Origin of the sequence: Paenibacillus suaedae, from assembly GCF_032337355.1 — a bacterium.
Classification (GTDB): Bacteria; Bacillota; Bacilli; order Paenibacillales; family Paenibacillaceae; genus Paenibacillus_B; species Paenibacillus_B suaedae.
The window spans coordinates 1,384,116-1,441,786 of the sequence record NZ_JAVYAA010000001.1; the positions used below are offsets into that span (position 1 = coordinate 1,384,116).

General features: G+C 47.2%; 44 protein-coding genes (1 of these 44 only partly in view). 26 read left to right on the forward strand and 18 right to left on the reverse strand.

Annotation, left to right across the window (positions count from 1 at the left end; genetic code table 11):
* Nucleotides 1–640: 640 nt before the first annotated feature.
* On the reverse strand, nucleotides 641–1,102 hold the full coding sequence (locus RQP50_RS06125) for a hypothetical protein (protein ID WP_315744020.1): 462 nt from the start codon (nucleotides 1,100–1,102) through the stop codon (nucleotides 641–643).
* Between the two features lie 624 nt (nucleotides 1,103–1,726).
* Between RQP50_RS06125 and RQP50_RS06130 the strand changes: the two genes are divergently transcribed.
* Nucleotides 1,727–2,182, forward strand: coding sequence for a macro domain-containing protein (locus RQP50_RS06130; RefSeq protein WP_315744022.1), 456 nt, complete (start codon nucleotides 1,727–1,729; stop codon nucleotides 2,180–2,182).
* A gap of 38 nt (nucleotides 2,183–2,220) precedes the next feature.
* Here the strand turns inward: RQP50_RS06130 and RQP50_RS06135 are convergent, their stop codons facing one another.
* The 3 genes from RQP50_RS06135 to RQP50_RS06145 all read right to left on the reverse strand — a co-directional run bounded on the left by RQP50_RS06135 (nucleotide 2,221) and on the right by RQP50_RS06145 (nucleotide 3,555).
* Nucleotides 2,221–2,610 (reverse strand): BsuPI-related putative proteinase inhibitor, encoded by a 390-nt coding sequence (locus RQP50_RS06135; RefSeq protein WP_315744024.1) that lies wholly within the window; start codon nucleotides 2,608–2,610, stop codon nucleotides 2,221–2,223.
* A gap of 249 nt (nucleotides 2,611–2,859) precedes the next feature.
* Nucleotides 2,860–3,321, reverse strand: coding sequence for a divalent metal cation transporter (locus tag RQP50_RS06140; RefSeq protein WP_315744026.1), 462 nt, complete (start codon nucleotides 3,319–3,321; stop codon nucleotides 2,860–2,862).
* On the reverse strand, nucleotides 3,322–3,555 hold the full coding sequence (locus tag RQP50_RS06145; RefSeq protein WP_315744028.1) for a hypothetical protein: 234 nt from the start codon (nucleotides 3,553–3,555) through the stop codon (nucleotides 3,322–3,324).
* Between the two features lie 648 nt (nucleotides 3,556–4,203).
* Between RQP50_RS06145 and RQP50_RS06150 the strand changes: the two genes are divergently transcribed.
* The 7 genes from RQP50_RS06150 to RQP50_RS06180 all read left to right on the forward strand — a co-directional run bounded on the left by RQP50_RS06150 (nucleotide 4,204) and on the right by RQP50_RS06180 (nucleotide 13,021).
* Nucleotides 4,204–6,321 (forward strand): cohesin domain-containing protein, encoded by a 2,118-nt coding sequence (locus RQP50_RS06150; protein ID WP_315744030.1) that lies wholly within the window; start codon nucleotides 4,204–4,206, stop codon nucleotides 6,319–6,321.
* 163 nt (nucleotides 6,322–6,484) lie between these two features.
* Complete coding sequence (locus tag RQP50_RS06155; RefSeq protein ID WP_315744032.1) at nucleotides 6,485–7,711, forward strand: acyl-CoA dehydrogenase family protein; 1,227 nt, start codon at nucleotides 6,485–6,487, stop codon at nucleotides 7,709–7,711.
* Nucleotides 7,712–7,787: 76 nt separating this feature from the next.
* The gene (locus tag RQP50_RS06160; RefSeq protein ID WP_315744033.1) at nucleotides 7,788–8,564 is read left to right on the forward strand and encodes an SDR family oxidoreductase; all 777 of its coding nucleotides are present in this window, start codon (nucleotides 7,788–7,790) and stop codon (nucleotides 8,562–8,564) included.
* Between the two features lie 87 nt (nucleotides 8,565–8,651).
* Nucleotides 8,652–9,737: a phosphotransferase family protein gene (locus tag RQP50_RS06165; protein WP_315744035.1), complete on the forward strand. Its 1,086-nt coding sequence runs from the start codon at nucleotides 8,652–8,654 to the stop codon at nucleotides 9,735–9,737.
* 65 nt (nucleotides 9,738–9,802) lie between these two features.
* Complete coding sequence (locus RQP50_RS06170; protein WP_315744037.1) at nucleotides 9,803–10,582, forward strand: enoyl-CoA hydratase/isomerase family protein; 780 nt, start codon at nucleotides 9,803–9,805, stop codon at nucleotides 10,580–10,582.
* 62 nt (nucleotides 10,583–10,644) lie between these two features.
* On the forward strand, nucleotides 10,645–12,330 hold the full coding sequence (locus RQP50_RS06175; RefSeq protein WP_315744039.1) for a long-chain fatty acid--CoA ligase: 1,686 nt from the start codon (nucleotides 10,645–10,647) through the stop codon (nucleotides 12,328–12,330).
* Between the two features lie 124 nt (nucleotides 12,331–12,454).
* A complete protein-coding gene (locus tag RQP50_RS06180) occupies nucleotides 12,455–13,021 on the forward strand; it encodes a TetR/AcrR family transcriptional regulator (RefSeq protein WP_315744603.1) in 567 nt (188 codons plus the stop codon).
* 229 nt (nucleotides 13,022–13,250) lie between these two features.
* Here RQP50_RS06180 and RQP50_RS06185 read toward each other — a convergent pair whose 3' ends face one another.
* Entirely contained in the window at nucleotides 13,251–13,439 is a 189-nt protein-coding gene (locus RQP50_RS06185; protein WP_065293698.1) for an aspartyl-phosphate phosphatase Spo0E family protein, read from the reverse strand.
* A gap of 409 nt (nucleotides 13,440–13,848) precedes the next feature.
* On the opposite strand from RQP50_RS06185, the gene RQP50_RS06190 reads away from it, so the two are divergent.
* The 8 genes from RQP50_RS06190 (at nucleotide 13,849) to RQP50_RS06225 (ending at nucleotide 26,036) form a co-directional block, all read left to right on the forward strand.
* Nucleotides 13,849–14,865, forward strand: coding sequence for a LacI family DNA-binding transcriptional regulator (locus RQP50_RS06190; protein ID WP_315744042.1), 1,017 nt, complete (start codon nucleotides 13,849–13,851; stop codon nucleotides 14,863–14,865).
* Nucleotides 14,866–14,981: 116 nt separating this feature from the next.
* On the forward strand, nucleotides 14,982–17,351 hold the full coding sequence (locus tag RQP50_RS06195) for a glycoside hydrolase family 65 protein (RefSeq protein ID WP_315744044.1): 2,370 nt from the start codon (nucleotides 14,982–14,984) through the stop codon (nucleotides 17,349–17,351).
* 110 nt (nucleotides 17,352–17,461) lie between these two features.
* A complete protein-coding gene (locus RQP50_RS06200; RefSeq protein ID WP_072727792.1) occupies nucleotides 17,462–18,757 on the forward strand; it encodes an ABC transporter substrate-binding protein in 1,296 nt (431 codons plus the stop codon).
* A gap of 60 nt (nucleotides 18,758–18,817) precedes the next feature.
* Complete coding sequence (locus RQP50_RS06205; protein ID WP_065293701.1) at nucleotides 18,818–19,714, forward strand: carbohydrate ABC transporter permease; 897 nt, start codon at nucleotides 18,818–18,820, stop codon at nucleotides 19,712–19,714.
* Nucleotides 19,715–19,727: 13 nt separating this feature from the next.
* Nucleotides 19,728–20,570, forward strand: coding sequence for a carbohydrate ABC transporter permease (locus tag RQP50_RS06210; protein WP_072727793.1), 843 nt, complete (start codon nucleotides 19,728–19,730; stop codon nucleotides 20,568–20,570).
* Nucleotides 20,571–20,664: 94 nt separating this feature from the next.
* Entirely contained in the window at nucleotides 20,665–22,860 is a 2,196-nt protein-coding gene (locus RQP50_RS06215; protein ID WP_315744047.1) for an alpha-L-rhamnosidase-related protein, read from the forward strand.
* Between the two features lie 57 nt (nucleotides 22,861–22,917).
* The gene (pgmB, locus tag RQP50_RS06220) at nucleotides 22,918–23,667 is read left to right on the forward strand and encodes a beta-phosphoglucomutase (RefSeq protein WP_315744049.1); all 750 of its coding nucleotides are present in this window, start codon (nucleotides 22,918–22,920) and stop codon (nucleotides 23,665–23,667) included.
* Between the two features lie 62 nt (nucleotides 23,668–23,729).
* Entirely contained in the window at nucleotides 23,730–26,036 is a 2,307-nt protein-coding gene (locus RQP50_RS06225; RefSeq protein WP_315744051.1) for a glycoside hydrolase family 65 protein, read from the forward strand.
* Nucleotides 26,037–26,117: 81 nt separating this feature from the next.
* Here RQP50_RS06225 and RQP50_RS06230 read toward each other — a convergent pair whose 3' ends face one another.
* From RQP50_RS06230 to RQP50_RS06250, 5 genes are all read right to left on the reverse strand, one after another.
* Nucleotides 26,118–28,166, reverse strand: a complete 2,049-nt coding sequence (locus tag RQP50_RS06230; protein ID WP_315744053.1) for a methyl-accepting chemotaxis protein — start codon at nucleotides 28,164–28,166, stop codon at nucleotides 26,118–26,120.
* Nucleotides 28,167–28,426: 260 nt separating this feature from the next.
* A complete protein-coding gene (locus tag RQP50_RS06235; RefSeq protein WP_315744055.1) occupies nucleotides 28,427–30,487 on the reverse strand; it encodes a methyl-accepting chemotaxis protein in 2,061 nt (686 codons plus the stop codon).
* 251 nt (nucleotides 30,488–30,738) lie between these two features.
* Nucleotides 30,739–31,920 carry a hypothetical protein gene (locus RQP50_RS06240; protein ID WP_315744057.1) on the reverse strand — a complete coding sequence of 394 codons (1,182 nt, stop codon included), beginning with the start codon at nucleotides 31,918–31,920 and terminating at the stop codon, nucleotides 30,739–30,741.
* A 26-nt stretch (nucleotides 31,921–31,946) separates the two neighbouring features.
* The gene (locus tag RQP50_RS06245) at nucleotides 31,947–32,663 is read right to left on the reverse strand and encodes a YiiX/YebB-like N1pC/P60 family cysteine hydrolase (RefSeq protein WP_072727796.1); all 717 of its coding nucleotides are present in this window, start codon (nucleotides 32,661–32,663) and stop codon (nucleotides 31,947–31,949) included.
* 135 nt (nucleotides 32,664–32,798) lie between these two features.
* Complete coding sequence (locus RQP50_RS06250) at nucleotides 32,799–34,073, reverse strand: esterase/lipase family protein (RefSeq protein WP_315744060.1); 1,275 nt, start codon at nucleotides 34,071–34,073, stop codon at nucleotides 32,799–32,801.
* Nucleotides 34,074–34,366: 293 nt separating this feature from the next.
* Between RQP50_RS06250 and RQP50_RS06255 the strand changes: the two genes are divergently transcribed.
* The 3 genes from RQP50_RS06255 to RQP50_RS06265 all read left to right on the forward strand — a co-directional run bounded on the left by RQP50_RS06255 (nucleotide 34,367) and on the right by RQP50_RS06265 (nucleotide 40,696).
* Complete coding sequence (locus tag RQP50_RS06255; protein ID WP_315744062.1) at nucleotides 34,367–36,892, forward strand: GH39 family glycosyl hydrolase; 2,526 nt, start codon at nucleotides 34,367–34,369, stop codon at nucleotides 36,890–36,892.
* 253 nt (nucleotides 36,893–37,145) lie between these two features.
* Complete coding sequence (locus RQP50_RS06260; RefSeq protein WP_072727797.1) at nucleotides 37,146–38,387, forward strand: PTS sugar transporter subunit IIC; 1,242 nt, start codon at nucleotides 37,146–37,148, stop codon at nucleotides 38,385–38,387.
* A gap of 23 nt (nucleotides 38,388–38,410) precedes the next feature.
* Entirely contained in the window at nucleotides 38,411–40,696 is a 2,286-nt protein-coding gene (locus RQP50_RS06265) for a beta-glucosidase family protein (protein ID WP_072727798.1), read from the forward strand.
* Between the two features lie 129 nt (nucleotides 40,697–40,825).
* Here the strand turns inward: RQP50_RS06265 and RQP50_RS06270 are convergent, their stop codons facing one another.
* Nucleotides 40,826–41,521: a cupin domain-containing protein gene (locus tag RQP50_RS06270; protein ID WP_072727799.1), complete on the reverse strand. Its 696-nt coding sequence runs from the start codon at nucleotides 41,519–41,521 to the stop codon at nucleotides 40,826–40,828.
* Between the two features lie 190 nt (nucleotides 41,522–41,711).
* On the opposite strand from RQP50_RS06270, the gene RQP50_RS06275 reads away from it, so the two are divergent.
* The gene (locus RQP50_RS06275) at nucleotides 41,712–42,257 is read left to right on the forward strand and encodes a putative glycolipid-binding domain-containing protein (protein ID WP_315744068.1); all 546 of its coding nucleotides are present in this window, start codon (nucleotides 41,712–41,714) and stop codon (nucleotides 42,255–42,257) included.
* A gap of 154 nt (nucleotides 42,258–42,411) precedes the next feature.
* Here RQP50_RS06275 and RQP50_RS06280 read toward each other — a convergent pair whose 3' ends face one another.
* The 4 genes from RQP50_RS06280 to RQP50_RS06295 all read right to left on the reverse strand — a co-directional run bounded on the left by RQP50_RS06280 (nucleotide 42,412) and on the right by RQP50_RS06295 (nucleotide 47,592).
* Nucleotides 42,412–43,551: a glycoside hydrolase family 18 protein gene (locus RQP50_RS06280; RefSeq protein ID WP_072727800.1), complete on the reverse strand. Its 1,140-nt coding sequence runs from the start codon at nucleotides 43,549–43,551 to the stop codon at nucleotides 42,412–42,414.
* 6 nt (nucleotides 43,552–43,557) lie between these two features.
* Complete coding sequence (locus tag RQP50_RS06285; protein WP_315744071.1) at nucleotides 43,558–44,658, reverse strand: acyltransferase; 1,101 nt, start codon at nucleotides 44,656–44,658, stop codon at nucleotides 43,558–43,560.
* A 75-nt stretch (nucleotides 44,659–44,733) separates the two neighbouring features.
* Nucleotides 44,734–46,059, reverse strand: a complete 1,326-nt coding sequence (locus tag RQP50_RS06290) for a glycosyltransferase family 2 protein (protein WP_072727801.1) — start codon at nucleotides 46,057–46,059, stop codon at nucleotides 44,734–44,736.
* Between the two features lie 483 nt (nucleotides 46,060–46,542).
* Nucleotides 46,543–47,592, reverse strand: coding sequence for an AI-2E family transporter (locus RQP50_RS06295; RefSeq protein WP_072727802.1), 1,050 nt, complete (start codon nucleotides 47,590–47,592; stop codon nucleotides 46,543–46,545).
* A gap of 292 nt (nucleotides 47,593–47,884) precedes the next feature.
* Between RQP50_RS06295 and RQP50_RS06300 the strand changes: the two genes are divergently transcribed.
* The 3 genes from RQP50_RS06300 (at nucleotide 47,885) to RQP50_RS06310 (ending at nucleotide 50,810) form a co-directional block, all read left to right on the forward strand.
* Nucleotides 47,885–49,573, forward strand: a complete 1,689-nt coding sequence (locus RQP50_RS06300) for a methyl-accepting chemotaxis protein (protein ID WP_315744075.1) — start codon at nucleotides 47,885–47,887, stop codon at nucleotides 49,571–49,573.
* Nucleotides 49,574–49,641: 68 nt separating this feature from the next.
* A complete protein-coding gene (locus RQP50_RS06305; RefSeq protein ID WP_072727804.1) occupies nucleotides 49,642–49,926 on the forward strand; it encodes a hypothetical protein in 285 nt (94 codons plus the stop codon).
* A 191-nt stretch (nucleotides 49,927–50,117) separates the two neighbouring features.
* Nucleotides 50,118–50,810, forward strand: coding sequence for a hypothetical protein (locus RQP50_RS06310; protein WP_315744077.1), 693 nt, complete (start codon nucleotides 50,118–50,120; stop codon nucleotides 50,808–50,810).
* A 168-nt stretch (nucleotides 50,811–50,978) separates the two neighbouring features.
* Here RQP50_RS06310 and pruA read toward each other — a convergent pair whose 3' ends face one another.
* Both pruA and RQP50_RS06320 read right to left on the reverse strand, forming a co-directional pair.
* Nucleotides 50,979–52,526, reverse strand: coding sequence for an L-glutamate gamma-semialdehyde dehydrogenase (gene pruA, locus RQP50_RS06315; RefSeq protein ID WP_072727806.1), 1,548 nt, complete (start codon nucleotides 52,524–52,526; stop codon nucleotides 50,979–50,981).
* 106 nt (nucleotides 52,527–52,632) lie between these two features.
* Entirely contained in the window at nucleotides 52,633–53,553 is a 921-nt protein-coding gene (locus RQP50_RS06320; RefSeq protein WP_072727807.1) for a proline dehydrogenase family protein, read from the reverse strand.
* Nucleotides 53,554–53,836: 283 nt separating this feature from the next.
* On the opposite strand from RQP50_RS06320, the gene RQP50_RS06325 reads away from it, so the two are divergent.
* Together RQP50_RS06325 and RQP50_RS06330 are read left to right on the forward strand one after the other, a co-directional pair.
* A complete protein-coding gene (locus RQP50_RS06325) occupies nucleotides 53,837–55,171 on the forward strand; it encodes a sigma 54-interacting transcriptional regulator (protein ID WP_315744081.1) in 1,335 nt (444 codons plus the stop codon).
* Nucleotides 55,172–55,230: 59 nt separating this feature from the next.
* Nucleotides 55,231–56,541, forward strand: coding sequence for a purine/pyrimidine permease (locus tag RQP50_RS06330; protein ID WP_072727809.1), 1,311 nt, complete (start codon nucleotides 55,231–55,233; stop codon nucleotides 56,539–56,541).
* Between the two features lie 135 nt (nucleotides 56,542–56,676).
* On the opposite strand, the gene RQP50_RS06335 is transcribed toward RQP50_RS06330, so the two are convergent.
* Nucleotides 56,677–57,189: a DUF2165 family protein gene (locus RQP50_RS06335; protein ID WP_083544898.1), complete on the reverse strand. Its 513-nt coding sequence runs from the start codon at nucleotides 57,187–57,189 to the stop codon at nucleotides 56,677–56,679.
* Nucleotides 57,190–57,340: 151 nt separating this feature from the next.
* Between RQP50_RS06335 and RQP50_RS06340 the strand changes: the two genes are divergently transcribed.
* Nucleotides 57,341–57,671, forward strand: the 5' portion of a protein-coding gene (locus tag RQP50_RS06340) for a DinB family protein (protein ID WP_072727810.1). 137 nt of this gene lie beyond the right edge of the window; only the first 331 of its 468 coding nucleotides appear in the window; its start codon is at nucleotides 57,341–57,343; its stop codon lies beyond the right edge, outside the window.

The window sequence follows — 57,671 nt, forward strand, 5'->3', positions numbered from 1 at the left end:
TGTCTGTTTTTACTCCATCAATATAAACATCGATGTCCTTTGAGCCAGTGCTGAAGTAGTAGGAAATGAATCGGAATTGTTCTCCGACGAAATTAAATTTCATCTTCGCGCCGCCCGTTTGCCATACGTTTTTGGTACAGCGCGACACCTCACAGACAGCCCATTGTCCCTCGTATGTTATGTTGAACTCGTCATACAGGAATCTTTTCCAACCGTTCTCGGGATTGCTGGATGCTTGCCTAATATTTGAAGCATATACACTTGAAGAAAATGATAATACAAGAAAGATGGATAATAAAACAGGCAGCAAGTATTTTTTCATAAGATCGAATCTCCTTAAATGATTAATATATGGACATATTACCGGGTATAAATAGGGATTGTTTAAACATATGAACCCATTTATTGATAGAAATAGAAAAAAATTTATAAAATATATATATTGAGTGGTGGAAAGAGAACGTTTGTCGGAGCATTAAAATAGCTAAGAGGAGTTTAGCGTCGGAGAATGGAAGCGCGATTAATGCAATGGCCAAAAACAGAGACAATGATACGGCGAGAAACCCTTTTTTCTTAGTAGCAAATAAACAAGAGCCGTTGAGGAAAAAATCCCACGGCTCTATTTGCTCAATTAGTAAATTTAAATTGTTTTTTTGAACTCGAACTTGTATTTCGAATTCGGATCGAAATCGTTCGGCCCAACTGGCATTACGCGATAAAAAGCTTTTTCTCGCGGCTTAACGGTTCCACTATGAAACTCTTGTAAGCCCGGGCCGTTTTGGTTTATATATTGAATCGAGATAATATTGTTATCATAATCCGTTCGAACGTATTGGAGTTGCAAATTCAAACCAAATGGGGGAGTCAACAACACATAGTAATTTTGTTCCCATTGTCCGTAGGAATTATCATAGACATACCAATCTTCGTCAGTCAAGCTTTCGAGAGGTACCCAAGACTGGTAATAAGAGCCGTCTGACATGTCGTTAGCTGTTCTCATTGTATCTCCCCAACCATGGAGTGCAAACGACGAACTTGATCCAAAGACCATTAAACAAGCGATCAGCGCGATTGATGCTGATAGTTTCTTTAATCTCTGCATATTTCATGCCTCCCATTATTTCAGAATCTGAATGTAGATCCTAGTAGCGTGTATGAAATACCAAGATGTAAAAGAACTCAGTTTCTGGCTGGCCAACCATGATTAATCTTAACATACATTATTGTCCGAGTATATAGTATTTATGGATATTATTGGATTATTTTTTTGTGTTGAAATATAGTTGGTTATTCCGGATATTGGTTTCATTTAACAGTTTTGATATAATGATGATACAGATCTTTACAGCAGCTGGAGGTGGATGTAGTGGGATGGGTATATTGGCCGGAGCTATTATTGTTTGTTGCTGGCGTGATATTAGTTCTATTTGGAATTTATTATTGCATTCGCAAATTGATAAGTATTCCTCGTAGAGTTAAACGATTAGAGGATGTTTGTTTATAGAAGTGAGAAGCAAAAGTAACCTGTCATTGTGACAGGTTACTTTTTTTGAACGACACTACATTCATATTTTAGCAGGGATCTCCTTGTTAAAGATCGAAATATGTTCAAGGAGAGAATTGGGGTTGGGTATTTTCACATTCACAACATGCATCATACCTTATGGTTCGTTTTTTAGTTCAATGAACAAAGCATATATGTCAAATTGACAAGGAGAGGTGCTGAATGCCAGTAAACGTAATCATAGGTGATTTATTAAATGCGAAGGAACCGATTATTGGACATCAGGTAAACTGCCAAGGGGTCATGGGCTCAGGCATTGCGAAGGCACTGCGGGACAAATACAGTATGTTGTATCCAAGCTATAAGCAGTATTGTTCCCAGCATAACAGTCCAGATGAGTTGCTGGGCCAGTGTCATATCGTCCAGGAAGGTTCCAGACATATAGCGAATCTGTTCGGTCAATTAGAATATGGCCGACAAAAGAGTAGAGTATATACGAACTATGAGGCGCTTCGAGCCTCCCTGACTACGTTACGAGAATATGCAGTACAGAACCAATTATCTGTTGCTTTGCCATATGGTATCGGTTGTGGCTTGGCGAATGGAGATTGGGATGTTGTCAGTGAGATGATTGAACATGTATTCGGCGATTATGATGTTAAGTTGTACAAGCTATAACTGTATCGTATCGATATTCCAATCAATACATCTTCCCGCTACTTATCGATGTTGGTACTGATCTCGGAGCTGATTGACAGGTACTGAGGAGATTGTGGCTCGATCAACTCAGGCAGGTGAATGAGGAAGACTACTTCTATCTTGTATTTGCCTCTCGGTACCGGCTTGTCTTCGTTATTTTGAAAAGACCATCGTTCCTCATAGCTCATCTTCTCATCCTTGTTCAAGGTTCGTTCGACTACTTCTGCGGTAAAAAATTTATTCAACGACCAACGGTACACTTCCTTGCCAACTTCATTCGTGACGATAAAGTCATACGGTTGCGAGCCGTAGGAAATGACCAGATCTTCTCCTGCCACATTGTGTATCCCGAATTGCAGTGCTACGTAGTCCTTATGCTGCTCTGTTGAGAGAAACGTTGTAACCATATGACTCGCCCCTTATCCATCTATATGATAAAAAACAGAAACAACCTCACCCCTCATAACGTGCAGCTGCTGCGAAAGATTCCACCCGAGAGTTACTATCTCCGAAGTCGGTTTCTCTTACAAATTCTCTTCCCGTCTCTATTCAAACCTGAGTGAGATGTGACAAATCCAACGCACCTGACTTCGGTACAACGGCAGGAAATGAGTATTCGACCTCTGCTGCTCCCCCTGTAAACGATTCTATCAATGTTACGTCCAAAATGTCTCATAGAATAACATTACAATTAAGCTCGTAAGTACACCAACCACCATCCAACCCCATATGTTTGTGAACAGGCTGTTTTTATACTCGCCCATATACTTCTTATTGTTCGTTATTAAGCTATGTTTCCAATTGAATGCTTCTGCAAACGTCCATGAGGAGGATAGGGAGATCGTGATTGCTGCGAGGAAGCCTGCGTTGAATAGGCCGAATCCGAACAGGCTGCTTGCCCATGGGCCGAACAGATCGTGCAGAGCCATAATGATTGTCGACGGATTATCCTCATTCAAGATTTCAGCCTGACCGAATAATGAGGCTCCGATTAGAATACAGCAGATCGCTATGAACACTTGGCACACGCTGCCGATAATGGTGTCAATGCGGGCGAGACGAAGGTCTTTGGCGGTAATGCCTTTGTCAATTATGGCGCTGCCCTGAAAGAAGATCATTCACGGTGCGACAGCATTGCCGATCGTGGCGACAATATACCAGATAAGACTGCCCTGAAGCATTTCAGGGACATTCCAGCTGGCAAATGCATGACCGATATCAGACATGCTCGGACGAGTAACGAAGGTGACGACCACAAAAACCAAGTTCAATGCGCCAACGAACAGCGCCAGACGCTCCTTCGTCCAATATCCAGTGAAGATCGCAACCGAAATGAGCCCCTGTAATGACATACTCCAGCACTCCGCCAGCATCGTTATCGCCAATCATCGTGAGAAGCCCTGGCCCCATTAAAGCCCAGAATAGTAAGGCGTGGCGTTTAAACCCTTTTTCCGTTTCGAAATCAAATGTTGAAAGGTGGATGATTCCGCCCGGGCACTTCCTGCATTCTGTCCTTGCTCTCGCATCCAAGCTCCTCCTCATTGTGAGATGTGAATATCCTATGAGTCATGTTGCAAAAAGTGCATGGACACCTAAAATTTCGTTGTGATTCTGCAACAGAACGGATGGAAACAAGCAGCGTGTTGAGAAATTCTCAACATCAATTCAGTTGGACTAGCACATTTTGATCAACAGGAGAAGTAGAATATAGAAATATTTTACAGGAGGGGGGAAGGGTATGAGTACAGGAGCATTTATTCTAATGGTGGTTTCAACAATCGTATCGTATACATTGGGGATATGCGTGTTGAATAAATTTCATGGACGAAAAAAATAAAGGAGCTTTTGATCTTAATATAAAAGCTATATAAACATAAAATATCTAAATAATAATATCAATATTTTGTATTTTGTAGGATTTATTGTTTGGACATCATTGTGCTTCTTCTCTAAGATTGTAAGGACATAAATATAAATATACATCACCGGAGGTAAGAAAAATGAAGGCATCTAAGAAGTACCTGGCATTTTTGGCTTTTTTGCTGATTTTGCTAATGGTACCACAGAAGGGATATGCAGCAGTAGATTATAGTGGAGGATGGTTGGACGGGGTTCGTGTTGATTTGGCTTCAGGCGAGAAATTGCTTCCAGGAAACTTTGTGATTTCAGATAACAATGAGGGTTCCGCATATACTTTGACAGGTCGTGACGGTGATGCGGATCGTGCTATTGCAAAATTTGTAGAACCAGCTACAGTACGTGCGATAAGATTGAAAGCTGATAAAGCTCTTAGTGTTGCTTTCTTTGATAATAATGGTGAATACATCCAAGTAAATGGTGAAAATGTAACTAAAATCTCTTCAGAACAAGCTGATGGAAGATTGATCGAAATTCCTCGAGCAAATTACATTTCTAAAGTAGCTTTAATTAATGATTCAAAGGAACCTGTAAACATTTCGGAATTTAATATCTATGAGTATGTCATGAAACCACCGGTTCTTAGTACAAATGCGGGATCAAATAGCGTCAATCTCAAGTGGAATCGAGTAGCTGCTGCTGAATACTATACCATTGAACGATCGACAACACCGGGGGGGCCGTACCAAAAAATTGATAGCGTGTTGGGATCTGCGTCTACGTACCACGATCGTAACCTTGTGAATGGAAAAACCTATTACTATGTTATTACGCCAGTGAATCCTATTGGAAGTGGGCCGAAATCGAATGAGGCTTCCGCTACGCCTTCTTCAGGGGCCACATTCGATATTGAATCGGCGCAGGATTATAGTGGAGGATGGTTGGACGGGTATTATGTTGGTTATTGTTACAGCTTGGATGGGATTTATGTTGAAATGGCATCAAGCAAGGATGGGTTTTATCGTCCTGTGATTCCAGATTACCGTAAAGACTCCGGAATGTTTTCTATGACAGGTCGTGACGGTGACCAGGGTCGTGCTATTGCAAATTTAGTAGCACCAGCTACAGTCCGCGCAATAAGATTGAATGCTAATAATGCTCTTAGTGTCGCTTTCTTTGATAAAGATGGTGCATACATAAAAGTAAATGGTGAAAATGTAACTAAAATCTCTTTAGAACAAGCTGATGGAAGATTGATCGAAATTCCTCGAACAAGTGACATTGCAAGTGTAGCTCTATTTAATGATCCAATGAAACCTGAACCTGTAAACGTTTTTGAATTTAATATCTATGAGTATGCCATGGAACCACCGGTTCTTAGTACAAATGCGGAAACAAATAGCGTGAATCTCAAGTGGAGTCAAGTAGCTGATACTATCGGTTATGTAATTGAACGATCGACAACACCGGGGGGGCCCTACGAGAAAATTGGAGATGTGGCGGATGGAACTACGACTACGTACCGCGACCTTAACCTTGAGAATGGAAAAACCTATTACTATGTCGTTTCTCCAATATATAGTAATAAGACTGGGCCGAAATCGAATGAGGTTTCCGCTACGCCTCATGCTTCAGAAGTCACATTAGATATTGAGTCCGCGAAGGATAAAGTACTTCTCGATGAGACTTTCACTGTGGCAGTAGTATTGAACAATGCAACGAACATTTACGCAGAAGATTTTAACGTTAAATATGATAAAACGCAGTTTCAGCTTGTAAATGTGGAAGCAGCAGACCATATGGGGCTATTCCATAAAGGAAATGTGTCCGAGGATACCGTAAGATTGATCACTGCAAGCTTGGGCAAGGATTACGGCATTAACGGAAAAGGCACTTTGGTTCACTTTACATTCAAAGCAATCGGTCTTGGAAAAGGTAAAATTGATGTAGCAAAAGGTAAAATCGCGGATAACGGAACGACTGAAACTACATTAGCAGAAAGAAGTTTCGGTAAAAAAGTAATTGAGGTTGTTGTTGATGGTGGCGGTAACGGAAACGGTAATGGCAACGGTGACGGAAAATCCACTAATTTTACGCTGAAGCACCTTGGTTTTTTGGGATTTAACTATACAGAGGATAAAAACAAATTGACGGATGAGTTGAAAAACTTGTTGGGCTCCACAGGCAATGTTGCGGATGTCGATCTCGTTCAGTTGACGAATGCAATTTTGGCTAATCCGAACTACGATTTCAATAAATAATAGGTTTGCCGCTCCTTATGGGGGCGGCTTTCTTTGTTTGATCAAGCAAACAGAAGAGTTTCAATACCAAAATCGTCTTGAATAATTTGGAAAATGGATCTATAGTAAGTATGACGTTAACATACTAACCGGTCAGTATGTTGAGTGAAGGGAGGCTATGCCAATGAATTTCGATTATTCCAAGAAGGTTGAATCTTTGCGGAAAACGTTGCTGGAATTCATGAATGAAGTGGTGTATCCGCAAGAACGAACGTACGAGGAACAGCTTGGTCAGGCCGGAAGCAGATGGGAGATCCCTCCGATCATGGAGCAGATGAAGGAGCAGGCTAAGCGGGCCGGTCTCTGGAATCTGTTCCTGCCGGACAGCGAATACGGTGCAGGCCTCAGCAACCTAGAATATGCACCCCTGTGCGAGATTATGGGACGTTCCCTTATTGGCCCAGAGGTATTCAATTGTTCGGCGCCGGATACGGGCAACATGGAGGTGCTTGTGCGGTATGGAACGCGGGAGCAGAAGGAGAAATGGCTTGTTCCTCTGCTTGAAGGGAATATCCGTTCATGCTTTTCGATGACGGAACCGGATGTCGCGTCCTCGGATGCAACGAACATTGAAGCGACCATCGAACGGCAAGGCGGCGAATATGTCGTGACCGGACGCAAATGGTGGTCTTCCGGTGCCGGAGATCCGCGCTGCAAGGTGGCGATCGTGATGGGGAAGACGAATCCGAACGCGCCGGCCTATGAGCAGCAGTCTATGATTCTCGTGCCGATGGATGCACCTGGTGTGAATGTCAAGCGCATGCTGCCCGTGTTCGGCTACGATCACGCACCGCACGGACATGCGGAAATTGAGTATGATCGCGTACGTATACCGCTCGATTCCATGCTGTGGGAACCGGGCAAGGGATTTGCCATTGCGCAGGGAAGGCTTGGTCCAGGACGCATTCATCATTGCATGCGCCTAATCGGTGCGGCAGAACGCGCGCTCGAAGTACTGTGCAAGCGCGTACGGCAGCGTACGGCATTCGGCAAGACGCTAGACCGTCAGGGCGTCGTGCAGGATTGGATTGCCTCCTCGCGTATTGAAATCGAGCAGGCGCGCCTGCTGACGCTGAAGGCGGCTTACATGATGGACACGGTCGGAAATAAAGCGGCGAAAGCTGAAATTGCCATGATTAAAGCGGTCGCTCCCAATATGGCGCTGCAGGTCATTGACCGGGCCATTCAGGCGCTTGGGGCCGCAGGTGTCTGCGAAGACTTCCCGCTTGCCTCACATTGGGCCAATGCGAGAACGCTGCGCTTGGCGGACGGGCCGGATGAGGTGCATAAGGCGGCCATCGCCAAAATGGAGCTTCGCAAGTACGAAGAGATGAAAGCGATTACGATGTGAAAAGGGTAGAAACGATTAGAACAAATTTGAAGGTACAGAACGAGACTTTAGCCTTTTCATGAATGGGGGATGGAAGGTGAACGTCAAGCAATTATTTGACTTATCGGGTAGAACGGCGATTGTAACTGGCGGCGGGCGAGGACTCGGCGAGCAAATTGCTCAAGGCTTGGCTGAAGCGGGTGCGAATCTCGTTCTCTGCTCGCGCAGGATTGACGCATGTCTGGAGACGGCCGCCCGAATCCAACAGAATACAGGCTCCTTATGTCATGGGATGGCTTGTGACGTTAGAAATCCGGAGGACGTTCAGCGTGTGGTGGAACAGACGGCAGAAAAGTTCGGTCGTCTCGACATTTTGGTGAACAACAGCGGTGCTTCTTGGGGCGCGCCAGCTGTCGACATGCCGCTCGAAGCTTGGAATAAGGTAATGGACATCAATGCAACTGGTACGTTTTTGATGGCACAGGCAGCTGGGAAGATCATGATTGAGCAGCGCGGCGGCAAAATCATCAACATCGCTTCCGTGGCAGGACTGGGCGGGTCGGATCCGGAATGGCTGGATGCCATTGGCTATAGCGCAAGCAAGGGCGCGGTCATTGCATTCACGAAGGATCTCGCGGTCAAATGGGGCAAGCACAACATTCATGTCAATGCGATTGCTCCGGGATTTTTCCCAACCAAGATGACCCGTGATGTTCTTCAACACGGAGGCGAACAAATAGTAAGCCTCACCCCGTTGAGACGGCTCGGATCTGATCGCGATCTGAAGGGGAGCGTCGTATTTTTGGCATCCGAGGCTTCCGATTACATCACCGGTGCGGTGCTGACTGTGGATGGCGGCATGACAGCCATGTAACTGTCCCTGAATCGCGATCCAAGGCAAGTGTCTCGTCTTTTTTATCCAGTAAAGCTATTTTGAAAGAATGAAGGAGGTCTGTATACCATGACGTCCAGGCAAGAGACATTACAGCAGGATACGATTCCCGTTCGCAAGGGCGAGGAGTTGAATGTTGCTGCGCTAGAAGAGCATTTACGTGAGCATCTCGATATTCCGGAAGCCCCATTGGCAGTGGAGCAGTTCGGGGCGGGACATTCCAATTTAACATACGCGATACGGAGCGGGGATTGGCAGGCAGTAGTGCGCCGTCCTCCACTGGGGCCAGTCGCTCCTAAAGCACACGATATGCAGCGCGAATATACGCTTCTCTCAAGACTGCATCCATTTTTTTCGCTTGCCCCTCGTCCGTATTTGTACTGCGGCGACACCTCAATCATTGGCAGTCCTTTCTTCGTGATGGAGCGCCGGAACGGAATCGTGTTGGATCGAAGCTTTCCTTCGGATGTGGAATATACGCCTCAACTGGGCAGGGATATTTCCGAGACGATGGTCTCGACATTGGCCAGGCTGCATGAAGTTCCTTATCGGGAAACGAATCTAAGGGCGATTAGCCAGCCAGACGGCTTTATGCGTCGGCAAGTGCATGGCTGGATAGAACGTTATGAGCGAGCCAAGACGGATGAGATCCCAGGAGAAGAGAAACTCAAAAAATGGCTGGCTGATTTCTTGCCGAATTCGCAGACACCGACCGTCATCCATTACGATTATAAGCTGAACAATATCATGTTCGCAGGCGACAATCTTACAGAGATCGTCGGCGTATTTGACTGGGAGATGGCTACGGTGGGCGATCCAATGGCCGATGTCGGAGCAGCGCTCAGCTACTGGTTCGAACCGAATGATCCGTCGGAACTGCTGCACGGCTTGGGGCATGTTCCGCTTACGGTTCGCTCCGGCTTCATGTCGCGTGCCGAATTCCTAGAGGCATATGCGTCAAAAAGCGGGCGAGATGTATCGGAGGCCCATTACTACTTGACCTTCGCTTACTTCAAGCTGGCGGTCATCTGTCAGCAAATTTACTACCGTTGGAAAAAAGGGCAGACGAGCGATGAGCGCTTCGGCCGTTTCAACGATACCGTACAGACGCTGATTGCACACGCTTGGCAGCAAGCAGAACGTGGCAAGCTGTAAACTAGATTACGATTATTGCGCAAGATAGAGTTGCAGTTCATCACAATAGGGAGGTTCTTTAAGATATGGGCAATGAGCATTTACTTGTACAAAAGATAGGGCATGTTCTGTCGTTGAAGCTGAATCGTCCAGAGAAGCTGAATGCGTTCAGTCCTTCGATGATTCGGGGGATTATCGATGCGCTGGAGGAGGCGCAGAGAAATACAGACATTCGAGTCATCTGCTTGTCGGGGGCAGGACGCGCCTTCAGTGCAGGCGGAGACGTGACGACAATGAGCGGCGCAAAGCCGAATAACGTCTATGATCATATTGGAATGATGAATGAACTGGTTCATTCCATTAAAGAAATCGAGAAGCCTGTGATAGCGGTCGTGCATGGATTCGCGGCAGGGGCAGGCTTCAATCTCGCATTAGCTTGCGATTTGATTGTTGCAGCCAATGACGCCAAATTTGCGATGAGCTTTGCCCAAGTCGGTCTCATCTCCGATGGAGGGGGATTGTTCTTCTTGCCGCGCCTCATTGGCATACATCGAGCTAAGGAACTGCTATTCAATGCCGAGCCGATCGATGCGGATTATGCCTACCGCATGGGAATCGTAAATAAGCTGTATCCTTTGGAGCAATTGGAATCCGGTGCGCTGGAATACGCCTCTCGCTTGGCGAAGGGTCCCATTAAGGCGTATGGGATGCTTAAGAAAATCGCCGACCGGTCGTTGACTTCCTCGTTGGATGACATATTAGAACGGGAGAGAGTTACGCAAGCCATGATGGTCACGACCGAGGATCACCAGGAAGGTGTTCGGGCGTTCGTCGAGAAGAGACAGCCTTCATTCAACGGTCTGTAGCACTTGTCGGTTTTTATTCGTTCTGAATGACAAAATGGTTAGCAATGAGGAGGCGATTTTTGATGACGCAATCCCATTATGCGTATTGGCCCGCACGATTGCCTGTTTCCATTTCAGTTCCGGACACGACGCTTACTGACAACTTGGAGGTTTCTGCCCGCCGTTATCCGGATAAGACGGCAATCATTTATTATAACAACTTTATTTCCTATCGAACCTTATGGAAAGAAGTCAATTTGATGGCTGCTTATTTGCTCCATCTCGGCGTAGAGCAAGGCGATCGCGTGCTGTTATATATGCAGAATAGTCCTCAGTATATTATCTCCTATTACGCGATTATGCGATCCGGCGCTATCGTTGTACCTATCAATCCTATGAATCTCACCGAAGAGCTTTCCTACCTTATTGAAGACAGCAATGCAAGAGTTGGCTTTGTGAGCCAAGAGCTGTATCCGCGTATCGAACCGTTATTATCAGATCGTCGCCTCGAACGCATCATTGTTGCTACCTATTCGGATTACTGCAGCAATGTGGGTGAAGAAGTGCCTGACATCGTCCGGGCATCACGTCTTGAATCAATATCCCCCCAAGCTGTGTCCTGGACGGAGGCCATGAAAGTAGCGACTGTTCATCGGGGTTCCTTCCCGACGACGAAGGGAAGTGATCTGGCAGTTCTCCCGTATACATCGGGCACGACCGGCAAGCCAAAGGGTTGTATGCACACTCATAAATCTGTACAAGCGAACGTGATTTCATCTGCCTACTGGGGGGGATTGACACCGGAGGCACAGGGATTGGCGACACTTCCCTTCTTCCATGTCATCGGCATGATTCATGGCATGCACGCTCCCATTTTTGTCGGTGCAGCCATGGTCATCATGACGCGTTGGGATCGCAGCACGGCTGCCCTGTTAATGGAACGCCACAAATGTACGTATTGGACAGGAATCAGCACGATGATTATTGACTTTTTAGCCAACCCTGAACTATCTCAGTATGATTTGAGCTCGCTTATGCTGATTAACGGTGGCGGAACTGGGCTGCCGGAGGTCGTAGGCGAGAAGCTCTACCAGGTTACGGGACTGCGATTCGTAGAAGGGTATGGCTTATCCGAAACGATGGCGCAGACGCACTGCAATCCGCTTGACCGTCCGAAGCTGCAATGTCTTGGCATTCCAGCCTTTGGCGTAGACTCGCGGGTCATTGACCCGATGACACTTGAAATAAAAGGGCCGGGGGAAGAAGGAGAAATTATTATAGACGGACCGCAGTTATTTCAAGGCTACTGGAATGATTCAGAGGCTACGCGGGCCGCTTTTGTAAAGGTGGAGGGCAAATTATTCTTCCGCACGGGAGACATTGGGCGGTACGACGAAGATGGATACTTCTTCATCGTCGATCGAATGAAGCGCATGATTAACGCATCGGGATTCAAAGTATGGCCAACGGAAGTAGAATCGATTCTATATCGGCATCCGGCGATCCAAGAAGTATGCGTCATTGGCATTCCGGATGAGCGCAAGGGAGAGGAAATCAAGGCTTATATCGTCCTGCGTGAAGGGGAGCGCGGCAACGTGTCGGAAGGCGATATGATAAGCTGGGCGCAGGAGCACATGGCAGCTTATAAATACCCTCGAATTATCGAATTTGTCGCTTCGCTTCCGGTTACTGGCAGCGGCAAAATTTTATGGCGCAAATTGCAGGACGAGGCATGGAAGAAAGCCGGGGAAACACCGAGCTCCAGATAGAAGAATCGTATCAACGATTTGAAATGCAAAATATCCACTTGTTCCCTTTACATGTCTCTATTGTTCAAGCTAACATAGAAACATATTATTCGACATGAGGGGAGAATCACGCTTGGAGCTGTCCATGAAGGATAAAATCATCAGACACAGTATTGCGCTGTTCGAATCGAAAGGGTTCAGCGATACCTCGATTCAAGATATTGTCGACACGCTCGGCGTGACAAAGGGCACCTTTTATTATTATTTTACGAGCAAAGAACAGCTGTTAACGCATATTCATCTGCAATATATTGACTATTTACTAGCAGAACAGCAAACCATTTTTGAACGCCCGGATAGATCATGTCAGGAAAAGCTGGCTGGCGTAATCAACATGATGATTCGGGAAATCGCGGAAAAGGGTGCCAGCGCACGGATATTTTTTCGCGAGCTTATTCATATATCGGGCGAGGATCTGAATGTAATCAAGGGGAAGCGGGATCAGTTCCGGTTCAATTTACAATCCGTCATCGAGCAGGGAATGGAGAATGGAGAATTCCGCAATGATATCCCGGCGGATATGATGACATTCGGTATCCTTGGTGCCTGTAACTGGTGTTACACTTGGTTCAATCCGGAAGGCGCAGTTTCCGATGTCGAGGTTGCTTCGATCTATACGAAGATGTTTTTGAATGGTTTGAATAAGCAATAGCACGTATTCTTAATTGACAATACGCTTCAGGCTGTGGAGGTTCGTGAATCACGGCAATTTCATCGTATTTATTGGCCACTATAGAGACGAGACCTCCCGTTTCGAATCTATCCCCGGCAAGGAGCAGACCAAGCAATCCGTGGTCTGCTTTTTGCGTGTGCAAGACAATCATCGCGTAATCGCAAGTTTCGTACACCCAACTGTTTCGAAAGGTTCTACCTGAAATCGTTCATTTCCTTGTTTCCTGCTGGAACTTTAATAGATGATGATCCAGCTCTTGGCTTAAGACAATTACCTTCTCGTCGGTAAGGCTTTTTCTCTCTGTTGCCACTTTAAGCAATTGCTGGCGAATTCGCTCGATTTTATCTTTCAAATCTTTTTTTTGCTGATCATCAGAATTAGACGGGGCAATAGCCACTCACCCTCTCTACTTTGATAAATGTTTCTGGCTCATTCTGGCTCCTATAATGGAAAATATACCACATCAACTTTTTTTTGAATCTAAAACTTGCCGAATGTGTTCCATTGGCATGATAAATGTAATTATCGTTGGGAGATATTATGATGTTTATCGGAGATTTGGGAGAGTTTGTGAAGGGTTTTTCTATAAAATGGGACAAAAGTACAAGCTCCAATCCGCATCGCGAGATAACCAAATCGAGTAAAATGAGTTATTGCAGATCCGAATTATAGATAAAAGAAGTAACCTATGATAACATGATACAATGCGGATCAAGATAGGATAGGCATGGCATCCAGTAACTTGTGTCCGCATGTTTTGCAAGTAGCGGGAATGATTAATGACGCACAAGAGGCATAGGTGATGAATGATGGTATCTATTAAAGATGTGGCAAAGCGTGCGAACGTGTCCGTAACCGTCGTATCCAAGGCATTAAACGGATATACGGACGTAAGCGAACAAACGCGGAAAAAGGTGCTGCGGGTTGCAGAAGAGTTGAAGTATTCGCCCAATATGCTCGCCAAAAATTTAAAGCAAAAGGTCGCGAAGTCGATCGCGCTCATTATCTCCAACTTCGATCGTACCGATGGGAGAGACGGGTTGCTGGTGCAGATTATGAGCGGTGCGTTCGAGGCTGCTACCACGAACAAATATGAAATCGTGATATATACGAGCAGCTTATCGGAGCAACAGGACAAGTCGTATTGGCAGTTTTGCAAGGAGCATAAAATTTCTGGCGCTATTATCGCCGGCTTAAAAACGACTGATCCATATTTCCAGGAAATTATTAAAAGTGACTTCCCATGCGTCGTTATCGATACGATGCTGACAGGCCCTCATACGGGATCTGTATCGACGGATAATGTACTGGCTGCCAAGACCGCCATCGAGTATTTAATTGAACGTGGGCATAGATCGATTGCGATGCTGAACGGCCATGAATTTGCTGTAGTCAGCAAGCAGCGGCTCGAAGGCTATCAACAAGCGCTTGCGGAGAATGGGATAGAAGTCGATCCGCATCTGGTCATCAACGCCGACTTTTCTGAGGAGATCGCATATGAGGTGACGGAACGATTGCTGCAGGAGCAACCGCATGTTACGGCTGTGTTTGCTGCCAGCGATTTGATGGCGATTGGCTTTATGAGACGTTGCCGCGAGCTTGGTGTACGCATTCCGGATGACGTATCCGTCATAGGGTTTGATGATATTGTCCTTTCCAGCTATATGACGCCCCAATTGTCGACAGTGAGACAAAATTTCCATAGTATTTCCTATCAAGCGTTCGAACAACTTATCGATATTTTGGAGAATAATTGTCCGGGAACCCACATTAATACTCCATTCCGCATTATTGACAGAGAAACGATCAAGGTGATACAATGACCCTGAAAACGTTTTCTGGCAAGATTTTTTATTTTTAATCATTTCGAAATCGTTTTCGATTTTTTTATCTCTGTTTCGAAAACGATTTCGGTAAAACGAAAGGCTGGGAATCTGCCATGCTTAATTACAACGCAATTTTACCGGATGTAGGCGAGAACTGGGCTTTCACGGAGGAAAAATTCGATCCGCTCCGTCTCGGCAAATGCGAATCCATCATGTCACTGGGGAATGGGTACATGGGGCTTCGAGCTGTTACCGAGGAGCCTTATTTGGGGGAGACGCGCAACTTGTTCGTCAACGGAACCTTCAACAAGTTCGATGAACGGGAAGTTTCCGAGCTGCCTAACGCGGCGGATGTGACGCGGCTTGATATGTGCATTGACGGCCGCAGATTTTCCTTAGAATCTGGAAAGGTGGAGGACTACTCGCGCACACTCAATCTTCGTCATGCAGAGCTCGTGCGAACCTTCATATGGGAGAATGACGTAGGCAAGAGGATGCGATTTGCATTCCACCGTTTCGTATCGCTCGATCAGCTGCACCTGATCGGCATGAAGGTGGAAGTTACACCGCTGAACGAAGCGGTGCGTTTGCAAGTGACTTCAGGCATCAATGCGCAGCTTACCAATACGGGAAGCCAGCATTTTCATGAGGGAGAGAAGCGGATTTTCGATAAGCAATACATTCAATTATTGCAGACGACGACGCAATCTCAGATTGATTTCGTCCTCCATGCCAGTCATCGCTTCAAGTTAAATGGAGAGGCATTGGATCTGGTTCCTAAGATGGACATTCATCGCCGCAAGGCAGCGCTGAGCTATGAGATAGATATTCCTGCGGGATCAACGCTAACGCTGGAGAAACTGAGCACGATCTATACGAGCCGGGATAGTGAGTTCGAAGCGAATTATGAACTGGACTTAATGAAAGCGTTTGCTCTCGATCGAATAAAGCTCGCGGACGCTCAAGGATACGATGCTTTGTTCGAGCAGCATAAACGGGAATGGGCAGAGGTATGGGCGAAATACGATATCCGCATTGATTCCGATCAATCGTTCGATGTGCTGGCACTGAGGTTTGCCATTTATCATCTCGTCGCGATGACTCCAGCTCATGATCACCGTATGGGGATCGGCGCCAAAGGTCTCAGCGGTGAAGGGTATAAGGGTCATTCATTCTGGGATACAGAGATTTTCATCCTTCCGTTCTACATATACAGTAGTCCAGAGATTGCTCGTTCTTTGCTTGAATATCGTTATCTCGGCTTGGAGGGAGCCCGCCGCAAAGCGAAGGAGAACGGCTTCGAAGGCGCCATGTATCCATGGGAGCAAGCTTGGCCATCCGATGGCGAGGTTACGCCGGTATGGGGGGATGTCGATGTCGTGACCGGCTTGCAGACGAAGATATGGTCAGGATTCATCGAACAGCATATTACTTCCGACATTACCTACGCCGTCTGGCATTATTATCAGGCGACAGGCGACCAGGATTTTATGGATCGCTTCGGATACGAGATGATTTTCGACACGGCCGTATTTTGGGCGAGCCGCCTGGAATGGGACGACAACAAAGGGCGCTACCACATTAACGAAGTCATTGGGCCAGACGAGTACAAGGAGCATGTAAACAATAATGCGTTTACCAATTACATGGCTCATTTCAATATGGAGCTCGCCATTCAGTATTATGATGTGCTTCAAGCGAAGCAGCCAAGATTACTGCAGCAGCTTGACGACAAGCTGGGATTGCAGGCCGCCTATGCCAATTGGATCAGCAAAATCGATAACATTTATCTGCCACAGTCTAATGCGGAGCAAATCGTGCCACAGGATGATACCTATTTGAGCAAATCGCTGATCGACTTGAGCAAATATAAGCGGCAGGAAAAGGTTGGCAGCATATTCCTGGATTACAGCTTGGATCAAATCAACCAGCTCCAGGTATCGAAGCAGGCTGATATTATGATGCTGTTCTTCTTGCTGGAAAATAAGTTTTCTCCGGAAGTGAAGAAGGCCAATTATGAGTATTACGAGCCGAAGACACTTCATGACTCTTCACTGTCGCTATCCACGCATAGCATTTTGGCAGGAGATTTCGGCGACGAGGAGTTGGCATACAGCCTGTTCAGGAAGGCAACGGAGATTGATTTAGGGCCGAATATGATTTCTTCAGATGCAGGCATTCATTCGGCCTCGATCGGAGGAATCTGGAAGTGTGTTGTAATGGGTTTTGCCGGATTGCGGATGCTGGACGGCAAGCTCCACCTGAATCCTAGTCTGCCGAAAGCGTGGAGCAGGCTGGAATTCCCTATCTATTGGCATGGCAGTAGGCTATTGATCCAAATCACACGAGATGCGGTTCGAATCAAGTCTTCCGGAGCTGAGGAGATTGCCCTGACGATTTGTGGGAGGGAAGTTCTTATCACGCGTGAGCTAAATCTATCTCTACATTCCGATATTGCCGATATTGGGGCAGGCTCCATATAAGGTATTATTTCTATTGTTCTCGAATTAACGAATCATAGCCTTGCGAGGCTGCTGATAATGAAGTTGATCCATGCATGAACACAGTGCACATCTAAAGGGAGGGTTATGAAATGAAAAAATGGGCTTGTCTATTGGTTGTGACGATGATGGTTCCACTGATTTTGTCTGCTTGTGGCAGTGGAAAGACAGATGGCTCGGCCAAGGGAGACGGATCCAAGGAAGTCGTCGAGCTGAAGTTTACGGCATGGGGAGACGTGAACAGCGGTCAGTCCGAGGTGAAGCTGGCTGAGGAATTCAACAAAACGCACGACAATATTAAGGTGAAGTTCGAACCCGTCCCCGGTGATGGGTACGGCACGAAGCTGACGACTTCTCTGGCAGCGGGTAATGCGCCGGACGTATTCCTGATCGGTGAGGGAGACTTCTACAAATATGTTGATAAGGGCGTAATTGAGCCGTTGGATAGTTATCTGGCAGAGGATAAATCCTTTGATACAGGCTTATTCCAGCAGGATCTGCTGAATATGGGCCGTATTCACGACAAGCTGTATTATTTGCCCAAAGATTTCAACCCGCTGTCCTTATGGTACAACAAAGCGATGTTCGATGAAGCGAAGATGGAATATCCAAATGAGAACTGGACATGGAATGACCTGATGGCCACAGCACAGAAGCTGACCGCGAAGGACGGAAACGGCAAATACGTAAAATTCGGCTTTAACGCAACGAAGTGGGAATATCCAATATACACCTATCTGTGGTCCAATGGCGCAGACATCAGCAATGAGGACGGGACAAAAGCCGAAGGCTACATGAACAGCGATAAGACGATTGCTGTGCTTGAAAAATACATCGCCATGTCCAAAGGGGCTAACAAAGTGTCGCCGACACCTCAAGATGCAGAAACGCTGGGCGGAGACAGCTCGATGTTCATGACGAACAAGCTGGCGATGATGGTAACAGGCCGCTGGGTGAAGTCGGATTTGGACAAATCGGATGTGAATTATGGAACGGCGCTTATTCCGAAGGGGGAAGGCGGCAACCGCGCCGGTATCATTGCGGCAGCGGGCTGGGCGATGAACGCGAACGGGAAGCATAAGAAGGAAGCTTATGAATTCATGAAATGGCTTTCTGGCACGGAGGCCCAAAAATTGCGTTCGGAAAATGGATTCGTGCTTCCAGCAACCGTCAAGGAACTAGAGGAAGTAAAAAGCAAGGAAATTGCAGACAAACCGGTTATTGAAATGATGCAGTATGCGAAAAAGCCGGTTACACTCATATCCGGCAATGGGCCGATCTTCGTTGAGGAGTTCGGCAAAGCGTTAGAGAAAATTTTGCTGGATCGATCCTCCATCAAGGATGCCTTGGATGAAGCCGCAAAAGCGATTGACAGCAAGATCAAGTAAATTGGGGTATGGTGGAGCCGACTCGCTCTGCTCCACCCTCCATTCTTCAAGGAGGTTCCTATGGGCAAATTTCGTTCGGAAAAAACCGGGTATTGGTTTATCCTTCCATGGTTTCTGGGCCTGCTGTTGTTCACGATCGGGCCGATGATTTTCTCGTTCGTGCTTTCTTTCAGCAAATGGGACATTATTACGGGAATTGATTCGATTCAGTTTGTAGGCTTTGAGAATTTTATTCAAATCTTTCAGGATGAGCTGTTCTACCAGTCATTGAAGGTCACCTTCATCTTTGCACTCGTATCCGTTCCTCTGTACCAAATGATTGCGCTGTTTGCGGCCATGCTGCTCAATATGCGCAGCCGCGGCATGAAATTCTTTCGCTTAATCTTCTTCATGCCCTCCGTCATTCCGGCGGTGGCCGTATCGATGATGTGGATCATGATATTGAATCCGGAATACGGCATTCTGAACAAAGCGCTCGCTTGGTTCGGAATCCAGGGCCCTGCTTGGCTGCAAGATCCGTCTTACGCACTCGGTGCGTTAATCGTGATGGGAATATGGGGCATAGGCAATACGATCATTATTTACCTGTCAGGACTGCAAGGCGTACCTGAAGAGTTGTATGAAGCCGCGCAGTTGGATGGAGCCGGCATGCTGCGCCGTTTCATAAACGTAACCGTTCCAATGATTTCTCCTACCATTTTCTTCAATCTCATTATGGGGATCATCGGTGGTTTCCAATATTTCACGCAAGCGTTCGTCATGACCAACGGCGGACCGTTGAATTCCACTCTGTTCTATAACTTGTATTTGTATAATAAAGCATTTTTGACCTACGAAATGGGATATGCATCGGCGCTATCCTGGATTTTGTTCGCCATTATCTTGATTTTAACGCTGCTTGTCATTCGCAGTTCCTCCATGTGGGTGTATTACAACGGCGATGACGACAGAGATTGAGAGGTGTCCATCAATGAGTACAAGTGCGATCAACACGAGGAAGCTGGCTAATGTTCTATCACTTGTTCTATTAACGGCAGGCTCGCTTATTATTTTGGTGCCGTTATTATGGACGATTTCGACCTCGTTGAAATCGCCCGGTGAAGTATTTGGTGATCAATTCTTTCCAAATATCTGGAAATGGGATAACTATGCAAAAGCAGTAACCGCAATACCGTTCTTCACGTTTTTGGCGAATACACTGATCATCTTGATTCCGGTCTTAATCGGTACCGTATTCTCTGCCGCACTGTGTGCATATGGCTTTGCGAGATTCAAGTTCAGAGGCAAGCGCATTCTATTTCTCGTACTGCTGGCGACAATGATGCTGCCTGGCCAGGTGACGATGATACCGATGTTCATTATGTTCAAAGAGATCGGATGGGTCGATACGTTCCTGCCGCTGATCATTCCGTCCTTTTTTGGGGGCGGGGCCTTTAATATTTTCTTGATCCGGCAATTTATGCGTGGAATACCGAAGGATTTGGATGAGGCTGCGTTCGTGGACGGGGCGACCCGATGGACGATTTTCACGAAGGTCATGCTGCCGCTGAGCAAGCCTCCGCTCATTGCCGTGGCGATTTTTACATTCATGGGCGTGTGGAATGATTTCCAGGGTCCGCTGATTTATTTAAATACGACGGATAAATATACGCTTGCGTTAGGATTGTCGATGTTTAAAGGTCTATACAATGTCGAATGGAACATGCTGATGGCGGCCACCATTCTCATTATGCTCCCTGCGCTCATCGTATTTTTTGCGGCACAAAAATACTTTATCGAAGGGATATCCTTATCGTCTGCCATGAAGGGGTAAGAGTGGGGAATAGGCGGCAAGTACCGGAGAGGCTTCGAAAGAATGAGCTGGGAAAGGAATCAAGTGGAATCACATCGATAAGGGAGAGGGCACTATGGTAAGCAAGATGAGCAGACACCCCTTCAGCGTGTACTTGAATGCGGGGGAGTACGTTAAAGTAAACGGTACGCAGGACGGTTATTTCCCTGATTTTGGGCATCATGTTGCGAATGAAATGGGCGGAGTATGGCTGCACCCGGTTAAGTTGCTGGACGGCTTCTGGCTAAAAGTCACGGATACCGAGCGGCATATTTCCGTATGGTCGAAATCAGATTCTTTTGAAAATTTGCCATGGGGAAGCCGATTCAAATACGACCATGGCTTGGGACATATACCGGTAGAAATCACGCGAACACAGTTCGCGCCGGAGCTGGAAAAAGGATTCGTCGTTCATTATGAAATCCATAATGATGCGGATTGCGATACGCACTTGAGCTTGGAACTGCTCGCACGGACGGATCTTCGTCCCGTGTGGTTCTCGGAGGAAATCGGCATACAGGACGGAGAGGAGGATACGGCCCAGATCTTGACGCCTCGCACGGTGTTGGCAAAGGATTGTGACCATGAATGGTATGTGCTGGTCGGTACCGATCTTTCTGGGGAGCAGGTGGAAACAGGCAAGCATTTATTCGGACCCGAATTCACGAGCGGGAATGGAACGGGCATCAAGTTTGCCACTGATGTCACTTTGGCTGCCGGCGAACGATTGTCTTTTCACGTTGTAATCGCCGGTTCTTATATGTCCCGTGAGGAATGCGAGCAAACGTATCGGACACTAACGACTTCTCATTCTCATTTGCTGAAGGAGAAGCAGGCTCTGTATGAACAAATTGCACAGCGCGCCGAGCTGGAGATCGAAGGGGAGAGCACAATCAATGAAGTGTTTGCGTGGGTGAAGTGGAATAACCAGTGGCTTGTTCAAACCGTGGACGGGATCGGCAGAGGATTGACCGCCGGGTCTCCGCACTATCCGTGGTGGTTCGGCTGCGACAATACGTATGCGCTGCAGGGCGTACTGGCGATCGGTGATCAGCAGCTCGTGCGGGACACGATGGGGCTGCTGCGGGAGAAGTCGAAGGAAGTGAACGGCAATGGCCGCATTGTGCATGAGATTACGACGATGGGCGTCGTCGCCAATCCGGGCAATACGCAGGAAACCGCGCATTTCATCGCTTTTGTCTGGGAAATGTTTTGCTGGATTGGCGATGTGGAGCTGCTGCGCGAATACTATCCCGATTGTGTGCAAGGTTTACAGTGGCTGCTTGAGGAGATGGATCCAGATGGTGACCTGCTGCCTTCCGGTTATGGAATTATTGAAATCGCCGGCTTGAATATGGAGCTGATCGATTCGGCGGTGTACACCGTGAAGGCTGTGGAAGCTTTGATGCACATGAGCGCAGTGCTGGAAGAACGCGAGAACCACGAGCGGTACAACATGCTGTATGAACGCATCCGTGAAGCTGTTGAAGCGCTGTATTGGTGCGAAGAGGAATCGCTGTATGCGGACGCAGTGGCGGCGAAGAAAGATATCGCTCCCAAGGTTAGCGTTATGGCAGCACTGGCTGAGAAGCATGGAATTGCTGACTATCGCGAGTATATCGAAGATTTACTCGCCGGCCAGTCTGAAGAGGAGCAAGAGCGAGGCTGGCTGCTCAACAAGAACTGGGTGATCGTAACGCCGATGGAAGCGGGAATTGCCCAGGCTGATCGTGCGCAGCGAGCGTTGGCAAGTATGCGGAACGAGGAGTTCATCGGCGAGTATGGAACTTATCTGGCTGCTCTGTATAAGCAGGGCATGATGACGATCTCGACGGGAGCGCATGCTGTAGCTGAGGCTACCTATGGCAATGCTGATGCGGCCTTGGATTTGTTGAACCGGATGCTGCGCTCCTACTCCATGGCGCTGCCGGGCTCGATGAGCGAAATGTCGCCTGATTATGGCTGCGCGGTTCAAGCGTGGACGACTTATGCGCTGGCTGTTCCCGTCATCCGCCATTTCTTCGGCATAAAGCCGGAAGCTTATCACAGCCATGTTCGGCTGGAACCAGTCATTCCGACCGCTTGGGCAGGGAAGCGAATGCGGCTGCGGCAGGTTCGAATCGGGGAGGCGTTGTTCGATATATCGTTGACGATGTCCGCCGTTTCCAAGCTGCATGTTGAGATTGACAATCCCGACGCATGGAGCTTCGCATTCTTATGGAATGGACAAACCGTAGAGAGCAGCGAGAAGCACATTCATTTGCACATATAAAGGCATATCCGTTTGCTTGAAGATGTGAACTGTGAAATGTGAAACAGGCTATGAGCAATGGAAAATGGAACGATGGAACGCAAGGACAATCACGAGCTGCATACATGCGAGGGGGAGAATCGGATGAAGGTGAGAGCCGTCTTATTTGATCTGGATGGCGTCATTACAGATACTGCGGAATATCACTATATGGCTTGGAAGCAGTTGGCGACCGAATTGAATATTATCATCGACCGCGAGTTCAACGAGCAGCTCAAGGGCGTAAGCCGTATGGAATCGCTTGAGCGCATATTGCGCCATGGAGGATGCGAGCATAACTTTACGGATGCGGACAAAATCGGGCTTGCGACGAAGAAAAACAAGCAATATGTGGAGCTGCTCAAGCAGGTAAAGCCGCAGGATGTGTTTCCAGGAATTCGCGAATTGCTGCTGGAGCTGCAGGATAACGGTGTGCATGCGGTCGTTGCTTCGGCAAGCAAAAATGCGCCGCAAATTTTGCAATCCTTAGAGTTGACCTCGTTGTTCGATTATATTGTCAATCCGGACGAAGTTGCACAAGGCAAGCCGGCGCCTGATATATTCCTGCGCGGTGCTGAAGCCGTAGGCGTGCCATCAGAACATTGTATCGGAATCGAAGATGCGCAGGCTGGCATTGCCGCGATTAAATCTGCCCATATGGCGGCGGTCGGCATCGGCAACGAGAACCTGCTGAAGGCCTCGGGGGCGGATGTCGTACTGCCGACGACGGAGGCACTGACGCTCTCTTTCCTGCAATCGGTAGGCAAAGCGGAAGCAGCAAATCAATAAGGAGCCGATCCTCAATCGGCTTCTTTGCTTTTAGCAACGGATAGGCGAAGGGGGAACCTGACATGAGACAAGGAAGCATCATTTATCCGAATGAGCCCTGGACAATAACAGAAGAAACGCCAGCCCTAGTGAATAATCAGCGCAGCGAAACGGTGTTCGCCGTCGCGAATGGCTACATCGGCATGCGCGGCAGCTTCGAGGAGGGCTTTAGCGGTTCGGAAGGCTTGTCGCTGAACGGAACTTATTTGAACGGATTCTACGAATCTACTCCGATTCAATATGGGGAGGAAGCCTTCGGTTACGCTAAAAACAGGCAAACGATGTTGAACGTTACCGACAGTAAGGGCATTGAGCTGTGGGTGAACGGAGAAAGGTTCGATGTATGGAAGTCAACGGTACAAGAGTATCGTCGCCAATTGCACATGCGCCAAGGCACCATGACACGCAGCTTGCGCTGGAAGACTGGACAAGGTAAGCTGCTCGACCTGCATATCGAGCGCTTTGCGTCTTTTGCTGAGAAGCATCTTGCCTTGATTCGTTATCGGGTTACACCGCTCAATTTCTCGGGGCCACTGCGAATCGTCTCCACCATGAACGGGGAAGTGACCAATCAAGTGACGATGGGCGATCCTCGGACAGGCTCAGGCTTTGCAGGACAAGTGCTGTTGACGAAGGAGTTGAAGGAGAACGGAACGTATGGCGGCATGCTGCATCGCACGAAAAATACCGAATTTACGCTGGTGTCGGGTATGGAGCATGACTTGAATACAGCGTACACAGCCACAACGGTTATGCAGGATCAACGAATGGAGATGACATTCACGGTGGAGGCTGTTCAAGGAGAAGCCGTCATGTTTGATAAATTTATATCCTATCATAGCTGTAAGGAGGAGACGCAAGCCGACTTATGGTTCCGTTCGATTGCCCTGCTAACCTCTGCCAAAACGAAAGGCTATGAATGGTATCAGTCGCAGCAGGCGGACATTCTCGCCGAGTTCTGGAGTACTGCAGATATTTCCGTAGAAGGCGATCCGGCACTGCAGCAGGGGCTTCGGTTCAATGCTTATCATTTATTTCAATCGGTCGGCAGGGACGGCGAAACGAATATGGGGGCGAAGGGCATTACGGGAGAAGGCTATGAGGGCCACTATTTCTGGGATACGGAGACGTATGTTCTTCCCTTCTTCTTATATACAAACCCCTCTATTGCCCGTCAATTGCTGAAGTATCGCCACCGAATTCTGCCTAAGGCAAAGGCGCGCGCGGCGGAGCTGGGCTATGCAGGGGCATTGTATGCGTGGCGGACGATCGACGGAGAAGAGACGTCTCCCTATTATCCAGCAGGCTCGGCCCAACTGCACATTAACGCGGATATCGCTTATGCTGTGAAAAAGTATGTTGAGGCGACGAATGATGACGCCTACCTGCTGGAGGAAGGCTTGGATATTTTAATCGAGACGTGCCGATTTTTTGCCGATGCGGGCGATTGGATCGAAGGGAAAGGGTTTTGCCTGAATGGGGTGACGGGGCCTGACGAGTATACGGCAATGGTCAACAATAATACGTACACGAATGTGATGGTGAAAGATCAGCTCGAATTTACAGTACATTCGCTGCGGCGAATGAAGAACGACATAAATGCATGGAACCGGCTCATCTTGTGTCATCAGGTAAGTGATCAAGAATTGGATGAATGGTCAAGAATGGCTGAGCAAATGTATGTTCACCGTGCAAAAGGCTTGATCGGACAAGACGATAGCTTCTTGGACAAGGCCGTATGGGATTTTGAGGGAACACCCAAGGATAAATATCCGCTTCTGTTACACTACCATCCGATGGTTATCTATAAATACCAGGTGCTCAAGCAGGCGGATTTGGTGCTTGCCTTTTATTTGCAGGGACATCGTTTTACGAAAGAAGAGAAGCTAGCCAATTATTGGTACTACGAGCCGCTGACGACGCATGATTCTTCCCTGTCGGCCTGCATTTATGCCATTGTCGCGGCAGAGCTTGGCGAGATCGAGAAAGCGTACGACTATTTCATGCAATCGGCGCGGATGGATTTGGACGATTTCCATGGCAATGTCAAGGATGGCATTCATTCCGCCTCCATGGCCGGCAGCTGGCTGACAATCGTGAACGGCTTTGCGGGCATGCGCCATGACGAGCACGAACTAACCTTCTGTCCGACCATTCCAGCAGCTTGGAGCAGCTACGCGTTCCGAGTGCAGTATCATGGCAGTATCGTTGAAGTAACGGTAACCAAGGACGCTGCGACATATACGTTAGCTGTGGGTGAGCCGGTTCGGCTGAAACATGGAAATAAACCGTTCGTGCTGGAAGACAGTATGACAATAGAATTACAATAAAATAGGAAAATCGTTCCGCACGACACGAAAATATTTACACAAATAGACCGTTCCCAGCAAGGAAACGGTCTATTTTTCTTTCTATTCGGTTTTGAATTTCGAGGAAGCCTCTCTTAACTGCTTAGTCAATGAGTCGATCTCTTCAATCATCGAGGACAATTGCTGCACCATAGCCGATTGTACTTGAATCGTAGAGGTTACCTGCTCAACGGAAGCAGACACTTCTTCGCCAGAAGCGGACAAGTTCTGAGCCAGCTCCATAACGTCCTCTTTGCCTCGCTTCATGTTGTCCATTTCGTAGGCCATGCCCTTGATTTGTTCTGTAATGTCAACAACGTTGTTCAAAATGGCTTCAAACGCCAGCTTTGTATCATCTACGTATTGATTTTGCTTGGCAGACACATGTTGAAGGCTTCTTACTGATCCATTTGCCTCCTGCGCCAAGCTTAGGTTGTCTGTGATGATTTCCTCGATCTCGCTTGATTGCTTTGCACATAGCTCCGCCAATTGTCTTACTTCGGAAGCAACAACGGCGAATCCTTTGCCGTGCTCCCCAGCCCGTGCTGCTTCTATCGATGCGTTAAGGGCGAGCAAGTTCGTTTGCTTTGCAATCTTGCCGATGGTTTCCGTAATGGAGGCAATGCGCAAGGAGCTTTCCTCCAGCTTGGTCGTGATGGCTGCGATTGAAGCAACTTCCTGTTCACTGTCACCATGAGTATGGATCAGCTGATTCACGACTTCATTTCCGCTATGGAAGACTTCAATAATGGAATCCGTCCGATCCTTCACAGCGGATGACAATTGATTGACAACTGCAATTTTATCCCCAAGATCACCGAACTTATTTACGATTTGCTCGGTATCAAGCGCTTGGGACTCTATCGCTTTGGCGATTTCCATGGTCGTAATCGATGTTTCCTGAATGGATATCGTCGTCTGCTTGGAGGCGGTATCCAATTCATTTGTGCTTGTGTTCAAGTGCTCGATGGAGTGATTCATTTGGGAAATCAAGCTCTTATTTTGTTCGACCATGACGGTGAAGCTGTCCGCCAAGTCTTTGAATTCACTCTTGTAGTTGCCTGTTGCGGCAACGGTAAGGTCGCCGGACGCCAATGTCTTGAACAAGTCGGTTAGTCTTGCGATTGGCCGCGTAATCGTACGTGAGATGAGGATACCCACCGTCAAGGATATCAATAGGGCAACAAGTGTAATGATCGATATTTTGGCGAATAGATCATTAAGAGGTTTCTTAATATTCTTATAGCTGTCTTGCACCACAATTGTCCAATCTGCTTTCGGAATTTTGGAATAACGGATAAAGTATTCCGGATCCTCAATACCACCTCGGGAGATTTGCCCCTTAACCGGAGTCTGAACGACTGAATTAAACTTATCGGATTCTACCATCTGCCCAATTGCCGAGTTATTGCTTGAGTGGAAGATGGTTCGGCCTTCGCGATCCAAGATTATGGTGCTTCCTTGCCCATTTTCGTCCGCATGCTTCAGTTGGTCTACAAAAAACGAGGTGTTCACGGTCATAATAAACACACCTTCAACATTCGAGCCATCTCCCAGGATAGGCTGAGCGAACACAACCACCTGACTGCCGGTACTTTTGGATACAATCGACTCGCTGATGAACGATTGTCCTTTCATTGCCGCTTGGAAATAGGCTCGATCCGTGCGGCTGCTTCCAATGTTGTCTCGGTTCGAACTCGCAATGATGATGCCGTTCTTATCGATGAGACTGCCCGAGCTCGTTTTGAGACTATCAGCCATCAGCTTATTTGCCTTCGTGAAAAGCGGATTGCGTTCAGAGAAAAAATCGTTATCCTTTAAGGAATGCTCCGCCCGAAGCTGTAGCAAGGAAAGGTATGTCTGATTAATAGACGCCAAATAAATGGACTGCTCCTCCAGCTGCACGGACGACCATAACCCTTCACCGATGCGGTTGGCATTCAAAATCATGTTGTTCTTGCTTTCCTTCAAAAGCATGTCGGACCCGTACCAGTACAAAATAGAACTCGTTCCAATCAACATGCATACCGCCAAGGTGCTGATTAACAACGGAAGTTTTACTTGCAGTGACATATTCCCGATGCGAATGCCCCACTTCTTATGTGTTACCATTTTCGTCTCACCCCTGATGTACAAAATATGTTCCTATGACTCCTATGTAAATCCGATTTTCCATCTCTGTATATGCCTCCTTCCAACTATTTGGAAAAATATGATCAGAAGTCTGTTAATCTATTCAACGGAAATATTTACGTGTTTTTATATAGGTAAATTACGGTAAATGGGCACGGTGAACACTTGAGTCATGAAGAAATAAAGAAAGGGGCGTCCCAAGCCATTTCAAATGACTTTTGGGAGCCCCATTTTGCATGCTATTCGGTTTTGAATTTCGAAGAAGCTTCCTTCAGCTGCTTGGTAAGGCTGTCAATTTCCTCAATCATCGAGGACAATTGCTGCACCATAGCTGATTGTACTTGAATGGTCGAAGTAACCTCCTCAACGGAAGCCGATACTTCTTCGCCAGAGGCGGATAAGTTCTGTGCGAGCTCCATAACGTCATCTTTGTTCTGTTTCATAATATCGATCTCATGGGCCATGTCTTTAATCTGTTTGGTGATATCCATGACATTATTCAGGATCACTTCGAATGCCTGTTTTGTCTGGTCGACATATTGATCTTGCTGAGTGGATACGTTTTGGAGACTGCGTACGGAATCGTTTGCCTCCTTGGTCAAGCTTAGATTATTCGTAATGATTTCCTCAATGTCGCTAGACTGCTGCGCACACAGTTCTGCGAGCTGTCTGACTTCGGAAGCAACGACACCGAATCCTCGTCCATGCTCGCCGGCACGAGCGGCTTCAATCGATGCGTTTAGTGCTAGTAGGTTCGTTTGCTTGGCGATTTTGCCGATCGCTTCCGTAATCGAAGCAATGCTGATCGAGCTTGCCTCTAGCTTGGTGGTTATGGTCGCAATGGAGCTGACCTCTTTCTCGCTGTCGTCATGAGCCCGGATGAGCTGGTTGATAACTTCATTTCCGGTATGGAAGACGTCAATAATAGAGTCCGTACGCTCCTTAACTGCCGACGACAATTGGTTAACGACTGCGATTTTGTCACCGAGATCACTGAATTGATTAACAATATGTTCCGTATCGAATGATTGAGATTCCATCGCTTTCGCGATTTCCATCGTGGTGATCGAAGTTTCCTGAATGGATATATTCGTTTGTTTGGAAGCAGCGTCCAATTCGTCTGTATTTGTATTCAACTGTGCAATGGAGCGGTTCATGTGGCCAATCAAGTTTTTATTTTGTTCTACCATGACCGTGAAGCTGTCTGCCAGGTCTTTGAATTCACTCTTATAGCTTCCTGTAGCAGCGACGGTGAGATCGCCGGAAGCCAGCTTCTTGAACGATTCTGTTAATCTGCCTATTGGTCGGGTTATGGAAAGCGAGATTAGTAAGCCAGCAGCTACGGACAGCAGCAGAGCGCCAAGCGTTATAATTGATATGTTCATAAATAAATGATCGAGTGGGCGCTTAATGTTCGCATAACTGTCGAACGAGAATACAGTCCAGTCTGCTCCTGGTATCTTCGAATACAGAACATATTGATCGGCATCGTCAAGATTACCGCGAACAATATCCTTGTTTCCGGAAGCTTGGAAAATCGCTTTTAGCTTATTGGACTGGATCTGTTTTCCAGTCGCAGTCTTATCTTGTGAATGGAAGAGCGTATGGCCTAGGCGGTCCGTAATAATAATTGTGCCTACTTTATCGCTGGCCATTTGCTTCAACTGCTCCACGAAGAACGAGGTGTTGACCGTCGAGATAAAGACACCGTCTACCTTCGAGTCGTCCCCTGATATCGGTTGAGCGAATACGACGATTTGGCTTCCGGTGCTCTTCGAAGTTAGAGCATCACTTATGACCGGCTTTCCCTTCATGGCAGCTTGGAAATAGTCGCGCTCTGCGCGGCTTTGCCCGATGGCTTCCGGAGTGGAGCTTGCAATGACGATACCCTTCTTATCAATGAGCTGATAGGATTCTGTACCCGTACTGCCTTGAAAACTTTGGGTCAGCAGCCTATTTGCTTGGTTGAACAAGGAATTGTCCTTCGAAAAAAAATGAGCATCATCCATAGACGACGCTGCTCGAAGATCCAGCAATGAGCGGTATGTACCATGTATTGAGGCCAAATATACGGACTGTTGTTCCAGCTTTACGGAAGACCATAATCCTTCGCCGATGCGGCTGGCGTTCATAGTTAAACTATTTTTGCTTTCCTTCAAGAGAATGTCAGAACTAAACCAGTACAGGATTGTACTCGTTCCAATCAACATAGCTACTACCATCGTGCTGATTAACAGTGGGAGCTTTACCCGCAGCGACATATTGACGATTCGTGAAATCCACTTCTTGTGTGTTACCATGCTAGTCCACCCCTGCTGTTCTATTTTGCGATGCTATGGTCTGCTTCTACGCGGTTGAAAGTCTAATCACCTCCTATCTGAATAGGTTGGAAAAATATGATGTAATGCTCATTCAATCTATTAAACATTTAATTTTAAGTAAATTTCTATAGGTAAATTACGGTAAATGGGGTGAGTGAGGGAGGGGATCTCGTTCAAGTGAAAAAGGCTGCCTCGTCTTGGATGAAGATGAAGGCAGCCCGCGAGGGCATTTACAGATTGGTGAGCATTTGAAAATCATATAAGTAGACGCCGGAGGAGAGTTTCGAAGCCAGGTTAGGGATAGGGAGTTTTTTCAGCAATTTGCCATCCGACAATTGGTATTGTTCAATTTTATGTACTTGGTCGGCGTCATCATAGCGGAACAGGTAATAGAAAGTGTCATATACGTAGCCCATCGCATCGTTTACATTGGATGACCGCTGGAACTTGGCAAGGGTGTTGGACTTCACAGAAGCCTTCGTATCCAGTGAGAACGAGAAGATTGTACCGTAGCCGTCTACATAATAGAGCATCTTATCCACGATGCCGATACTATTGGCGCTAAGCGAGAAATATGCATTGTCCGGCTCTTCTCCGTATGTATGAAGCGAATAGGTTATTGCCGTATGAGTGGACTTATTAATTTCCATAAGCTGAAGATGGATACGATTGTGCTCATCTCGGGTTGAGAAGACCACGTACATATTGTTTGGTGTGGAAACCATCTTCGATTGCACGATGAGAGAGCCTGTATAGATGTCCAATAGAGGATATTTCGTTTGTTGGAGCTTGCTTCCCTCTAGCTCCATCACAACTAGGTTTAGCCCTTGCAGAGAGGCATGATCAGAGGTTAATACATAGATAAGATTCTCGTCGCTGCCCTGCGCCTCAACAAACTCTGGAATATCCGCGCAATTATGGTGCTGCGCATCTCCCCAGCGGATGGTAGATATATAGTTGTCATGGGTGTCAATCCCTTTGTTGAACAAGGCATAATACAACTTGCTCGAGGTTAAGTAGCCCGACATCTGCCTATACCCTGCACTTACTCTACAACGTGAAGAATATGTATCCTCAGTTCCGTTGCCTTGCTGCACATGAACCTTCTCTCTTGCTTGGATGACAATGCGATTCGAGTCCTGAAGCTGGACAGGAGCATTCCATTCCAAACCATCTCCGTTCCGAGTCTGAATGCTCCCGTCCTTGCCGATAGACAAGAAGTAAGAGTTCCCGCCGCCGATGATTTCCTGAGATAAGGAAGTAGAGTAGTAGACAAGGGCGACGGGAGGGTTATTCAGCTTGGTATTATTGTCTTGTGGAGATGATTGAGAACAAGAGATGAGAAGAGAGGAAATGACTAGGAAGACAGTATAGATAAGGATGCGTAACATAGCATGATACGAGGTCTTCAAGCTTCTCATCTCCGTTCCGAACAAAATTAGTAGCTTCTTACTGTTGTGAACATGGATGAGTCGCGAATATCGACAGGATATACACCGAGTCCGCCATCTCTATCAATATCGATGTTGGCTTTCTCTTTGAAGGCGCACCATACTAACTTGGAGCAGTTCTTGTCGCCGGAGCATGAGGTAAGACGGTTCGTAGCAAAATTGTAGGAGTACTTTTCACCGATGCGGCCATTTGCCCAGTCAGCAGCTTGGGACCGCGCAGTTGCGCCTGCATATTCGTTCTTGAGGGTGAGAATCTTGGAGCCGCTATCTACTCGCTTATCAATAAGCTTTACTTTGCGGACTCCTGTGCTAGGGACAGACTCGACGATATAATCTGGTGTGTAGTAGATGCCTACATGGCCATGAGGGATGCCGATCGTCGAAGCGGTCTCGAAGAACACATCGCCTTTGCTGGAAGAGGCAAGCTGATAAGCTCCTTGACCTTTGTCCCCTGAGGCGATGCTCATTTGCGGAGACAGCCTTTTGGAGCTGAGCTCCTTGTACAACTGTTGGATGATGACGTTGCGTGGCTGATTTGTAACACGGGAAGCGTAATCAATTTCGGACAAGAGCTGTTCCTTCGTCACATCAGGGTATACCCCTAACACGCGATCCAGCTGTGCTTCTTCGTCTTGACCCAACGCGCCAACGGTAGTAGGAACGAATAACGTCAACAGAAGCATAACAAGCAAAATCTTTTTCATTCAAATCCTCCCATCTATCAATTGGTATACTTTCACTTCTATCATACAATCAACTTGGGAAAATATTCAATAAATTTACTAATTATTAATTTTATTGTATTGTGTTGAAATTTGAGTTTCTGTCTGATTTCCCTTTTAAGGAACTGCATTGAGCCATTGTTCGATGACATTAACGGATTGCGGAGCCCAGGCCAGCTTTAAGTGATTGAGCTTCAAGGTAACATTTCCTGCGACAGTTGCAATTCCATCTGTTGCGGAAGCACTATTCACGAATACCACTCCATCGCTAGGCCCTGTATGCTCATTGTGCACGTTCGGAATGTTGTTTTCATTGCCAGACAGCAGGTAAGTGGCAATTGTACCTGGTATGCCGGAGCCTATAAGTTTGTTGACGAGCGAGCCCTGCTGGATTGCAGCATCAATCCCATCTCCCTTCGTGAAGAATCCCGTACCTCCATAATAGGTTGTATACCAATCTTGCTCCGTCGTCGGAAGCGGGTACGTAGTATCCCATTTCGCCAACATTTGCTTTTGCCCGGGAAAATAGTTGCCTTGAGATGTGCTGTATATGGACAGCTCGGGATGACTGCGCCAGATGCCATAACAGATCATTTGTGTGTGGGGAGAAGGGGCATTGGCATTGCCGCCGCATTCCGGAATGATTCCATAATTGAAGGTCCATCCGTGCCTGAATATAAAGTCCGTTCCTTTATTCGGACTGCCAATGAGAATAAGCTTTCGAATATCATTGGCATACGGAGTTCCGCCGCCTTTCGCCACAGAGGAAGCATACATCCGCGAGGCAAAGGCCCCTTTGCTCCAAGCGACAACATCAACTTTGCTGGAACCCGTTATTTGCTTAATAATGTGGATGGCATTCTGGATGTGTTCGGCGGCATAGTAATTGTCTCCATGCTTGTGGCCGAATCCGATTGCAAATACTTTATATCCTTGGCTGACAAGCTGCTGCATCAGGCCTGTGCTCGGGCATGAGGAAGCTCCACATGTATTCGGCCCGAACTCATTTGGGTTAGCCCAAGCCCGGTCGGCATTGTCGTTAGCACCATGGACAAGCAGAACGGGTGTGGATTTTGCATTGGCGTCATATTGAGGTGCATAGTACAGCAAGAAGCGGCTTGAATGGGGCTGGCCAACGCCTCCGAAGAAGGTGAGCCGCTGTCCATTCTGATCTCCCCGGCCATCTGGGGGATATTGTTCCGATGTGAACATGGGATTACTGTCCTTCCAGCGTTCTACCTTAGCCCAGCCATTGGCGACATTTGGAAATGATTGCTCCATGGTCAGCGTTGATCCGCCAGCCTGGGCTTGCGAGAAGGGAATGAGCAGCGTGCACATGAGAAGAACGATGAGGGCCACCTCGATCTTCTTGCCATGCTTAAAACGGGACATAGCATCCTCCCTTTCCTGGACTGCTTCGAGGCAGTCATTCATGAGTTATTGGGAGTTCTCGAAGGAACTCCTAATCTTCATTATAAAGAAAGCGGTTACAATTAAGTTGCTGAATTGCCTGCTTTCAACCAAAAGATCGCTTTGACGAGGATTTTTATATTCAATTATTCAGGCAAACGGAGACTCATGTATAAGTTTCCTGAACTGGAATTAGTTTTTTGTTCGGAGGAAGAAGAAGTCTCCTTGAATTTCCTGGGCGCTCAATCACATAATAAAGTATGGAAAGGGGGAGCTTGATTATCCGTTACTTATACGAGTTTATACAGCACCAAGACGATTTGCCTATCAAGTTATTCGTAAACAGCGTGAAGCATATCCATTTCCATTGGCATAAAGAGATTGAAATTATCTATGTTCTTCAAGGCACGGTGGTCATGTATACGGATCAGCGCCAATATACCCTTCGTCAGGACGATATTATTGTCATCAATAGCATGTCTGTGCACAAGATTGAGCGCATGAACGAGGATAACGTGCTGCTGACGCTGCAATTCGGCCCGGAGTGGCTCGATACGAGCACGTTTATTCATTGCAATTCCAGTACACAGACGGAGGAGAATCGCAAGAGCTATGATGTCATCCGCCATTATTTGGCGAAGATGGTCTATGAGATCAATAAGAAGGCAAGCGGCTTTCGCAGCTATACCCTGGGGTGTCTACAGATGCTGTGCGGCCATCTGCTGCGCTATTTCGCATCTGGAACCAACGAGGCGGCCCTGGAAGATGCGAAGTCGTATGACTACAAGCGGCTGAATCGGGTGCTCGAGTACATCGATCAGCATTATAACCAGAAAATTTCGCTTCAGACGATGGCGGATCAGGAGCACTTAAGTCTGCATTATTTTTCGCATTTCTTCAGTGACAAGATTGGTATACCCTTTCAAAAGTATTTGACGCTTGTCCGTCTCGAGAAAGCACAGGTAGAGCTGGCTAATACGGCGAAGAGCATCACGGAAATTGCGCTCGACTGCGGCTTTGCCAATGTAAAGCTGTTCAATAAATATTTCAAGGAAAAATACAACAGTACGCCGAGCGCATATCGGGAAGCTTTCGCCCTGTCCGATTTGCCGGATCCAGATCGAAAGCCGCTCACCTATGATGAGTCATCCAGCGGAGACTATTATGAAACCGATACGATTCAGGCAATGTCTTCACTCTATCGCTATCTTCATCTCCATACAGACGAGGGTACTGAGTCCAGATCCGTTTATCCGGTGACGGGAACTTTATCAGCCGCTGCTTCAACTTCGGTGAACGTAATGGTTCATGCGAATGAGCAGGGCGCGCCTTTCGCTAAGCACTGGAGCGTCGTCACGACGGCAGGGCGGGCGATCGAGGGATTAAGAGAGGACTGGCGATGCCAGTTCAGCGGGATGCAGCGCCAATTTCCTTTTCAATATATTCGCTTTCACGGCATCTTTAATGATGAAATGATGGTATACAGCGAGGAGGCTGACGGTACGCCGATCTACAATTGGTCCTACGTGGACAAGCTGTATGATTATTTGCTTCAGCAGGGCGTAAGGCCGTTTGTCGAGCTTGGGTTTATGCCGAGCCTGTTGAGAAGGTCGAATGAAACCGTTTTTTGGTGGAAAGGCAGCATTTCCCCGCCTAAGGAGCAGGCCAAGTGGGATGCTCTGATTCAGGCATTCGTACGCCACTGTATGAACCGCTATGGCTGGGACGAGGTGATCCGCTGGTACTTTGAGGTCTGGAACGAGCCTGACTTGTCCGGCGTGTGTTGGGCAGGGACGAAGGAGGAATACTTTGCATTCTATGAATCGACGGTGCAGGCGATTAAGTCCATCTCACCGGAGCTTAAGGTAGGCGGACCTGCTCTTGGCTACGGTTCGTTATGGAACGATACTTGGGCGGAGGAGTTTTTGGCGCATTGCAGCGATCGTCAGGTGCCGCTCGACTTTTTCTCCTTCCATGTGTATTCGGAGTACCCCTTCCAGAAGGAGGAGAATGATCGCCTGACCACGATCATGCCGCCGTCCTTTTATATGGAGAGCATTGAACGATTGAAAGCCAAGCTCTCAGTTACGCCTTATCGCGATGTGGAACTGTTCATGACCGAGTGGAACTTCTCGCTGTATGACCGCAATCTGGTGCATGATACGGCCTTTATGGCCCCGTTCGTCATTTATCATGCGCTCACAACGCTTGGCACTATGAAGGGATTGGCCTTCTGGTCTTTTACAGACGTATTCGAGGAAAGCATCGTTCCGACATCCCACTTCTACGGGGGATTCGGGCTTATGAATCGGGATGGGCTAAGAAAGCCAAGCTACTATGCTTTTGAGCTGCTGCACAGGCTTGGGGATCAGATTATCGCTCGCGGGGACGGTTATTTCGCGACAAGGCGCAGCGATGGCAGTGTACAGCTGCTTCTGTATCATTACGTGCATGTCGATCAGTTATTCGCGAGCGGAGATTGGTCGGAGCTGTCCGATACGAATCGATATGCCGTATTTGAGGAGAAGGGGGATAAAAGATTCCATATCCGCCTCGAAGGGCTTGTTGGGAGCTATAAAATGACAAGCTACCTGCTGGATCGCGAACACGGATCTGTGTTCGATGAATGGGTTCGACTTGGCACCCCTCAATTTCTCACCGAGGAGGAGCTTCATTATTTGGACGCCAGAAGCGGGCCGGTGATGAATACCCAGATGATTAATGCTGTACAAGGCTGGCAGCAAGAAGTGACCCTTTCGCCTCATGGCGTGATGCTGCTTACGTTTGCAAGGCAATACTAGTTGGCCTCAGTTACAGCAGGAGGCTTCAGTTTCTTATTTGCCGGTCCATGAAACACAAAGCGCACCCCTTCTCGGAGGGGTGTTTTTTGTTGTGTAAACGGTTTCCATTCTGCAAATGCTAATCTGGTTGGGCCTAGGAGAACTAGAAACGTCCCTAATTGCAGCAAAGAAGAACAAGAAAGCGCTCTCAATCAATTCTATACTTAAGACATGACATAACCAATCATTAATATGCTGCGAAGGGGGAATATACATGGATCGTCTCATGAAGTGGATGAACGAAAAATTTGCGCCGCGTTTGGAGGCGTTTACAAACAACGTATGGGTATCTTCCATTCAGGAAGCCATTATGGTTACCCTACCTATGATTTTTATTGGATCGTTTGTTACCTTGATCTCGATTCTGAAAGACTTTATTCCGGGAATGCCGGACTTAACGCCTATAACCACATTCAGCTTCGGCTTGCTGGGGATCTTTATCGCTTTCCTCACGCCCTACACGGTGATGCAGAAGAAAGGGCGCGACAAAATCAAGCTCATTGCCGGAGCGACAGGCATCTCCTTATTCCTGATGCTGCTGAAGCCCGTCACGAATGAAGACGGAACAATTCAGTTCATTATGGAACGTTTCGGCCCTTCTGGAATGATTACCGCGCTGCTTGTCGGAGTTGCGGTGGCTGTAGTACTCAATGTGTTCAACAATTTCTCATTTTTCAAAGAGGATTCGACTTTGCCGGAGTTCATCATGGAATGGTTCGACTTCCTCGTTCCGATTGCGATTATTCTTACGCTAGGTTGGGTGCTCGTCTATCAGCTAAACTTCGATATCTTTAATTTGATTGTAAGCGTATTCGAGCCAGTTAACGCGTTAGGCCAAACGCTATGGGGCTTCCTGCTCTTTAACATGATTGGCGTCGCGCTGTACTCCTTCGGGGTCAGTCCGTGGGTGATCATCCCAATCTTCTATGCAATCTGGATTCCAGCGATTGAGCAGAATGCAGCCCTGGTGGCGCAAGGACTTGAACCAGTTAACATTAATACGTTTGAGACATTCTTCTCCGGTTGGCTCGGAGTAGGCGGACTTGGTGCGACCCTGCCGCTTATCATCTTGTTCCTGTTTGCGAAGTCGCAGAAGCTGAAATCGATTGGCAGGGCGACGCTCGTTCCATCTTTATTTAACATCAACGAGCCTGTGATATACGGAGCACCGATAGCATTTAATCCGATTTTGATGATTCCGATGTGGATCAACGGTATCATTACGCCGATTATCGTATACTTGGCGCTAGACCTTGGGTTCGCTCAGATTCCAAGCAAGGTGTTCCAGCTGTGGTATACGCCGATTGGATTGTCCACATACCTCATGTCCGGTTTTAATGGGCTTATCCTGCTGGCAGTCGTGCTGGCCATCATCTTTGCCGTATGGTATCCGTTCTATAAGATTTATGACGCGCAAGAGCTGAAGAAGGAGCAGGAAGAGGCGAAACAGCAATAAAACGTAGAAAGTGGGGATATATTATGAATCAAAAGATAAACGATTGGATGAAGGAATTAACGCTAGAGGAGAAGGCTTCGCTATGTGCAGGACTGAATATGTGGATGACGAAGGGGATCGACCGCCTGAATATCCCGCCGCTCCACATGTATGACGGTACGAATGGCATCCGTAAGACGAATAGCGATGAAGAGATGGGGATTGCTACGACAGGAAATATTCCAGCAACGTGTTATCCAACCGGCTCTGCAATCGGTTCTTCTTGGAATACGGAGTTATTGCACGAGGTTGGTGTAGCGCTTGGCGTTGAAGGGAAGGAAATGGGCGTCGAGCTTCTGCTTGGGCCTGGCATTAATATGAAGCGCACGCCGTTAGGCGGCCGCAACTTCGAATATTATTCCGAAGACCCTTGTCTGTCCGGTGAGCTCGGCGCAGCCTTCGTGAATGGGCTTCAAAGTCAAGGCGTTGGGGCTTCCGTCAAGCACTTTGCTTGCAACAATCAGGAGTTTGAGAAGATGGTGACCAGCTCGGAGGTTGATGAGCGTACCTTGCGTGAGATTTACCTGAGTGCGTTCGAGCGGATTATTAAGAAGGCCGATCCGTGGACAATTATGTGCTCCTACAACCTGCTTAACGGCTCCTATACGAGCGAGAATGAGCATCTGCTAGATGACATTTTGCGCAAAGAATGGGGCTATGAAGGTGTCGTGCTGTCGGACTGGACGGCAGTCAACGATCGTATTCGCGGTCTCAAGGCAGGACTTGATGTTGAAATGCCTGGACCTGCTCATTACAATACGACTGCGATTGTAGAGGCGGTTCAGAATGGCACCTTGCCGGAAGAGCAGCTCGATAAGAGCGTACGGCGCATTCTTACACTGGTAGAACAGGTAACGGCCAATGAAGAGGAGTCGAATACAGCTGCAATTGATTATCATGAGCTGGCGAGAAAAGCAGCGGCTGAGAGCATCGTACTGCTCAAAAATGACAATGGCATTCTGCCGATCGACACTGCGAAGACTAAATCGATTGCCGTGATCGGTACATTCGCGAAGAAACCGAGAATTCAAGGCGCCGGAAGTGCCGAAGTGACGCCAACGCGTGTCGACATCCCATGGGAAGAGGTGCAGAAGATTGCTGGCGAGTCTGTACAATTTAGCTATGCGGAAGGCTATCCGAAGGATGAACGTATCGATGAGGCCATGATCGAAGAGAGCGCAGCGCTTGCAGCGAAGTCTGATCTCGCGATTCTGTTCGTCGGACAACCCGAATATGCGGAGTCCGAAATGCATGACCTTGAGAGCATCGATCTTCCCGAGCATCAGGTGAAGCTAATTCAGGCGGTAGCGGCTGCACAGCCGCGATGCATTGTCGTAACGAGCAGCGGTACTGCAATGGCGATGCGCCCTTGGGTGCAGCATGTACCGGGTGTGCTCCACTCCTGGCTGACTGGGCAAGGCTCAGGCCGTGCGATTGCGGAGATTCTGTTCGGCTTGACGAATCCATCCGGCAAGCTGTCCGAGACATTCCCTGTGAAGCTGTCCGACAATCCATCCCATATGCGAATCCGCGGCGAGAACGGCAAGCTGTATTACCGTGAGGGACTATTTGTTGGGTACCGCTACTATGACCGCAAGGAGCTTGCACCGCAATTCCCGTTCGGCCATGGATTGTCCTATACGACCTTTGCTTACTCAGACATGAAGGTTATGCAGCATGATCGCCGCGTAACCGTGTCTCTGCAAGTAGAAAACACGGGAGCCGTAGCAGGGAAAGAGGTTGTCCAACTGTATATTCACGACGAGGAGTGCAAGTGGACGCGTCCAGAGAAGGAGCTCAAGGCCTTTGCCAAGATCGAGCTTCAGCCGCATGAGAAGAAGGAAGTCGTGTTCGAGCTGGAAGAGCGGGACTTCGCTTACTACAATACAAAATACAATCGTTGGGTCGCCGAAACGGGCTATTTCAAGCTTGTTGCAGGCAGCTCTTCCCGGGATATTCGCCTGACGGAGCGCGTATTCTGTGACTTTGGCAAGGAAGAGGTGTCTTTCCACAAGTTCAGCCTGTTAAATGACTGGATCGCTGATCCGCTTGCCAAATCGGTATTGGAAAAGTGCTTCAATGAGATGAATAAGCATGTTATCGACCAGGTGGTTTTGAATGAAGGGTTTGTCGGGTTCTGGGGAGACTTCCCTGCGATTAAGGTTCTGCAAATGTTCGGCCAGAATTGGCTCGTTCACCGCTCCCCGGATCAAGTAATGGAAGAGCTGATTGCCGAAGTGGATCGCGAGCGCCGTCAAGCGGTTCAATAAAGGCAAAATACACTGCGGTTATTCAGTTAACTTCATAGATAGGAAAGAGGAATCCCCCCCATGCTTGCCATCGGGGGATTCCTCTTTGTTTGCGGAATATCTATAATTTGCTTGCCGCTGTGATTGATTTCAAAAAAACGTTCGTTGAAAAGGATAATAGGGAGGAAATCCATTTGCTGAATAAGCAGGGTGTTGATACTGGGAGTAAGGGGAGTGTGGATGTGAGGACGTGTTAGAGGAATAGTTGTATGCTGAATGCGTCACATCATCGACTTCCTGTTCACATGCTTGGCAATCTGCTGGTGGCCCGATGACAACGGTCTTTGTAATTGGAGCCAATGTATCTTTTACTTTCGCCTCATCAAGGCAATACGAATGCGCCCAGGCTGCTGGAGGGGTCAATCGGAGTATGTCTGAGCCGAAGATGACTTCTGGAGTAGGTGCATCGAAGATCGCAATCAGATGTGTATTGTCTTGGTTCGCAACCTCATAATGCCACCAGCCTTGGGGGACATTGGCGACCTGTCCTGGCTTGATTTGATAGTTTAATAATTGATTCGTGAACGGATTAATGAGGCTGACAAGTGCTTCTCCTGCTACACAATAGACCAATTCACTCGCGTTCTGATGAATATGGGGTTCTACGGTATTGCCGCTGCTTAAATAGATATCCAGTAGCGAGACGTTGCCTAGCGTATTTAATTGGCTTACGCCCAATACGTTAATGTAGTTGTTTGCATCTTTGCGAAAGAATAAGGACTGATTCACATCATAAGCAAAATGAGCATCCGGTGAAGCGAAATCAATGGAGTTATTGGTAGCCATTGCTCGTAACCTGCCTTTATAAGAATTTATATGCCATATCATATGTATTCGCCTACAAGACGTGAGCCCAAATTCTCTAGTTGGAGTGCAAACCTCAGGTAAGGTAGAATGAAGTGGTAATCTATGGATAGGTGCTAGACGCAATACGGAAGGACAAGGAAGTTGCGACAACATGGAAAAGGGAGGCATCATGATGACATATGATGTTATATGGAAACGGCTTGAAGGCGAAGGCCTTGAATACTGTACAGTTACTTTGCAGCCTGCAACGGTAATTCAAGGCAAAGTAATCTGTGCCGATACGGATCGCTGTTTCGTTGAATATGAAGTGAAGTGCGATGCAGAGGGGGGAACTGAGGAAGTCGTGGTGCGTTACCACGAAGAACAGAAGTTAAGAACGCTCAGGCTGGAGCGGGATCATCAAGATCGCTGGACAGTAAATGGGGTAGTTCGAGAAGAACTAACAGGCGCCAAGGATATTGATATTGGTGTAACGCCATCGACCAATGTGCTGCCTATTCGGCGTCTGCAGCTCGAGATTGGTCAATGTGCCGAGGTTATGGCGGCATGGATCTGTTTCCCCGAATTCAAGGTGCAGCCATTGCTGCAATCCTATGAGAAGACAGGCGACAACACCTATATCTATCGCTCCATCGATAGCGGATATACTGCTCGTCTACAGGTGGATGCGAATGGGGTTGCTATGAATTATGAAGATCAGTGGAAGGCATTATAGGCATTCTGCAGGTAGAGGCAGGGTGCTGAAGCTGGAACAAGAAGATCAGGATTAACAAGCTTCCTTAGTTTGCCTTGCTTATCGCGAAAATAGAGCAGACCCCATGTCACTGTATGTGGCGGCAATGAGGTCTGCATACTCTCATTCATTCACTTTACTTGTTCAAGTGCTTCGTTAAATAATTGACGATTCCATCCTTCGCATCTTGCGAATATTCCCAGACCATTGCACCGCCCAGTTCATGTTCCTTAATGTATGCAATCTTAGCCTTCAAGGCCTCCTCATCTTCATAGGAGATGAAGGTATCCCCATTGAACAAGTAAGCGGCCTTAGCGGTCTCATCGAAATAACGCTTGAATCCCTTCTGATTCAAGTATTTCTTTACGATCGTGCTATAGCTCAGATCGATCTTGTCAATGTCGATAGGCTTGCCGATGGAGAAGGCGCCATTGCTGCCCGGCTCGCTCTTGACCTTCTCCCATCCATAAGAATAGGCGGGGATGCCCAGCAGCAGCTTCTTGCTGTCTACCTCATGAGCCTTGTAGCGCTGAATAATGTCATGGACGCTCTCTTTGGCCTTGCCCTTCGCATCCTTGTACAGATTCGCATTATAGTCGGTCGTATCCGACCATCTTCCTGTCAAGTCATAGCTCATGACATTGATGTAGGAGACGTATTTCTCTATTTCCTTGACGTCGACCTTCTCGAAATACCAGTCCTGCGTGCCCGCGGCAAAGGTTAACAAGTACTTCTTATGCACATGCGGAAGTCGGTTCAACTGTTCCCTCAATTCCTTCATCAGCGCTGTAAAGTTGACTGAATCCTCAGGACGTGCCTTAATCGCACCCCAGGCATCGAAGGCGGGATACTCCCAGTCGATATCGACACCGTCCAAATCCAGTTCCTTCACCATGCTAATAATGCTTTCCGTGAACGAATAGCGATTTCCATCCATCGCAGCGTCAGAGAAGCCATCGGCATTATATCCGCCAACGGCGAGCACGAATCGAGTCTGAGGGTGCTTCTCCTTCAACTTCGTGATTTGCTGCTTAATCCGCTCATTTTCGTCCTTGTTCTCGTGGAAATAGATGTTGTTCTTATCAATTCGGGCAAATGCAATAAAGGCGATATCAATCGCTTGATCCTTCCAGTTCATTTGACTGATATCTTTCCAGATTGGAATATACACCGAAGTGATCTTCTGTTCGGCCTGACTGCTCACATTGTAAGCATAGAGAGACATTCCAACCAGCAGAGCAGCAATAAATAATTTCGTATAGAGACTGACCTTCATTCGCGCTTACCCCTTTCCACCGAACAGAACGGTAGTCATGACCTTGCTGAGATTCAACATTTTCACAAGCAGATAGCTGACAGTGAATACGGCGATAACATTGAACACGAGATTGGATGATGTCTGGAGTAGGGACGCTTCTGTTTCGGCCCTTCTCGATACGAGCAGCTCAATCAATAAATGAATGAGATAAATACTGAAGCTTGCTTTCGAAATCGAGCCAATCATTTTTTGCAGCTTGTAATTGACTCGCTCATGCAGGGTTGGTTCCTTCTCCTTAAACCAAATAAACATGGCCACAGCCATGAAAAAGGTCGTAATGGAATAGTTCCCGTAGAAGGTCTCATCCAATATCCCAAGATGTCTAGAAGCGAAGTAGGTGGCCACTGGTGTTAGGAAGAAGGAGACGATGCCTAAATTGAACAATACCTGCTTCCATTTGTCCGGCAAGCCATATGTAAATAAATAATGTCCCAAAATGAAGTAGCCGAGAAACCCTGTGAACAGCGGAATGTTCAATAGCGGAATATTGATATACTGTCCCGTCAGCTTGACGATAATGTCTGAAATAAATCGGTAACCGATGCTAATGGCAGCCCACCAGGATAAGTAATAGCGCAAATCCTTCTCACTGCATGTCTTAACAAGCTTGCTAATTAAGGGAATCGTCATATAAATGGCGATGATCGCATACAGGAACCAGAGATGGACGTAGTTGCCGTCCGTCAGCAGCTTATAGCCGAAATCCTGCAGAAACGCAAGTGCATTCATCTTGCTGTTAACGATAACGTATTGATTGTAAAGCGCATAAATCAGTGACCAGCTGACTAGTGCGATGACGAGTGGAAATACTCGTTTTATATAAAAATCCCTGTATGTCGTAATGTTCACCCGCAGCATCATGGCGCCGCTTATCATGAAAAACACAGGAACTGCAAATCTCGATACGGAGTTGAAAATATTGCTGACCCACCAAGACGATGTGTCGAAATCATTCGTTCTCGTCAGCAAATCTGCAGTAATATGCAGCACGATGACGGCAAGAATTGACAGAATGCGTAGTATATCTACATAAATGATCCGATTGCTCTTCCAAATACTCTCCATATTCTCCCTCCCAAAATGAAGATGCGGCATTCTATTTGTTATATGGCCGCAATGCTGGTTGCGCAGATACAGGTATTAACTAATGGTGGCTACGCCTTTGCGTTCTACGAAGCCCCAGCCCTCATCATTATCAAAGTACTTAATGGTGCCGACAATATTTAAGTACAGCAGTAGATTACGGTAAGTGAGCAGCTCGTACTGACTGAACAAGAACATATAGATATAATCTCGGAGCGAGTAGCTGCTGTCGTACTTCTTGCATAAATACAATGAGGTGATGATTTGAGCGGCATTTACGAGAACAATGATGGAGAACAGGATGAGCATTTGTGTGATACTGCCGCCGAATAGAAGCATGTTAATCAGATAGATAATCGTCGTGAACGCCGTAAGGGTTCCCAGCACAAAGCCATCGATAGCAAAAAATAGACTGACGCCTAGGCTGAATTTCTGCGATAGCTGGGACCAATAGATCAAGATGCAGTCTACGAAAGCCTTCTGCCAGCGTATCCGCTGTTTATTGAAGTTCTTCAGATTTTCAGGGCATTCCGTATAGCATACGGCTTCAGGTGCGTAGACCAGCTTCTTCTTCAGTTGATTGGCCTTCATGTATTCATGAATCTTCAAAGTAATGTCGATGTCCTCGCCAACGGTGCTGCGGAAGCCATTCACTTGAACCAGCACATCTTTGTAAAAGGCGCCAAACGCTCCGGAAATGACGACGATCGAATTGAATACGGATTGGGTTAGCTTCCGTACATAAAATCCGTGAATGTAATTAAGAATTTGGCTCTTGATTAGGCCTTTCCCCATGAATTTCTCTACGATGACGCCATTTTGCTTCTCAGCGCCCTGCACAATCTTGACCGTACCGCCAAGTGCGATAATATCCTCATTGTGGAAATATTGATTGACATACTTCAATGAATTGAATTCCAGCATACTGTCTGCGTCAAGTGTAATGACGATATCCGATTGTGCGCAGTCAATGCCGGCATTGAGCGAATCAGCCTTGCCGCCATTAAGTTTGTCGATCACGAAAATATGCTTATATGTAGTAGAGCCATAGATGCCCTTGATCGCTTGATACGCTAGCTTGCCGTCGCCCGTACGCTGAACTGGCTTCAAATCAAGGAGCTCATTTAAACGCTGCATGGTATTATCCTTCGAGCCATCATTAATAATAATGACCTCGAAGTTGTAGTAATTGACACTGTTCATTGCCTCGATGCAATTTTTGATCGTGAGCTCTTCGTTGTAGGCAGGGACGAGTACGCTGATTGACTTTTCGCTCAGGTCATTATTCAATTGCTTCACCTTGCTGAACAATAAGGGAACGATCGTATACAAGAGCTGAAATCCTAAGAAGATGAACGTTGTCACATAGAAAAAATACTGCATGTAGTTTCACTCCTTCTCTCTCTAATTCGAACGAAACATGAAAAATCTTCCTTGCTTTGTGGTGATAAAGCGAAAAAGTGTGTAGGTGTATGTATGCGCGAGATGAATAAATTTGATGCTGCTTCAACAAAGTAGGGTATCGTGCCGTGATGATGTGGTCTAGGTGGAAAAGCATTGCGGTGTGGGAAATATTGACCAAGCGTTTATTCGTGTTTCCATTATCCTCCAATCTGTTAATTAGGCCATATTCTACCTAATCACAAACTATCCTAATGATTACCATATGTAAAACCGCTTTAACTTTCAAGAAAACGAATACATCACTTTCAATCGTGAGCAGACGAGCATTTTTGTCATTTTTCGTGGAACAGTGAAATTTAGGAAGTCTTTAACATTGTGAAACATAAATGACATATCAAAAAGAGCCGAGTGCTTAACGCACCGGCCCTTCGCCATGAGATGAGAGTTGCTATAAAGCAGCTGTTATTCTGTCTTCACAGGTTCTTGCCTCACGCTAACCTCAAGCAGATCCAAGAAGAACATGAATATCGGTACTCCGAGAATCAATCCCCATACGCCGAGGAAATGCTCTGCAATAATAAGAACGGCAAACGTATAGAAAATTGGCAAGTGAACCTTCGCTGACATCAGTTTCGGATTTAAGATATACGCCTCGATCGCATGGATGACGATGACCATAATGACGACGTATAAGACCTTAATCAAGCCGCCGATGGTGAAAGCAATCGCACACAACGGAATGAGTGAAATCACAACGCCCATTACCGGGATCAGCCCGAGCAGGAAGATCATGATAGCTAAGCCGAACAACTGCGGGAAGCCGAGCAACCACAAGCAGATTGTGGACAAGATGGTATTCACGATGGCGATAAGGAACTGTGCTTCAATGACCTTGCCAAATGAATACAAGAACTTATTTCCGAAATACTCCAACTCCGAATAGATGAATCCAATCTTGCTCGTTCTGAACTTCTCCGTAAATTCCATGACACGCTTCTTCTCCAGTACGAAGAACAAGCTGAGGACGAAGGAAATGATAGCTCTCGTACCCCATTGTCCAATATCAGAGACTGATTTCACGATAAAGTCGAAGCCCTTACTCACATAGCTCGCTAGGTCGATCTTCTGCAGCGAGTCTGTAATGTATTGCATGAACTCGAAATCAAAATCGTAATTCATGAAAGCCTTTGAATTATAGAACTGAATAATATTGTTCACGAGCTGCTCAATCTGTGTAATCACTTTCGGGAAGACGCTGTATGCTCCACCGATGATGGCAAGCAGCAGTACTGCATAGAGAAGCAGTACGGTTACTTTATAATTCACCTTTATGATCTTGTTGATCCTCCGATGGAGGAATGTGTGCAGCCTGTCCACTAAGTACGTTAAGATGAACGTTATAAGGATGAGGTGGATCATGCTTCGCATTGCAAAGAGCAAGGCGATAAGTACAAGAAGAATAAAGATGCGTTTGACACCAGGACCTTTGAAAAATTCTTTCACTGTTTCCATCGTAAATCTGGGGCTCCTTTGATTGTCACTTGTGAGAGCAGTTCGGTCCCTTGCCACATCTGTTAGAAGAGAACGCTCTTCCTTTCACTGTATTCAAGCATATGACATTCCATACGCGATAGCAAATGTAAGGATTCAATCTTTTACTGAAAAAAGTAAATAACTTTCTTACTTTTTTCTTAAGTAGGCGACATCACTCGGAAATATGGTGAAATTGTAAACTGACAAATGGAATATATTGCGCTAAGATGTGAAGGAGACGAGGCGATTGACATAAGAAGGAGAGGCATAAATGAGTATCCGGTGGAAAAACAGAATAGGGTTTTCGATTATTGTCATCTGCATGTTTGCAATCTTTACGTATCAATATAATGCGTCGAGCAATCAACTGAGCACAATGAAAGAGATAAAGGAACGAACACTTCAATCAACATTGCTCGCAGATAATATGAAGCTGTCGGTCGTTCAAGTTCAGCAGTGGCTTACCGATATTGGGGTTACGAGAGCGCAGGATGGTATGGACGATGGATTCAACCAAGCCGCTAAGTATGTCTCACAGTTCCAAGCGGATGTTCAGCACTTCAAGCAGCTTCATCCAGAGCTGTCCAGCAAATTAGATGAGATTGAGGGATCGTTTAGGAATTTCTATGAGATGGGCCAACAGATGGCACATGATTATATTGATAAAGGAACGGAAGCGGGGAACCAGACGATGGGCTCCTTCGACCAAGCTTCTGAACAAATTAACAAGCAGATGGACGACATACGGTCGCAGCAATTGGACCGTATTCAGCAGGAGATGAATGCCGTGGAGCAGGCGAATCGTTCTCATCAGTCGGTCTTATTCATTTTGCTGCTTGCAACCGTTCTCATTGCGATTACGACAGCGGTGGTGTTGACCAGATCCATCGCTCGATCTATGAAGCAGTTGAATGAATCTGCCCGTGTAATCGCAGACGGCGATTTGCGTCACCCTATTATTCGGACTACAAACGATGAGATGGGGCAATTGGCGAAATCATTTGAGAAGATGCGTGTTGATTTATCCCAATTGATTAGTTATGTTCAATCCGCAACAGATATGGTGGCGGATTCGTCAGAGCAGCTTCAGCAGTCGGTATTGCAGACCACGGACGCGACCAATCAATATTCGGAGTCGATGCATCGAATTGCTGAAGGCGCCGAAATACAAATGCGTGCATCTGCCGAGAGTGCAAGAGCAGTAGAAGAAATGGCACAAGGAATTGCGAGAATCGCTGCAACATCGGCTGAGGTTGCTGATTCCGCCCTCCATACAGAAAAATCGGCCTCAGGTGGGGATGAGCTCATTCGTCAAGCGGAACAGCAAATCGTGGCAGTTCATGAGGCGAACCGCAATGCCTCATACACGGTCGAGCAATTAAGCAAGCAATCTGCTGAAATTCAACAGATGGTAAACGTGATGACGACTATTGCTGCGCAGATTCAATTGCTTGCTCTAAATGCCTCTATTGAAGCGGCACAAGCCGGGGAGCATGGCAAGGGATTTGCTGTTGTTGCATCAGAAGTAAGGAAACTGGCAGATCAGTCTAAGCATGCGGCAGGGCAAATCGCAAGCCTTGTAGGTCAAGTGAATGAGAAGATGGATGCAGCGGTTGAAGCGATGGAAGAGAGCACACGAGAAGTTCTCCTCGGGCAAAAGGCAGTGCTGCATGCTAGGCAATCCTTCCATAGTATCACCCAATCGACGGAACAGGTTGCGTTGCAAATTCAAGACGTGTCCGCATCTACGGAAGAGTTGTCGGCAGGATCAGAGGAGGTTGCAGCTGCATTGTCGCAGTTGAGCGATCTTGCACAGCATGCATTTCATGAAAGTGAGCTGTTATCTTCCGCATCACAGGTTACATCGACGGCTATGGAAGATATGAATCGATCAGTTACGCGATTAAACGATCTTGCTGGTGAGCTGCAAGCTTCTGTACGTCATTTCAAGCTAAGCTAAGTGACTGGCATCGAATCGGATTTTTACCTATAATGATAGAGATTGAAGGATGAAGTGAGGGATAATACATGAGTGTAACGATAACGAAGGCATCGATGCGTCAGAATGAAGACAAGACTTATATCGGACAAGTAGTTTTCCAGTTGGAGCAATTGAAATCACCGTATGAAGTTAGCTTCTTCAGCAAGAACGGGAAGGATTGGGATTACAACCTGCACTTCACTGCCCAGTCTGGTGACGAAGAAGAATTCTACGAGTTGGATGCGAAGCTCGAAGGAGACGACGATTTGTTCGATGAATTGTTGACTGCAGCATGGGATACGCTTGAAGAAGCACCTGCAACCGACGTATAGCATATTTGGATGAAGGCAGGACATAAGTTGAAGTGGGTAAAGGATGTGAAGCAGCAGCTTCATATCCTTTTATTATTTTGAATGGAAGGAAGACATTTTATGAGATGGAATGGTATAATACGGAAACGTAAATGGATTCCAAGACATCACAGAAGCAGGCAGGAAGGTAATCATTGTGTGGAGGTGTAGCCTTGAGAAGGATTTGTTGCCTTGGCTTATTTCTATGGCTGACTATATCCTTCGTAATCCCTGTTCAAGCCGCAGATGTACTACACCGATTGACTCACAACGACCAAGATACGCTGCTTATTGGGCAAGTGATACGAAATGAGAAGGCAGGGGTAGCGATTCAAGTCATCTATATCGTGTCAGGTGAGCAGACGAAGCAAGACATTACAGTTACCTGTGCTCAGCAAGCGAATGTGTGCTATGCATGGAATGTTGGGGATATGGCGTTATTCTCACTCGATAGGACGGATACAACAGATAGGAACTATAAGATGAAGTGGGGAAGTTATCCGCTTAAGATTGCAGAAGGTAAGGCGCTTTTGAAGGATGCACAGGTAGAGCCGGACATTGCAGCCTTGCAATACTATGTGAATAGCGGCGGAAAGTCATTATCGTTTGTAATTGATGGGGAACGGGTTCTAGGTAGGTACGACAATGGTGAGATTGTTCGAATTGCGCCTAAGCTGGATCATGCGGCCCAGAAGCATACGGAGGATGGGATTGGGCAGCTGATACGCCCTCATGAATATAATCATCAAGTTACACAGCTGAAAGACATGGATCATGTGGAAAATCGGTATACTCGCGTTATTTGGATTGTTGCAGAAATTCTCGGTTTTTTGATTGCGGGTGCCCTATTACTTGGGAAGAGATAACGAAAAGCCATCAATAATGTTACCGGTAACCCTGTGCATCCAGATGGTTCTTGATCATAAAAAAGCCAGCAAGCTGTCTCTGTAACAGAGGAAGCCTGCCGGCTTATCTTGATCGTAGGATAAGTGCAGCAAATCTTAGAAAATCATATCATTGAAGTGAATTGGAGATTACCACTTCTCTGATACAAGCTTCGCTTGTGTGAAGAGGAGCAGGTAGTCTCTTCCTCCTGCCTTCGAGTCGGTTCCTGACATATTGAATCCGCCAAATGGATGTACGCCTACTAGTGCGCCTGTACATTTACGGTTGAAATACAGGTTGCCGCAGTGCATATGATGGCGCGCATATTCCAGATGCTCGCGGTTCATGCTGTACACTGCACCGGTCAAGCCATAATCGGTATTGTTGAAAATATCGATCGCTTGCTCGAAGTTCGAAGCCTTGCTGATCGCCAGTACGGGACCGAATATTTCTTCCTTCATGATGGTTGCTTCTGCATCAACATCTACGTACACTGTCGGTTGGATATAGTATCCGTTGCCATCGGCAATACTGCCTCCAGCTACGAGTCTGCCTTCGCCTTTGCCAACCTCAATATATTTCATAATGCTGTCGTACGCATGCTTATCGATGACTGGACCAATTGGGGCGTTCTCCTCAGCCAGACCTACACGCAAAGCTTGCGTTTTCTCGGTGACGAGTCGAACAACTTCGTCGTATACCGCCTCATGGACAATGGCGCGCGAACCGGCGGAACACTTCTGTCCTTGGAAGCCGAAGGCAGATTGTACGATCGCAGTTGCTGCTTCTTCCACATCTCCGGTTTGATCCACGACGATGCCATCCTTACCGCCCATTTCTGCGATGAAGCGCTTGATCCACAGCTGGCCTGGCTGTGTCTTAGCAACACGCTCATTGATGCGAAGTCCTACGTCGCGTGATCCCGTGAAGGATACGAAGCGAGTACGCGGATGATCAACTAAGAAGTCGCCAATCTCTGAGCCAGAACCAGGAACGTAGTTTACTACACCTGCTGGAAGGCCAACCTCCTCCAATAACTCAACGAATTTCGCTGCAATGACAGGAGAGGCGGAAGAAGGCTTCAGCACGACAGTATTCCCAGATACGATAGCTGCACAGGTCATGCCAGCCATAATGGCAAGCGGGAAGTTCCACGGTGGAATGACGATTCCGATGCCTAGTGGAATGTAAGTGAGACGATTGTCTTCACCAGCAATTGTTGTAATCGGCTGTGGACCACTAAGACGAATCATTTCCCGCGCATAGAATTCTAAGAAATCAATTGCTTCCGCCACGTCCGCATCTGCTTCTGCCCAGTTCTTGCCGACCTCGTATACAAGCCAAGCAGCATAGTCGAACTTGCGGCGGCGCATGACGGCAGCTGCCTTGAACAAATACCCTGCACGCACATCTGGGGCAACGTGCTGCCACTTGGAGAATGCTGCATCCGCTGCTGCAATTGCTGATTCTGCGAGCTCGACGCCAGCTTGAGCAACATGGCCCACAATTTGATCAAGGTCGCCTGGGTTCGAAGAGGTGCTTCGCTTCTCTGTCAAGATTCGCTCGCCGCCGATGACCAATGGGTAGGTATTACCCAGCTGCTCACGCACTCTGAGCAATGCGCCTTGCATTGCCGTGCGATTGCCCTCTGCTGTGAAATCCGTAAATGGCTCATTCCGATAATCGATTACTGTCATCTAGATGACCTCCTTAACGAATGGATACTTAGTAATATGGAGTTGAGTGCTGTCAATTTGTATGAGATGGATCTGCTATAGCATGCAGGATGCTATGCCTATGCCCCTATGCCTTAAACATCGATTTGAGAACGAACCCGACGTTCGCAGGACGTTCTGCAAGTCGGCGCATGAAATATCCATACCAGTCATTTCCGTATGGGACATATACGCGCATGGTGTAACCTTCGTCAGCAAGCTGCTGCTGTGCTTGAGTCCGAATGCCGTATAACATTTGAAATTCGAATTGTGTGCGTGGAATATTGTGAGTTTGTGCGATTTGTTTGACGTGATCGATGATGTGGTCGTCGTGTGTGGCGATCGCGGCATAATTGCCGTTGGCTAGATGTTGTTCAATGATGTGGATGAAATTGCGGTCGACATCAACCTTGTTCGGGTATGCAACCTGTGGTGATTCTTTGTATGCTCCCTTAACCAGCCGCAGATTGGGTTTGTAGCGGTTAAGATGTTCGATATCCTCGCTGCTCTTGTACAGATAAGCCTGAATGACAAGGCCAACCGTGCTGCCGAACTCTTCGCGAAGCTGATTGAAGATGTCGATGGAAGCTTCGTTGCGAGCGTAGTCTTCCATGTCGATGCGCACGAAGTTATTATGACGGCGAGCAGTATCTAGGATGGCGCGCATATGATCCATGCAGAGCTGTGGCGAGATGTCCAAGCCGAGCTGAGTTAGCTTGACTGAGAGATTGGACGTAACTTGATGCGCTGCTATTTCATTTAAGGTGCGGATACAATACTGTGCTGATTCTGCTGCTTCCTCTTTGGTGGAAATAAACTCGCCAAGATGGTCGAGCGTGGCTACGATTCCACGATCATTTAATTGCTTAACCGTTGTAATCGCTTCCGAAATTTGCTCTCCCGCGACGAATCGTTTAGCGCCAAATCGCAGTCCGTATTTCTTCGCTGTGCGATTGGCCAGCCGATTCTTCGAGAGAAAGAGAAATGCATTGCGCATGATTGCCTCCATGGCGTGCAGCTTCCTCTCTTTACTGTAATGGTATTTTTACATTCTTCTCATTCGCAATACGTTCATTAGCACTGGAATAAGTGTTCAAAAATTATACACAAATACAATTTATGATTAATTATAATCACATCAAGCGCATAAAGTAAATCATTATTTTAGCATCATATGGAAAATGGGTTGGGCTCTACATGTGCACGGAACAGGTGTCTATTTGTGTTTTCGTTGCTTTTTCCCACTCTTTTTGCCATAATTTAAGAAAAAATAGAGAAGAATCGGTGATAGAATGCTAGAGTCGCAACAAATACAATCATGGCTCGAAGGCGTGTTGAAAGCGACGAATGATGCAGTGACGATTGTTGATCCTGAGGGTACGGTTATCTATTGGAATGGTGCCGCTGAGCGTACGTATGGCATTGAGCGGACTATCATCGTAGGGCGGAAGATCGGAGACTACTTCCAACGGGAATCGATTATGCTGCTGCAAGTGATGGAGAGCGGACAGGAAGTGCGCGAGGTCTATCATGAACCGCGTCCGGGGATGCATGTGATGATCAATGCCATTCCTGTATTCGATCAGAATCAGGAGCTTATGGGCGCCATTTCGATTGAACGGAATGTAACACAATATGTGAAATTGAGCGCAGAGATGGTCAGCCGTCCAAGTGAAGAGGGAGTGACGACAGCCTTACTGCCGCTGACCGCGGAGAAGCAGAGCAGTCTAGGGGCCTTGGCTCGGATGAAGTGTCCGCTGCTGCTAACTGGATCTGCAGGAGCAGGGAAGAAGTCGGTTGCGAAGTGGATGCACGCTCACTGTGGTCGTGAAGGACAGTTCGTCTATGTAAGCTGTAGTGGGATTCCAGCAGGCCTGCTGGAGGCTGAATTGTTCGGCTATGAAGGAGAGCACCCACGAATAGGCAAGCTTGAGCTGGCGCAGAATGGAACCTTGTATTTGAAGGATGTGCATATGCTTCCGGCTTCGGTGCAGGAGAGGTTAATAGAAGCACTGCAAGAAGGTCAATATGTTCGGTCGGGAGAGATGGAATCGAAGGAAGCCGTCACGCTCGATGCGCATGTGATAGCCTCGATTCCAGAAGAGAACGGTGAGTGGGCTGGATTTGAGCGGGAACAATCTGCTCAATTGTTGAAGGAGATGTACTATGTGTTCCAGATCGAGCATATTCCTTCTCTCATGGAGCGCCAGCAGGAGCTTCCTGAATTGTCACGCTTCTACTTAAGTGAAGCTGCGGAGAAGGTTGGCGCGGCTATACCGAGTCTAGGTGCGGATGCAATGGCGGCGATAACGTCTTATCGTTGGCCCGGCAACATGGCGCAATTGGCCAATGCGATGCAATATGCGCTAGCGTCTCATCTAGGGCGCGGCGGAGACGGGGTCATTGCTGCTCAGGATCTGCCCGACTATGCCCGGCTTACGACACTGAATGAGTTGACGCAGCCCGAACTCCCGCTGAGCGTTCATTCGGAAGAGATGGAACGAGCGCTTATCTCGGAGACGCTGCAGCGAACGAAGGGCAACAAGGCCAAGGCAGCTAGACAGCTCGGCATATCGCGCGGAGCGTTGTATTATAAGATTAGGCAGTATGGACTGGAAGGTTCATAGCATTACAACTGCATCATAGAATAGACAACTTAGATAGAGATAGGAACAGGTGAGACATCATGAAATTAGGATTGGCCTCATTCCAATGGCTCGTATTTATTTTGGCGGGAAGCCTCGTTGCTCCGCTGGCTGTTGGACATGCGTTTGGATTTTCACCGCAGGATATTGCGGAATTTATGCAGCGCACGTTTTTGATTATCGGGATATCAGGTATATTGCAGACGATGTTCGGTCATCGGCTGCCGATTATGGAGAATCCGGCTGGTTTATGGTGGGGCGTCTTCGCAGTCTACGGCGGCCTCATCGCGGCAGGAACAATATCGCTCGAAGGCGGACTGCGGCAGCTGGAGATGGGGATGCTGATTGCAGGCGCGCTCTTCATTATCATTGCTGTGCTGCGCTTAACGTCGGCAATTGGCAAGCTGTTCACACCGCTTGTCGTAGGGACGTATCTGCTTCTGCTTGTTGCACAGCTTAGCGGCTCCTTCATGAAGGGAATGCTCGGAGTTGGCTATCGTGCCTCTACACATGTAGAGCTTCAGGTTGCGATTCCCGCAATTATTACATTATTGTGTGCCATGCTGCTGCCGCGGAGTTCGAAGGCCTTTTTGCGCAACTATTCTGTGCTCATTAGCTTGTGTATTGGTTGGCTGTTGTTCTATCTGCTCGGCATCACAGAGCCTATACAGCCTTCTGCTTCATGGGTATCAGCGCCTATGCCATTCGCTTGGGGCCTGCCTGAATTGGATTCTGGCATCTTGATGACGTCCTTGTTCGTCAGTCTTCTTCTCATTGCCAATATGATGACGAGCATTCGCGTCATGGAGGGCGTTATGGATAATTCAGGAAAGACATCCGAACCTGTCAATTATGATCGTACAATGCTGATGATGGGTGCGAATACAGGCTTAGGAGGCATTTTCTCCGCAATGGGATGTGTTCCGATTTCAGGGACAGCGGGCTTCATCATGACGACTCGAATTTATGAGCGTCTGCCATTCGTTATTGCCTGTGTGCTCATTGCAGGGATTAGCTTCTTTCCGCCTGCAACGGCCTTTTTTGCATCGATTCCCATGCCGGTAGGGTATGCAACGATATTCATCCCATTCGCTTCGATGGTTGGATTGGGATTGAAGGAGCTCCAATCGATTCCTATGAATGAGCGCAATCGCTTTATCCTCGGCGTATCTATTATGATGGGGATTGGCTGTATGTTCATCCCGGCTGAAGCAGTTGGGCAATTGCCAGGGCTGCTGAAGACTATGGCGAACAACGGATTGATCGTAGGCATGATCCTATGCATGGCGATGGAGCAGGGAAGCCGCTTGCTGGATCGTGGAGCGGGCAGAACACAGAAGGAAGAATCGTAGGAAGCTGAATGTTGTATATAATCTTGCGATGGAACGAAGAGAAGAACAACTAAATATATCGAAAAGAAAGGCGTCAAATTGGATTTGTCGCCTTTTTCGTATTATAATAGATTGGCAAAATAGGGAAATGGTAGATTAGTTCACTTCATCGTTTTTCATGGTTAGAAAAATGAGAACACCCATCATGAATGTAGTCAGTCGATCCGCAGGGAACAAGCCATTCCACTCTGAGGACATCCACATGCCGAACCATTCGCCACCGATTACCTGAAAACCTAGGAACCACACGCACAAGCCAAGAATAAGACCCGCGATCGACAAGTTCTTCGCTTTGTGGAAGGATTCTGCGTCTGCATGCAAGTGGGAGAACAGGCGAAGTGATCCCCAGATGCAAATGAATGCGACAGCTGCCTCTGTGATGATAATCGCAATATAACCAATATGATGAATCGTCGTTCCTGTTATGGCGCGGTACATAATGTTGTTATCGGGAAATGTGGTGTCCATACTAAGCACATGCTTCACGAATTGGAAGTTCGTATTATAATCTGTAATATTGCCGAAGGCGACGAGGAACACATACAGCCCGAAGAACATCACGGCTAATGCTTTGGTAAAGCGGATTAACACACCTGTTGAGAGATTCATAGCTGTTACCCCTTTTCTATGTTTTTCTATGTAATGATTTAACAATACTACTATAGCACCCATGAATATGTTGTCAAACGTTCATATTGGTGTGCGAAAATATCAAATTGCGAGACATACATCATTGACACAGGGAGAGGTTTCAATCGACATGGAAGCTCATAAACAATCACTTATTCATCAATTGAATCTTGCTGTACAATCAATTCGTTGCATCTTGGAACAGGTAACAGAGCAGCAGTTGGATTTGCAGCCCATGGCTCATAAACGTTCTTTACGAGACATGCTCGCTCATTTGACTCTCATTTGCGCGGCCGATCTGCATATTATGAACGAAGCAACTCAGACCGATATGGATCGTTTCTATGAAGAACATACACCACATACAATCGAAGAAATGAAGGAAACGTTGGCAGACGCTCACCAATCATTAGTTGAAGCGATGCGTTCGTGGTCGGAAGAGCACTGGCTTGAAATCAAAA

Excerpts from the sequence above, each read along its gene's own strand:
- RQP50_RS06125 (WP_315744020.1), bottom strand. The coding sequence starts at position 1,102 with ATGCAGAGATTAAAGAAACTATCAGCATCAATCGCGCTGATCGCTTGT.
- RQP50_RS06130 (WP_315744022.1), top strand. The coding sequence starts at position 1,727 with ATGCCAGTAAACGTAATCATAGGTGATTTATTAAATGCGAAGGAACCG.
- RQP50_RS06135 (WP_315744024.1), bottom strand. The coding sequence starts at position 2,610 with ATGGTTACAACGTTTCTCTCAACAGAGCAGCATAAGGACTACGTAGCA.
- RQP50_RS06140 (WP_315744026.1), bottom strand. The coding sequence starts at position 3,321 with ATGATCTTCTTTCAGGGCAGCGCCATAATTGACAAAGGCATTACCGCC.
- RQP50_RS06145 (WP_315744028.1), bottom strand. The coding sequence starts at position 3,555 with ATGTCATTACAGGGGCTCATTTCGGTTGCGATCTTCACTGGATATTGG.
- RQP50_RS06150 (WP_315744030.1), top strand. The coding sequence starts at position 4,204 with ATGAAGGCATCTAAGAAGTACCTGGCATTTTTGGCTTTTTTGCTGATT.
- RQP50_RS06155 (WP_315744032.1), top strand. The coding sequence starts at position 6,485 with ATGAATTTCGATTATTCCAAGAAGGTTGAATCTTTGCGGAAAACGTTG.
- RQP50_RS06165 (WP_315744035.1), top strand. The coding sequence starts at position 8,652 with ATGACGTCCAGGCAAGAGACATTACAGCAGGATACGATTCCCGTTCGC.
- RQP50_RS06170 (WP_315744037.1), top strand. The coding sequence starts at position 9,803 with ATGGGCAATGAGCATTTACTTGTACAAAAGATAGGGCATGTTCTGTCG.
- RQP50_RS06175 (WP_315744039.1), top strand. The coding sequence starts at position 10,645 with ATGACGCAATCCCATTATGCGTATTGGCCCGCACGATTGCCTGTTTCC.
- RQP50_RS06180 (WP_315744603.1), top strand. The coding sequence starts at position 12,455 with ATGAAGGATAAAATCATCAGACACAGTATTGCGCTGTTCGAATCGAAA.
- RQP50_RS06190 (WP_315744042.1), top strand. The coding sequence starts at position 13,849 with ATGATGGTATCTATTAAAGATGTGGCAAAGCGTGCGAACGTGTCCGTA.
- RQP50_RS06195 (WP_315744044.1), top strand. The coding sequence starts at position 14,982 with ATGCTTAATTACAACGCAATTTTACCGGATGTAGGCGAGAACTGGGCT.
- RQP50_RS06200 (WP_072727792.1), top strand. The coding sequence starts at position 17,462 with ATGAAAAAATGGGCTTGTCTATTGGTTGTGACGATGATGGTTCCACTG.
- RQP50_RS06205 (WP_065293701.1), top strand. The coding sequence starts at position 18,818 with ATGGGCAAATTTCGTTCGGAAAAAACCGGGTATTGGTTTATCCTTCCA.
- RQP50_RS06210 (WP_072727793.1), top strand. The coding sequence starts at position 19,728 with ATGAGTACAAGTGCGATCAACACGAGGAAGCTGGCTAATGTTCTATCA.
- RQP50_RS06215 (WP_315744047.1), top strand. The coding sequence starts at position 20,665 with ATGGTAAGCAAGATGAGCAGACACCCCTTCAGCGTGTACTTGAATGCG.
- pgmB (WP_315744049.1), top strand. The coding sequence starts at position 22,918 with ATGGAAAATGGAACGATGGAACGCAAGGACAATCACGAGCTGCATACA.
- RQP50_RS06225 (WP_315744051.1), top strand. The coding sequence starts at position 23,730 with ATGAGACAAGGAAGCATCATTTATCCGAATGAGCCCTGGACAATAACA.
- RQP50_RS06230 (WP_315744053.1), bottom strand. The coding sequence starts at position 28,166 with ATGGTAACACATAAGAAGTGGGGCATTCGCATCGGGAATATGTCACTG.
- RQP50_RS06235 (WP_315744055.1), bottom strand. The coding sequence starts at position 30,487 with ATGGTAACACACAAGAAGTGGATTTCACGAATCGTCAATATGTCGCTG.
- RQP50_RS06245 (WP_072727796.1), bottom strand. The coding sequence starts at position 32,663 with ATGAAAAAGATTTTGCTTGTTATGCTTCTGTTGACGTTATTCGTTCCT.
- RQP50_RS06250 (WP_315744060.1), bottom strand. The coding sequence starts at position 34,073 with ATGTCCCGTTTTAAGCATGGCAAGAAGATCGAGGTGGCCCTCATCGTT.
- RQP50_RS06260 (WP_072727797.1), top strand. The coding sequence starts at position 37,146 with ATGGATCGTCTCATGAAGTGGATGAACGAAAAATTTGCGCCGCGTTTG.
- RQP50_RS06265 (WP_072727798.1), top strand. The coding sequence starts at position 38,411 with ATGAATCAAAAGATAAACGATTGGATGAAGGAATTAACGCTAGAGGAG.
- RQP50_RS06270 (WP_072727799.1), bottom strand. The coding sequence starts at position 41,521 with ATGGCTACCAATAACTCCATTGATTTCGCTTCACCGGATGCTCATTTT.
- RQP50_RS06275 (WP_315744068.1), top strand. The coding sequence starts at position 41,712 with ATGATGACATATGATGTTATATGGAAACGGCTTGAAGGCGAAGGCCTT.
- RQP50_RS06280 (WP_072727800.1), bottom strand. The coding sequence starts at position 43,551 with ATGAAGGTCAGTCTCTATACGAAATTATTTATTGCTGCTCTGCTGGTT.
- RQP50_RS06285 (WP_315744071.1), bottom strand. The coding sequence starts at position 44,658 with ATGGAGAGTATTTGGAAGAGCAATCGGATCATTTATGTAGATATACTA.
- RQP50_RS06290 (WP_072727801.1), bottom strand. The coding sequence starts at position 46,059 with ATGCAGTATTTTTTCTATGTGACAACGTTCATCTTCTTAGGATTTCAG.
- RQP50_RS06295 (WP_072727802.1), bottom strand. The coding sequence starts at position 47,592 with ATGGAAACAGTGAAAGAATTTTTCAAAGGTCCTGGTGTCAAACGCATC.
- RQP50_RS06300 (WP_315744075.1), top strand. The coding sequence starts at position 47,885 with ATGAGTATCCGGTGGAAAAACAGAATAGGGTTTTCGATTATTGTCATC.
- RQP50_RS06305 (WP_072727804.1), top strand. The coding sequence starts at position 49,642 with ATGAGTGTAACGATAACGAAGGCATCGATGCGTCAGAATGAAGACAAG.
- pruA (WP_072727806.1), bottom strand. The coding sequence starts at position 52,526 with ATGACAGTAATCGATTATCGGAATGAGCCATTTACGGATTTCACAGCA.
- RQP50_RS06320 (WP_072727807.1), bottom strand. The coding sequence starts at position 53,553 with ATGGAGGCAATCATGCGCAATGCATTTCTCTTTCTCTCGAAGAATCGG.
- RQP50_RS06325 (WP_315744081.1), top strand. The coding sequence starts at position 53,837 with ATGCTAGAGTCGCAACAAATACAATCATGGCTCGAAGGCGTGTTGAAA.
- RQP50_RS06330 (WP_072727809.1), top strand. The coding sequence starts at position 55,231 with ATGAAATTAGGATTGGCCTCATTCCAATGGCTCGTATTTATTTTGGCG.
- RQP50_RS06335 (WP_083544898.1), bottom strand. The coding sequence starts at position 57,189 with ATGAATCTCTCAACAGGTGTGTTAATCCGCTTTACCAAAGCATTAGCC.